The 56447-nt window shown below is 72.8% G+C and carries 53 protein-coding genes and 1 pseudogene (2 of these 54 cut by a window edge); 36 read left to right on the top strand and 18 right to left on the bottom strand.

Going from position 1 to position 56447, the window contains the following annotated elements:
* The 6 genes from QQZ14_RS19440 to QQZ14_RS19415 all read left to right on the top strand — a co-directional run.
* A protein-coding gene (locus tag QQZ14_RS19440; protein ID WP_284536063.1) for a helix-turn-helix domain-containing protein crosses the window boundary here: on the top strand, window positions 1-775 show its 3' portion. Its footprint begins 131 nt before the window's first position; 775 of the gene's 906 nt are visible here — the last part of the coding sequence; its start codon lies beyond the left edge, outside the window; it ends in the stop codon at window positions 773-775.
* Entirely contained in the window at window positions 772-1296 is a 525-nt protein-coding gene (locus QQZ14_RS19435) for a dihydrofolate reductase family protein (RefSeq protein ID WP_284536062.1), read from the top strand. Before QQZ14_RS19440 ends, QQZ14_RS19435 begins: the two co-directional genes overlap by 4 nt.
* Window positions 1297-1313: 17 nt before the next feature.
* Window positions 1314-3128 (top strand): gamma-glutamyltransferase, encoded by a 1815-nt coding sequence (gene ggt / locus QQZ14_RS19430; protein WP_284536061.1) that lies wholly within the window; start codon window positions 1314-1316, stop codon window positions 3126-3128.
* A 21-nt stretch (window positions 3129-3149) separates the two neighbouring features.
* The gene (locus QQZ14_RS19425) at window positions 3150-3800 is read left to right on the top strand and encodes a pyridoxamine 5'-phosphate oxidase family protein (protein WP_284536060.1); all 651 of its coding nucleotides are present in this window, start codon (window positions 3150-3152) and stop codon (window positions 3798-3800) included.
* Window positions 3793-4620, top strand: coding sequence for a diaminopimelate epimerase (gene dapF / locus QQZ14_RS19420; RefSeq protein WP_284536059.1), 828 nt, complete (start codon window positions 3793-3795; stop codon window positions 4618-4620). Before QQZ14_RS19425 ends, dapF begins: the two co-directional genes overlap by 8 nt.
* Before the next feature lie 83 nt (window positions 4621-4703).
* Window positions 4704-5480: an SDR family NAD(P)-dependent oxidoreductase gene (locus QQZ14_RS19415; RefSeq protein WP_284536058.1), complete on the top strand. Its 777-nt coding sequence runs from the start codon at window positions 4704-4706 to the stop codon at window positions 5478-5480.
* Between the two features lie 4 nt (window positions 5481-5484).
* On the opposite strand, the gene QQZ14_RS19410 is transcribed toward QQZ14_RS19415, so the two are convergent.
* On the bottom strand, window positions 5485-5913 hold the full coding sequence (locus tag QQZ14_RS19410; RefSeq protein WP_284536057.1) for a MarR family winged helix-turn-helix transcriptional regulator: 429 nt from the start codon (window positions 5911-5913) through the stop codon (window positions 5485-5487).
* Between the two features lie 75 nt (window positions 5914-5988).
* Here QQZ14_RS19410 and QQZ14_RS19405 point away from each other — a divergent pair, with 75 nt between their 5' ends.
* Both QQZ14_RS19405 and QQZ14_RS19400 read left to right on the top strand, forming a co-directional pair.
* Complete coding sequence (locus tag QQZ14_RS19405) at window positions 5989-6399, top strand: MarR family transcriptional regulator (RefSeq protein WP_284536056.1); 411 nt, start codon at window positions 5989-5991, stop codon at window positions 6397-6399.
* A 74-nt stretch (window positions 6400-6473) separates the two neighbouring features.
* Window positions 6474-8057, top strand: a complete 1584-nt coding sequence (locus QQZ14_RS19400; protein ID WP_284536055.1) for an alkaline phosphatase D family protein — start codon at window positions 6474-6476, stop codon at window positions 8055-8057.
* Here the strand turns inward: QQZ14_RS19400 and QQZ14_RS19395 are convergent.
* From QQZ14_RS19395 to QQZ14_RS19375, 5 genes are all read right to left on the bottom strand, one after another.
* Window positions 8038-8610, bottom strand: coding sequence for a nucleoside/nucleotide kinase family protein (locus QQZ14_RS19395; protein ID WP_284536054.1), 573 nt, complete (start codon window positions 8608-8610; stop codon window positions 8038-8040). The genes QQZ14_RS19400 and QQZ14_RS19395 overlap by 20 nt on opposite strands.
* A 407-nt stretch (window positions 8611-9017) precedes the next feature.
* Window positions 9018-10166 (bottom strand): cysteine desulfurase family protein, encoded by a 1149-nt coding sequence (locus QQZ14_RS19390; protein WP_284536053.1) that lies wholly within the window; start codon window positions 10164-10166, stop codon window positions 9018-9020.
* Window positions 10163-11311 carry an NAD(P)/FAD-dependent oxidoreductase gene (locus QQZ14_RS19385; RefSeq protein WP_284536052.1) on the bottom strand — a complete coding sequence of 383 codons (1149 nt, stop codon included), beginning with the start codon at window positions 11309-11311 and terminating at the stop codon, window positions 10163-10165. The genes QQZ14_RS19390 and QQZ14_RS19385 overlap by 4 nt, the downstream gene beginning before the upstream one ends.
* 11 nt (window positions 11312-11322) lie before the next feature.
* Window positions 11323-11673 carry a DsrE/DsrF/TusD sulfur relay family protein gene (locus QQZ14_RS19380; protein WP_284536051.1) on the bottom strand — a complete coding sequence of 117 codons (351 nt, stop codon included), beginning with the start codon at window positions 11671-11673 and terminating at the stop codon, window positions 11323-11325.
* Window positions 11674-11721: 48 nt separating this feature from the next.
* Window positions 11722-12390, bottom strand: a complete 669-nt coding sequence (locus tag QQZ14_RS19375; protein WP_284536050.1) for an ArsR/SmtB family transcription factor — start codon at window positions 12388-12390, stop codon at window positions 11722-11724.
* A 151-nt stretch (window positions 12391-12541) separates the two neighbouring features.
* On the opposite strand from QQZ14_RS19375, the gene hflX reads away from it, so the two are divergent.
* Window positions 12542-14053 (top strand): GTPase HflX, encoded by a 1512-nt coding sequence (gene hflX / locus QQZ14_RS19370; RefSeq protein WP_284536049.1) that lies wholly within the window; start codon window positions 12542-12544, stop codon window positions 14051-14053.
* Between the two features lie 153 nt (window positions 14054-14206).
* Here hflX and QQZ14_RS19365 read toward each other — a convergent pair whose 3' ends face one another.
* The gene (locus QQZ14_RS19365) at window positions 14207-15094 is read right to left on the bottom strand and encodes an alpha/beta fold hydrolase (RefSeq protein ID WP_284536048.1); all 888 of its coding nucleotides are present in this window, start codon (window positions 15092-15094) and stop codon (window positions 14207-14209) included.
* A gap of 90 nt (window positions 15095-15184) precedes the next feature.
* Between QQZ14_RS19365 and QQZ14_RS19360 the strand changes: the two genes are divergently transcribed.
* The 10 genes from QQZ14_RS19360 to QQZ14_RS19315 all read left to right on the top strand — a co-directional run bounded on the left by QQZ14_RS19360 (window position 15185) and on the right by QQZ14_RS19315 (window position 27940).
* On the top strand, window positions 15185-15913 hold the full coding sequence (locus tag QQZ14_RS19360; protein WP_284536047.1) for an SGNH/GDSL hydrolase family protein: 729 nt from the start codon (window positions 15185-15187) through the stop codon (window positions 15911-15913).
* Between the two features lie 44 nt (window positions 15914-15957).
* Entirely contained in the window at window positions 15958-17148 is a 1191-nt protein-coding gene (locus QQZ14_RS19355; RefSeq protein WP_284536046.1) for an ROK family transcriptional regulator, read from the top strand.
* Between the two features lie 220 nt (window positions 17149-17368).
* Window positions 17369-18592 carry an ROK family transcriptional regulator gene (locus QQZ14_RS19350; protein WP_284536045.1) on the top strand — a complete coding sequence of 408 codons (1224 nt, stop codon included), beginning with the start codon at window positions 17369-17371 and terminating at the stop codon, window positions 18590-18592.
* A complete protein-coding gene (locus QQZ14_RS19345) occupies window positions 18589-20130 on the top strand; it encodes a sugar ABC transporter ATP-binding protein (RefSeq protein WP_284536044.1) in 1542 nt (513 codons plus the stop codon). Before QQZ14_RS19350 ends, QQZ14_RS19345 begins: the two co-directional genes overlap by 4 nt.
* On the top strand, window positions 20127-21170 hold the full coding sequence (locus tag QQZ14_RS19340; protein ID WP_284536043.1) for an ABC transporter permease: 1044 nt from the start codon (window positions 20127-20129) through the stop codon (window positions 21168-21170). Before QQZ14_RS19345 ends, QQZ14_RS19340 begins: the two co-directional genes overlap by 4 nt.
* Before the next feature lie 69 nt (window positions 21171-21239).
* A complete protein-coding gene (locus QQZ14_RS19335) occupies window positions 21240-22310 on the top strand; it encodes a substrate-binding domain-containing protein (RefSeq protein WP_284536042.1) in 1071 nt (356 codons plus the stop codon).
* 82 nt (window positions 22311-22392) lie between these two features.
* On the top strand, window positions 22393-23580 hold the full coding sequence (locus QQZ14_RS19330; RefSeq protein WP_284536041.1) for a Gfo/Idh/MocA family protein: 1188 nt from the start codon (window positions 22393-22395) through the stop codon (window positions 23578-23580).
* Window positions 23577-24737 (top strand): xylose isomerase, encoded by a 1161-nt coding sequence (xylA, locus tag QQZ14_RS19325; protein ID WP_284536040.1) that lies wholly within the window; start codon window positions 23577-23579, stop codon window positions 24735-24737. The genes QQZ14_RS19330 and xylA overlap by 4 nt, the downstream gene beginning before the upstream one ends.
* A gap of 27 nt (window positions 24738-24764) precedes the next feature.
* Window positions 24765-25769 carry a sugar phosphate isomerase/epimerase family protein gene (locus tag QQZ14_RS19320; protein ID WP_284536039.1) on the top strand — a complete coding sequence of 335 codons (1005 nt, stop codon included), beginning with the start codon at window positions 24765-24767 and terminating at the stop codon, window positions 25767-25769.
* A 254-nt stretch (window positions 25770-26023) separates the two neighbouring features.
* Window positions 26024-27940 (top strand): ATP-dependent DNA helicase, encoded by a 1917-nt coding sequence (locus QQZ14_RS19315; protein ID WP_446740508.1) that lies wholly within the window; start codon window positions 26024-26026, stop codon window positions 27938-27940.
* Here QQZ14_RS19315 and QQZ14_RS19310 read toward each other — a convergent pair.
* The 6 genes from QQZ14_RS19310 to lexA form a co-directional block, all read right to left on the bottom strand.
* Window positions 27937-29484, bottom strand: a complete 1548-nt coding sequence (locus QQZ14_RS19310; RefSeq protein ID WP_284536037.1) for an MXAN_6640 family putative metalloprotease — start codon at window positions 29482-29484, stop codon at window positions 27937-27939. The genes QQZ14_RS19315 and QQZ14_RS19310 overlap by 4 nt on opposite strands.
* Before the next feature lie 48 nt (window positions 29485-29532).
* Complete coding sequence (locus QQZ14_RS19305; RefSeq protein ID WP_284536036.1) at window positions 29533-31014, bottom strand: MXAN_6640 family putative metalloprotease; 1482 nt, start codon at window positions 31012-31014, stop codon at window positions 29533-29535.
* 101 nt (window positions 31015-31115) lie between these two features.
* A complete protein-coding gene (locus QQZ14_RS19300; protein WP_284536035.1) occupies window positions 31116-32369 on the bottom strand; it encodes an alkaline phosphatase family protein in 1254 nt (417 codons plus the stop codon).
* Entirely contained in the window at window positions 32366-34045 is a 1680-nt protein-coding gene (locus QQZ14_RS19295; RefSeq protein WP_284536034.1) for an alkaline phosphatase D family protein, read from the bottom strand. Before QQZ14_RS19295 ends, QQZ14_RS19300 begins: the two co-directional genes overlap by 4 nt.
* A 123-nt stretch (window positions 34046-34168) precedes the next feature.
* Window positions 34169-35038 (bottom strand): phosphatase PAP2 family protein, encoded by an 870-nt coding sequence (locus QQZ14_RS19290; RefSeq protein ID WP_284536033.1) that lies wholly within the window; start codon window positions 35036-35038, stop codon window positions 34169-34171.
* 98 nt (window positions 35039-35136) lie between these two features.
* The gene (gene lexA, locus QQZ14_RS19285) at window positions 35137-35886 is read right to left on the bottom strand and encodes a transcriptional repressor LexA (protein ID WP_284536032.1); all 750 of its coding nucleotides are present in this window, start codon (window positions 35884-35886) and stop codon (window positions 35137-35139) included.
* 72 nt (window positions 35887-35958) lie between these two features.
* Between lexA and QQZ14_RS19280 the strand changes: the two genes are divergently transcribed.
* Together QQZ14_RS19280 and QQZ14_RS19275 are read left to right on the top strand one after the other, a co-directional pair.
* The gene (locus QQZ14_RS19280; RefSeq protein WP_284536031.1) at window positions 35959-36777 is read left to right on the top strand and encodes an SDR family NAD(P)-dependent oxidoreductase; all 819 of its coding nucleotides are present in this window, start codon (window positions 35959-35961) and stop codon (window positions 36775-36777) included.
* Between the two features lie 216 nt (window positions 36778-36993).
* Window positions 36994-37353 carry a LysM peptidoglycan-binding domain-containing protein gene (locus QQZ14_RS19275; protein ID WP_284536030.1) on the top strand — a complete coding sequence of 120 codons (360 nt, stop codon included), beginning with the start codon at window positions 36994-36996 and terminating at the stop codon, window positions 37351-37353.
* Window positions 37354-37464: 111 nt separating this feature from the next.
* Here QQZ14_RS19275 and QQZ14_RS19270 read toward each other — a convergent pair whose 3' ends face one another.
* On the bottom strand, window positions 37465-37824 hold the full coding sequence (locus QQZ14_RS19270) for a hypothetical protein (protein ID WP_284536029.1): 360 nt from the start codon (window positions 37822-37824) through the stop codon (window positions 37465-37467).
* Window positions 37825-37862: 38 nt separating this feature from the next.
* Here QQZ14_RS19270 and QQZ14_RS19265 point away from each other — a divergent pair, with 38 nt between their 5' ends.
* Window positions 37863-38780, top strand: a complete 918-nt coding sequence (locus QQZ14_RS19265; protein ID WP_284536028.1) for an ATP-binding protein — start codon at window positions 37863-37865, stop codon at window positions 38778-38780.
* 48 nt (window positions 38781-38828) lie between these two features.
* Here QQZ14_RS19265 and QQZ14_RS19260 read toward each other — a convergent pair whose 3' ends face one another.
* Entirely contained in the window at window positions 38829-39602 is a 774-nt protein-coding gene (locus tag QQZ14_RS19260; RefSeq protein WP_284536027.1) for a sigma-70 family RNA polymerase sigma factor, read from the bottom strand.
* Between the two features lie 567 nt (window positions 39603-40169).
* Between QQZ14_RS19260 and nrdR the strand changes: the two genes are divergently transcribed.
* The gene (nrdR, locus tag QQZ14_RS19255) at window positions 40170-40733 is read left to right on the top strand and encodes a transcriptional regulator NrdR (RefSeq protein WP_284536026.1); all 564 of its coding nucleotides are present in this window, start codon (window positions 40170-40172) and stop codon (window positions 40731-40733) included.
* A gap of 139 nt (window positions 40734-40872) precedes the next feature.
* Window positions 40873-43809: a vitamin B12-dependent ribonucleotide reductase gene (locus QQZ14_RS19250; protein ID WP_284536025.1), complete on the top strand. Its 2937-nt coding sequence runs from the start codon at window positions 40873-40875 to the stop codon at window positions 43807-43809.
* A 258-nt stretch (window positions 43810-44067) separates the two neighbouring features.
* On the opposite strand, the gene QQZ14_RS19245 is transcribed toward QQZ14_RS19250, so the two are convergent.
* Window positions 44068-44913 (bottom strand): helix-turn-helix transcriptional regulator, encoded by an 846-nt coding sequence (locus tag QQZ14_RS19245; protein ID WP_284536024.1) that lies wholly within the window; start codon window positions 44911-44913, stop codon window positions 44068-44070.
* Window positions 44914-45014: 101 nt separating this feature from the next.
* On the opposite strand from QQZ14_RS19245, the gene QQZ14_RS19240 reads away from it, so the two are divergent.
* The 4 genes and pseudogenes from QQZ14_RS19240 (at window position 45015) to QQZ14_RS19230 (ending at window position 46488) form a co-directional block, all read left to right on the top strand.
* Window positions 45015-45764 (top strand): SDR family oxidoreductase, encoded by a 750-nt coding sequence (locus tag QQZ14_RS19240; protein WP_284536023.1) that lies wholly within the window; start codon window positions 45015-45017, stop codon window positions 45762-45764.
* Window positions 45764-46027 (top strand): annotated as a pseudogene (locus QQZ14_RS25445) (SDR family NAD(P)-dependent oxidoreductase); the annotation flags it as partial. The gene QQZ14_RS19240 and the pseudogene QQZ14_RS25445, both read left to right, overlap by 1 nt.
* 94 nt (window positions 46028-46121) lie before the next feature.
* A complete protein-coding gene (locus tag QQZ14_RS19235) occupies window positions 46122-46244 on the top strand; it encodes a hypothetical protein (RefSeq protein ID WP_284536022.1) in 123 nt (40 codons plus the stop codon).
* Between the two features lie 25 nt (window positions 46245-46269).
* Window positions 46270-46488 (top strand): tautomerase family protein, encoded by a 219-nt coding sequence (locus tag QQZ14_RS19230; protein ID WP_284536021.1) that lies wholly within the window; start codon window positions 46270-46272, stop codon window positions 46486-46488.
* Between the two features lie 12 nt (window positions 46489-46500).
* Here QQZ14_RS19230 and QQZ14_RS19225 read toward each other — a convergent pair whose 3' ends face one another.
* Entirely contained in the window at window positions 46501-47538 is a 1038-nt protein-coding gene (locus QQZ14_RS19225; protein WP_284536020.1) for a hypothetical protein, read from the bottom strand.
* Window positions 47539-47592: 54 nt separating this feature from the next.
* On the opposite strand from QQZ14_RS19225, the gene QQZ14_RS19220 reads away from it, so the two are divergent.
* The 3 genes from QQZ14_RS19220 to QQZ14_RS19210 are packed head-to-tail and all read left to right on the top strand — an operon-like array spanning window position 47593 to window position 50562.
* Complete coding sequence (locus QQZ14_RS19220; protein WP_284536019.1) at window positions 47593-48792, top strand: cysteine desulfurase-like protein; 1200 nt, start codon at window positions 47593-47595, stop codon at window positions 48790-48792.
* 46 nt (window positions 48793-48838) lie between these two features.
* Window positions 48839-49816, top strand: a complete 978-nt coding sequence (locus tag QQZ14_RS19215) for an MsnO8 family LLM class oxidoreductase (RefSeq protein WP_284536018.1) — start codon at window positions 48839-48841, stop codon at window positions 49814-49816.
* Window positions 49817-49860: 44 nt separating this feature from the next.
* Entirely contained in the window at window positions 49861-50562 is a 702-nt protein-coding gene (locus tag QQZ14_RS19210; RefSeq protein ID WP_284536017.1) for a SprT-like domain-containing protein, read from the top strand.
* On the opposite strand, the gene QQZ14_RS19205 is transcribed toward QQZ14_RS19210, so the two are convergent.
* Window positions 50528-51040, bottom strand: a complete 513-nt coding sequence (locus QQZ14_RS19205) for a hypothetical protein (protein ID WP_284536016.1) — start codon at window positions 51038-51040, stop codon at window positions 50528-50530. The genes QQZ14_RS19210 and QQZ14_RS19205 overlap by 35 nt on opposite strands.
* A gap of 168 nt (window positions 51041-51208) precedes the next feature.
* On the opposite strand from QQZ14_RS19205, the gene QQZ14_RS19200 reads away from it, so the two are divergent.
* The 5 genes from QQZ14_RS19200 to QQZ14_RS19180 form a co-directional block, all read left to right on the top strand.
* Complete coding sequence (locus tag QQZ14_RS19200; RefSeq protein WP_284536015.1) at window positions 51209-52570, top strand: MFS transporter; 1362 nt, start codon at window positions 51209-51211, stop codon at window positions 52568-52570.
* Window positions 52571-52587: 17 nt separating this feature from the next.
* On the top strand, window positions 52588-53025 hold the full coding sequence (locus tag QQZ14_RS19195; RefSeq protein ID WP_284536014.1) for a GNAT family N-acetyltransferase: 438 nt from the start codon (window positions 52588-52590) through the stop codon (window positions 53023-53025).
* 99 nt (window positions 53026-53124) lie between these two features.
* Complete coding sequence (locus QQZ14_RS19190; protein WP_284536013.1) at window positions 53125-54654, top strand: M1 family metallopeptidase; 1530 nt, start codon at window positions 53125-53127, stop codon at window positions 54652-54654.
* A gap of 76 nt (window positions 54655-54730) precedes the next feature.
* Entirely contained in the window at window positions 54731-56299 is a 1569-nt protein-coding gene (locus QQZ14_RS19185; RefSeq protein WP_284536011.1) for a hypothetical protein, read from the top strand.
* Window positions 56300-56303: 4 nt separating this feature from the next.
* Window positions 56304-56447, top strand: partial view of a 6-phospho-beta-glucosidase gene (locus QQZ14_RS19180; protein WP_284536009.1) — the 5' portion only. 1113 nt of this gene lie beyond the right edge of the window; 144 of the gene's 1257 nt are visible here — the first part of the coding sequence; the start codon lies at window positions 56304-56306; the stop codon falls past the right edge of the window.

The raw sequence follows: 56447 nt of genomic DNA, 5'->3' as shown, positions 1-56447 counted from the left end.
CGGGGAGCCGCCGGTCGCGATGCGGCGCCGGGTGATGCTCGAGCGGGCCGCCTGGCAGCTGCGACAGGGCGGGTCGGTCACCGACGTCGCGTTCGCCGCCGGCTACGACTCGGTCGAGGGCTTCAGTCGTGCGTTCGCCCGGGCGTACGGCCACCCGCCGTCGCAGCCGGGCCAGGGCAGCCACTGGCTGCCCGCGCCGAACGGGATCCACTTCCACCCACCGACCTCGCTGTGGGTGCACACCGGGGAGCACACGATGACCCAGCCGTTGGACCTGATGATCCACCACGACCTCGACGACACCCGGGCGCTGCTCGACCTGGCCAAGCAGCTGCCGGACGAGGACTACCGCCGCCACCTGCGGCCCGGCCAGCTGGTCTCGACCTGGGAGGGCGAGGAGCCGTCGGTCGCGTCCGTGCTCGAGCGGACCGTGTTCACCAAGGAGGTGTGGCTCGCCGCGATCCTCGGACGCGACCTCCCCGACGACCGGTCCGACGGCCCGGCCGACCTGCTGGAGCGCCACGACGTCGTCGGCCCGCGCTGGCTGGAGATGGTGCGCGACGTCGAGCGCCGCGGCGCGTGGGACGACCGGATCGTCGACGCGCTCTGCGACCCGCCCGAGAGCTTCGTGGTGGGCAGCATCGTCGCCGACGTGCTCACCTTCGCCGCCCACCGGCGCCTGACCGTCCGATCCATGCTCCGCGACCTCGGCGTCGAGATCGACGAGGGCGACCCCATCACCTGGCTACGACGACGCACCGGAGGCACCGCGTGAAGACCATCTACTACACCGCCAGCTCGCTCGACGGCTTCATCGCCGACCCCGACAACTCGCTGAGCTGGCTGTTGAGCCGCGACATCGACCAGGAGGGGCCGATGAGCTACCCGACCTTCCGGGCGACGGTCGGGGCCGCCGCGCTGGGCGCGACCACCTACCAGTGGATCCTCGACAACGACCCGGACGGCTGGGAGTACACCATGCCGTCGTGGGTGTTCACCCACCGCTCGTTCGCGCCGCAGGAAGGCATCACGTTCACCACCGACGACGTCCGCGACGTGCACGCGGCGATGAGCGAGGCCGCCGACGGCAAGGACGTCTGGCTGATCGGCGGGGGCGACCTGGTCGGGCAGTTCGCGGACGCCGGGCTCCTCGACGAGGTGTGGGTGCAGTACGCCCCGGTGACCCTGGGCGGCGGTGCTCCGCTGCTGCCTCGGCGGATCGAGCTGCGGCTCGAGGAGCACGCCCGCAACCGCGAGTTCCTCTGCGCGAGGTACGCGGTTTCGTCGCCCGCCTGACCGGGCACAAGACGCGCATGCGCCGTCTCGGGACCGTCGTACCGCTCGCCCTCGCCACCACCCTGCTCGTCGCCGCGCCGGCCCACGCGGGTCCGCAGCCCACGCCGAAGAGGCCCACGGCCGTCGGGTACGGCGGCGCCGTCACGTCGGTCGACGCCGACGCGTCCCGGGTGGGGCTGCGGGTGCTGAGGTCGGGCGGCAACGCCGTCGACGCCGCGGTCGCGACCGCGGCCGCGCTCGGCGTCACCGAGCCGTTCAGCGCCGGGATCGGCGGCGGTGGCTACTTCGTCTACTACGACGCGAGGACGGGGCGGATCAGCACGATCGACGGCCGCGAGACCGCGCCGGCGGCGATGCCCCACGACGCGTTCATCGACCCCGCGACCGGCGAGCCGTACAACTTCTCACCGGAGCTGGTCACCAGCGGGGTGTCGGTCGGCGTGCCCGGCACGCTCGCGACCTGGCAGCGGGCGCTGCGGAGCTGGGGCACGCGCTCGTTGGCGCGGTCGCTCGCGCCGGCCGAGGCGCTGGCCCGGCGGGGCTTCGTGGTCGACCGGACCTTCCACGACCAGGTCGTGCAGAACGAGCGCCGCTTCAAGGCGTTCGTGCCCACCCGGGCGCTCTACTACGCCGGCGGGCACGCGCCGCGGGTCGGCAGCGTGTTCCGCAACCGCGACCTGGCCGACACCTACGACCTGCTCGCCGACCGCGGCCTCCGCCCGTTCTACCGGGGGCGGCTGGCCGGCGAGATCGTCCGCGCCGTGCGCCGGCCGCCGACGACCGCGAGCACCACCCTGCCGGTGCCGCCCGGCACCATGAGTCGCCGCGACCTCGCGCGCTACCGCGCCGTCGACCGCGCGCCCACCCACGTCGGCTACCGCGGGCTCGACGTCTACGGCATGGCGCCGTCGTCCTCCGGCGGCTCCACGGTCGGCGAGGCGCTCAACATCCTCGAGCGCTACGACCTCGGCTCGCTGCCGAGGGCCGAGGCACTGCACCTCTACCTCGAGGCGAGCGCGCTGGCATTCGCCGACCGGGGCGCGTACGTCGGTGACCCGGCCCAGGTCGACGTCCCGCTCGACGACCTCCTCAGCGACGACTTCGCCGCCGAGCGGGCCTGCTCCATCGACCCCGCCCACGCGGCCGACAAGCCGGTCGCGGCCGGCGACGTGTCGTCGTACGACGGCAGCTGCGCGCCGTCCACGCCCGCAGCGGCCGACCGTGCGACGGACACCGAGAACGTCGAGACCACCAACCTCACCGTGGCCGACCGCTGGGGCAACGTCGTCGAGTACACGCTGACGATCGAGCAGACCGGCGGCTCCGGGATCGCGGTGCCCGGGCGAGGGTTCCTGCTCAACAACGAGCTCACCGACTTCAGTGCGGTCTACGACCCGGCCGACCCCAACCGGATCGAGCCGCTCAAGCGGCCGCGCAGCTCGATGGCGCCGACGTTGGTGATGCGTGACGGCAGGCCGCTCCTCGCGGTCGGGTCGCCAGGCGGGTCGACGATCATCACGACCGTGCTGCAGATCCTGGTCGACCGGCTCGACCTCGCCATGACCCTGCCCGAGGCGATCGCCGCGGCCCGGGCGACCCAGCGCAACACCGCGGCCGACCTGGCCGAGCCCGCGTTCGTCGAGGAGTACGGCGATGCGCTGCGGGCGCTCGGCCATGACGTCCGGACCTACGAGGACATCTTCACCGGCACCCACGAGATCGGCGCCGCGACCGGGATCGAGTTCGGGCCTGGCCGGCTGCTGACCGCCGCGGCCGAGCCGGACCGGCGCGGCGGTGGGTCGGCCACCGTGCTGCACCCGAAACGCAGGTGACGGCGCCAGTACCGTAAGGGTGTGGAGACCGAGGCACCCCCCGCGACCTGGGCCGAGATCGGCACCGTCGGCGAGCTCGTCGCGCTGCTGGGCGAGCCCAGCGCGCGCGCTCGCGACAAGGGCCGCACCGCGCTGCTCGACGTCGACCGCGACTGGCTCGCGGCCTCGCCGTTCTGCGTGCTGGCGACCTCGTCGGCCGACGGCCGGTGCGACGCCTCGCCCAAGGGCGACCCGGCCGGGAGCCTGGTCCACGTCATCGACCAGCGCACGATCGCGATCGCCGAGCGGCCGGGCAACAAGCGGGCCGACGGCTACCGCAACATCCTGGAGAACCCCCACGTCGGGCTGAACTTCCTGATCCCCGGCCGCGGCGACACGCTGCGGGTCAACGGCCGCGCCCGGCTGGTCGGCGACGCGCCGTTCTTCGACGAGATGGTCGTCAAGGGCCACCGGCCGGTCCTGGCCGTCGTCGTGGAGATCGAGGAGATCTTCTTCCACTGCGCCAAGGCGTTCCTGCGCTCTGGGCTGTGGAAGCCGGAGACCTGGGACCCCGAGGCGGTCGTGCCGCGCCGCGCCGTGATCGCCGCGGCGATCGAGCCCAACGAGATGACCGCCGAGCAGCTCGACGACTACTACCGGCCCGAGAACTACGAGCGAGGGCTGTATGCCTGACCCCTACCCGTACCTGTTGGGCCACGGCACCGAGAACGACTTCGTGCTGTTGCCCGACCATGACGGCGCCGTCCACGGCCACCTCTCCGCCCAGGAGATGGCCGAGCGCGTGCGCGCTCTCTGCGACCGGCGCGCCGGCATCGGCGGGGACGGCGTGCTGCGCGTCGTACGCCGCGACGGGCGGTGGTTCATGGACTACCTCAACGCCGACGGGTCGGTCGCCGAGATGTGCGGCAACGGCATCCGGGTGTTCGCGCGGCACCTCGTCGAGGAGGGGCTCGCCGACCCGGCGTCGCCGGTCGAGGTCGACACCCGCGACGGCCTGAAGGTCGTCACCGTCGACGGCGACCTGATCACCGCCGACCTGGGCACGCCGACGGTCTTCGGCGACACCATCGTCGGCGTCGGCACGACCAGCTGGCCGGCCCGCCACGTCGACATGGGCAACCCGCACGCGGTCGCGTTCGTCGACTCCCTCGACCCGCACGGTCCGGTCGGCCCGTTGCTCGACCCGCCGAGCCGCGACCCGGAGACGTTCCCCGACGGGGTCAACGTGGAGTTCGTCGTACGCCGCGGGGAGCGCCACGTGGCGATGCGCGTGCACGAGCGCGGCTCGGGGGAGACCCGCTCCTGCGGCACCGGGGCCTGTGCGGTGATGGTGGCTGCGGCGATCGCCGACGGGGCCCGGCCCACCGACGCCGACGTGGCCTACCGGGTCGACGTGCCCGGTGGCACCCTCACCGTCACCTGGACCGCCGACGACCGGGTGCTGCTCACCGGGCCCGCGGTCATCGTGGCGCGGGGGACCACCAGCCTCTGAGGCCGTGCGGGATCGGCTGCTGGCAGCCGAAACCCGCGACCAACCGTGACAGTCCCACTGTGACGATGACTATGCTCCGGGCCATGGACATCAACGGAGCCAGTGCCATCGTCACGGGCGGAGCGTCGGGCATCGGCGCGGCCGCCGCCCGCCAGCTCGCCGCCAAGGGCGCGGTCGTCGTGGTCGCCGACCTGCAGGCCGACAAGGGCGAGGCGCTCGCCCAGGAGATCGGCGGCGTGTTCGCCCAGGTCGACGTGACGAACACCGACCAGATCCGCGCGGCCGTCGAGGCCGCGGCCGCGATCGCGCCGCTGCGCGCGTGCGTCAACTCCGCCGGCATCGGCTGGGCGCAGCGCACGATCGGGCGCGACGGCGAGTTCGACTCCGCCCACGACCTCGAGGCGTTCCGCAAGGTGATCGCGATCAACCTGATCGGCACCTTCGACATGACCCGGCTCGCGGCGACCGCGATGAGCCGCAACGAGCCCGACGAGGACGGCTGCCGCGGTGCGATCGTCAACCTCGCGAGCGTCGCGGCGTTCGACGGCCAGATCGGCCAGGCGTCCTACTCCGCCTCCAAGGGCGGCGTCGTCGGCATGACGCTGCCGGTCGCCCGCGACCTCTCCGCGGCCGGCATTCGTCTCAACACCGTCGCCCCCGGCCTGATCGACACCCCGATCTACGGCGAGGGCGAGCAGGCCGAGGCGTTCAAGGCCAAGCTCGGCGAGAGTGTGCTGTTCCCCAAGCGCCTCGGGGTTCCCGACGAGCTCGCCAGCATGGTCGTCGAGTGCATCACCAACAGCTACATGAACGGCGAGGTCGTCCGCGTCGACGGCGGCATCCGGATGCCCCCCAAGTAGCCGTTCAGCCCTCGGGCGCCAGTCTGCGGAGCAGCCGGAGCAACGTGGCCCGCTCCGCGGCCGACAGCGGCTCGAGGACGGCCTCCTGGACCCCGCCGAGCACGGCGTCGAGCTCCTCCAGCCGGGCCGCGCCGTCCTCGGTCAGCAGCACCACGTTGCGCCGCCGGTCGGCCGGGTCCGGTTTGCGGCGGGTCAGGCCCCAGGCGTCCAGGTCGTCGAGGACGGCGACGACGTCGCTGCGATCGATCGCGGTCGCGCGGCCGAGGTCGGCCTGACTGCACGGCCCGAGCTGCTCGAGCGCGGCCATCAGCCGGAAGTGGTAGCCGCGCACCCCGGCCGCGGCGAACGCCTCGGCGAGGAGTCCCTGGGCCCGGGCGTTCGCCCGGCTGAGCAGCCAGGTGGGTCGGTCGGCCACCCGTCGCAAGGTCGTCACGCGCCCAGTCTAGGACTGTTGGCTCGGCCAACGATCGGCTATCGTTGGTCCTACCAACGACCAGGAGGCAATCCGATGCCCACTCCCTTCGGACCCCAGCTCATCGGCGAGACCGAGAAGACCCTCAACGCCCTGCTCAACGCCCTCCTGGCCGGCAGGCTCAGCGAGCCCGAGTGGGTGACGCTCCGGCTCGCCCACCTCCTCGAGGGGGAGGTGGGCAGCGCCGACCAGCTCGCCGCCGCGGTGTCCGACCGAGCCCGGTTCGACGACGCCGCCGAACTGGTGCGGGGGCTCACCGCGGCCGGGCTGCTCCAGGACGGACGGCCGACCGCCCAGTCCCGCGCGCTGGTCGCCGACCTGCAGGAGCAGATCGCCGTACGCATCGAGCCGATCTGGCGAGACCTGCCCGCCGAGGACCTCGCCGCCGCCGCCCGCGTGCTCACGCACGTGCGCGACCGCGCCCGCGCCGGGCTCGCCTCGCTCTGATCCTCACCCGCTGTTGACCGACACGACACGTCGGCGTACGGCGCGCGTCGGGCGGCGCCGACAGCGTGCGGGCCATGGTCCTCCTCGGGAGACGCGCCACGCTGATGGCCGGCGTCGCGATCGGAGGGACTCCGGGGCTGCTCGCCTGGAGCGTCCGCCACGGCACACCTGGACTGGCTCGCGAGCGGGTCGAGCACAGCCACGGCGTCCGCTCCGGGGAGGTGACCACCGGCTCCGCCGTGCTCTGGTCCCGGGCGAGCGCCGACGGTCGTCTCGACGCCCGGATCTCCAGCAACGGACGGGTGCTCCGCGAGATCGAGGGCGTCTGGGCCGACGAGCGCACGGACCGCACCGCCCGGATCATGCTCGACGGGCTCGCGCCCGGCCGGCGGTACGACGCCGACCTGTGGTTCACCGGACCCGACGGTGCCGCGGGCGCGGTCCAGCGGGTCAGCTTCACGACGGCACCGATCCACGCCGCGGCGCAGTCGTTCGTATGGTCCGGCGACACGTGCGGCCAGGGGTTCGGGATCAACCCCGACCTGGGCGGGCTGACGACGTACCGCGCGATGCTCGACACCCGGCCCGACTTCTTCCTGCACTGCGGCGACACGATCTACGCCGACATCGAGATCCTCGAGACCGTGCCCGAGCCGACGGGGGAGACCTGGCGCAACGTGGTGGCCGAGGGGGTCGGCAAGGTCGCCGAGACACTCGCGGAGTTCCGCGGCCGGCACCGATACCCGCTGCTCGACGACAACGTCCGGGCGCTGTACGCCGAGGTGCCGACGGTCTCGCAGTGGGACGACCACGAGACCTGCAACAACTGGTACCCGGGCGAGGTCGTCGACGACAGCCGCTACACCGAGCGCCGGGCCGACGTGCTGGCGCTGCGCGGGCGCCGGGCGTGGCAGGAGTACCAGCCGATCCCGGTCCGCACGCTCGTCGACCGGGACGGCGACGGCTTCGCGCCGCAGCGGATCTACCGGCGGGTGCCGCGCGGCCAGCACCTCGACCTGTTCTGCCTCGACATGCGCTCCTACCGCGGCCCCAACCCGACGTCGGCGTCGACCGGCCAGCCGGGCCTGCTCGGCCCCGAGCAGGAACGTTGGCTGATCGAGCAGGTCACTCGGTCGCGGGCCACCTGGAAGGTGATCTCCGCGGACCTGCCGCTCTCGGCCCCCTCCAACCACGCCGACGACCTCGACAGCGTGCCCAACGACGACGACGGCCCGCCGACCGGCCGCGAGCCCGAGCTGGCCCGGGTCCTCGCGGCGTTCCAGCGCGCCGGCGTCCGCAACGTCGTGTGGCTGACGGCCGACGTCCACTACACCGCGGCCCACCACTACAGCCCGGACCGAGCGGCGTTCACCGACTTCGACCCGTTCTGGGAGTTCGTCTCCGGGCCGGCCGCGGCCGGCACGTTCGAGACCAAGGACGCGCAGCTCGACGGCACCTTCGGCCCCGAGGTCGTGTTCTCGAAGGGCAACGAGACGGCCGCGTGGGCGCAGTCGCCGCGCGCCGGCAACCAGTTCTTCGGCCACGTCGCGATCGCCGCGGACGGCCTGCTGACGGTGACGCTGTACGACGGCTCCGGCACGGCGCTGTGGTCCACGGCGGTGGAGCCGGAGCCACCGCTCAGGGCGTCCAGTCGCTGAGGTCGACGACCAGGTCGGCGCGGTCGCGGGCCGCCTCGACCAGCCGGGCGTTGGCGCCGTCGACCCGCTCGACCCACTCGCGGGCGGCCTCCGGCGTCTTGCCGAACCGCACATGCCGGGCGACCAGCCGCTCGACGCGCAGCGCGTCGTCGACGTCCACGTGCCAGACCACGTCGATCTCGGCGCGGACGGCCCGCCATCGCGGCTCGTCGAGCAGCAGGTAGTTGCCCTCGGTGACGACCGTGCCCGTCGCCGGCACCGGGATCGCGCCCGCCAGCGGCTGCTCCAGGCCGCGCTCGAACATCGGGGCCACGACGCCCTCCTCGCCGGAGCGGACCCGCCGCAGCAGTGCGGCGTACCCCTCTGCGTCGAAGGTCTCGGGCGCGCCCTTGCGGTCGCGCAGCCCACGCCGCACCAGCTCGACGTCGGCGTAGTGGAACCCGTCCATCGGCACGATGGGGAGACCGAGGGAGCCGGCCAGCGTGGACTTCCCGGCCCCGGGAGCCCCGGCGATGCCGAGCAGCCGCGTGCCGGCGGGGACCGCGGGGATCATGTCGCCACGGTACGGGTCGCGGGTTCCGGAGGGTGTCACGCGCCCCCGTGGTACCGGTCAGCTCCTCAGGCTGCCCTGGCGAGCTCAGGAGCGGTCCTGACCGGTTGCAGGGTGCCAGGGCTGGTGTCCGCGAGTCGGCACAGGTCGGCCGGTGACCCGGATGCCGTACGTCGGGGTCCCGGGCGTGGGGACGGGACCGAGGTAGCTGTGACCCGTCAGCCGACACCAGGCCGGCAGGTCGATCGGCGCAACGGGATCGCTGGTCGTCAGATGCACGAGCGTGCCCGGGTCGAGCTTGGCCGCATGGTCGCGCAGGAGGATGAGCAACCGCGCGCAGCCCAGATCGCCCCCGTCGAGGTGGTGGACAGCCTCTGTCGGCGCGTGGGGGTGCCCAGGGGCGGAACCGGTCATCGACGGGCGGCCAGGCCGTGATATGCGTCGAGCAGCGCCGCCGCTGCCGCTTCGACGTGCTCCTCGGAGGTGCCCCGTCCCAGGGACAGGCGCACTGCGCCACGAGCGGCGGACGGCTCCAGTCCCATGGAGAGCACCGCCTCCGAGGGGCGGTGCACCCCGGAGTGGCAGGCCGACCCGGTCGCAGCGGCGAGGGTCGGGCATGCCTCGAGCAGGTCCCAGCCGGCTACGTGGGGGAACACGACCAACAGGGTGTTGGGCAGCGAACCCCGGCGCGGCGTCAGGCGCGCGAGCGTCGGGACCGCGGCCCTCAGGCGGAGCTCGAGCTGGTCGCGCAGCTCCGCGGTGCGGGCCGCCTCCTCGCGCAGGTCCGCACGGGCGAGGGCGCTCGCAGCGCCCAGGCCCACGATCCCTGCGACGTTCTCGGTGCCGGGACGTATCCCGTGCTCCTGCCCTGCGCCACGCAGCACCGGCGCCAGGGGGGTGTCGGTCCGCACGTAGAGGGCGCCGATGCCCTTGGGTGCATAGAGCTTGTGTCCGGCGATCGAGAGCAGGTCGACCCCGAGCTCGTCGACGTCGACGGCGATCTTGCCGACGGCCTGGGCGGCATCGGTGTGGACGATTGACCCAGCGGCCCGGGCTGCCGCGGCGACCTTGGTCAGGGGCATGACGGCGCCGGTCTCGTTCTGCGCGAGCATGACCGTGACGAGCCCAACATCCGCGCCGAGTGCCGCATGGAACGCGGGTAGGTCGAGGTGTCCGTCGCTCGTGACGCCGACGGTGGTGACGGTCCAGCCGTGCGAGCCCAGGTGGGCGAGCGGCTGGACGGTGGCTGGGTGCTCCACCGTGGAGGTGACGATGCGGCGTCGATCGCCCGACGCGGCTGCTGCAGAGCCCCTCAGTGCGAGGTTGTTCGACTCCGTGCCGCCCGAGGTGAAGAAGATCTCGGCAGGACTGGCACCGATCAGACCTGCCACCTGCTCGCGGGCGACGGCCACCGCCTCAGCCGCCCGGCGTCCGGGCGCGTGCGGGCTGGACGGGTTGCCGTGGGCCTCGGTCAGGAAGGGCAGCATCGCCGCGAGCACCTGCGGAGCGAGGGGTGTGGTTGCGTTGTGGTCGAGGTAGATCACGTCCTCGGCGCTCACAGCCATCTCCTCAGAACGTTCTGCTCGAACGCGACCTTGCCCAGGTGGAGGGCCCGGCCCGGTGGTCGCAGGGCGACGCGCGGTGCGGGGTCGGCGTAGAAGTCGCCCGAGCCGTAGCCGGCGCGGGCGTCGCCGGTCTCGATGAAGCAACCGCCGTGCCCGTTGAAGCCCGCCGGCGCAGACCGGCCCAGGATGGTCGCCGCGATGGTGTCGGCGACCACCAGGGCCTGTGCGTGAGCGAACACGCCGGCGCGGGGGAGTGGCTTCCCCATGGCCAGGGTGATCTGGACGTTGTCACCGATCGCGTAGACGCCCGGGTACCCGGTCTGCAAGGTGTGCCTGTCGGCCTCGCTCCAGCCGCCGGGGCCGGCCAGACCGGAGTCGCCGACCACGGTCGGGGCGGCGATGGGCGGCATGTAGGCGAGCAGATCGAACGGCACGTCCTGGCCGTCGGCGAACCGTGCCAGATCGCGCTCGATGCGGGTGATCTGGTGGCTGGGCCGGTAGGTGATGCCGCGGGCGGCGAGCAGGTTGGTCACCGCCCCGGAGACCGTCGGGCCGGCCACACCCATCGGCCCGGGCTCGGCCGCGTGCACGACCACCTCGACGCGATCGCGCACCTGCCGCCGGCGCAGCAGTGCGTCGATGAGGAACGCGGCCTCGTACGGCGCAGCCGGGCACCGGTAGACCGGCGAGGCGGTGGCCACCAGGACCCGACCGGAGTCGATGCGGCCCAGCTCGACGCCGAGCCGCTGGGCACCGGTCAAGGTCGCGAAGGTGTGCCCCTCCTCGGCGAGCCCCGGGATCGTCTCGGGTGTCTGCTGCGCGCCGAGGCTGACCACCAGGTAGTCCCCGGTGAGCACCTTTCCGTCGATGACCACGCTGCGTTCCGCGGGATCGATGCGCTCCACGGTTCCGGTGCGTACGTCGATGCCGCGTCGTTCCAGGCGGCGCAGTGGGCGGGTGACCTGCGCGGGCGTCCGGTGCCCCGTCATGACCCACAGGTAGGAAGCCGCGAGCGTGAAGTCCTGCTCCCGGTCGACCAGGACCACCCGGTGGCGGCGGTCCAGTCGGCGACGCAGCCGGTTGGCCGTGACGACGCCGCCTATCCCGCCGCCCAGCACCAGGACCGTCTGCGGACTCATGGGAGTGGCCATCAGAAGACGAGGACCTTGTCCGCGGCGACTGTCAGGTCCGCGAGCTCATCCATCGTCGAGCGGCGCGCGTGGTCCATGAGCATGTCCGCACCGACCCCGCGGGCATCCATGCAGGTGCCGCAGCACAGCACCTGCCCGCCGCTGCGCGGTACGGCGGCCAGCATCCGGTCGAGCGTGTAGTACCCGTCGGGGGTCTTCTGGTTGCGCATCGCGACGGTGACGGCGTCGCCCATGAGGAAGACATGCACATCCTGGTCGTCCTTCTTGGCCAAGGCGACGGCGAGGCGCACGGCGTTGTAGGTGGTGTCCGAGCCGTAGGCCGGGCCGTTGATGATCAGGAGGGTGCGCATGGTGTGTCCTTCGTCGTCGAGTGTCAGCAGGTTGGTCGGAAGGGAGACTCAGGCTGCGCCGAACTCGAGAGAGCGGCCGGCACGGCGCCAGTCGTCGATGCCGGCCTCGACTCGCTGGGCCGCGACTCCGGCCGCGCGCAGCCGCCGAACGGCCTCGGCGGAGAGCACGCAGTACGGGCCCCGGCAGTAGGCGACGACCGTCGCGTCGGAGGGCAGGTCCGCGATCCGTTCGGTCAGATCCGCCAGCGGCATGCTGACGGCTCCGGCGATGTGGCCGGCGGCGAACTCCTCTGCGGGCCGGACGTCGACCACGATCACGTCACCGCGCCCCGAGCGCTCCAGGAGCTCCTCGACGCCGAGCGGCTCGGCGCCGTCGACCTCGCCGAAGAACGCCTCCGCGAGCTGGCGGACCTCCGCGATCCGGGCCTCAGCAGCCTCCCGCAGCGCCCGGTAGGCGGCCACGACGCTCAGGTCGGCGACCCGGTAGACCACCCGCTGGGCATCCCGCGAAGAGGTCACCAGGCCCGCATTGCGCAGGACCTGCAGGTGCCGCGACGTGGCGCTGACCGTCATCGAGGTCTGCGCGGCGATCGACTCCACCGACCGGGGCCCCTGTGCCAGCAGGTCGACGATCTCCAGACGCTTGGGACTCGCGAACGCACTCGCGACTCGTGCGAACTGCTCGAACACCGCGTCCTTGAACTCTCGACCCTCCATGCCACCATCCTATTCACGTATTCGCGTGATTACGAGAATAACAGGATGGACTGCTCACCCGCCACCCATCGCCGATCGGCGCCACCGTCGGACCGGAGCCCGGGTTAAGGGTTCGCCGTGCTCGGGTGCGCGAACGTACGCTGTGCCTCATATGACGAACGCACCCGACTTCAACCTCGACTCCGAGCTCGAGGCCACCGACGACTGGGACGACCCAGACGACTCAGGAGACTCTGACGAGTTCGAGTTCGAGTCCGGGTACGCCGAGCCGGACCCCGACGCGCCCGACCCCGAGGAGCTGACGACCGGCGAGCTCGACCTCGCCGAGCGCCACCAGCTGCGCCGGGTCGCGAGCCTGCGCACCGAGCTCGAGGACATCACCGAGGTCGAGTACCGCCAGCTGCGGCTCGAGCGCGTGGTGCTCGTCGGCGTGTGGACCGACGGCTCCGTCGACGACGCCGAGAACTCCATGGCCGAGCTCGCCCTGCTCGCCGAGACCGCCGGATCCGAGGTCCTGGACGCGATCTACCAGCGCCGCCAGACGCCCGACCCCGCGACCTACATCGGCCGCGGCAAGGTCGACGGGCTGCGCGAGATCGTGCAGGCCACCGGCGCCGACACCGTGATCTGCGACGGCGAGCTGGCGCCCAGCCAGCTGCGCAACCTCGAGGACCGGCTCAAGGTCAAGGTCGTCGACCGGACCGCGCTGATCCTCGACATCTTCGCCCAGCACGCGAAGTCCAAGGAGGGCCAGGCGCAGGTCGAGCTGGCCCAGCTGAGCTACCTCAAACAGCGCCTCCGCGGCTGGGGCGGCAACCTGTCCCGCCAGGTCGGCGGCCGCGCCGCCAACGGCGTCGGCATCGGCGGCCGTGGCCCCGGCGAGACCAAGATCGAGACCGACCGGCGCCGCATCAACACCAAGATCGCCAAGCTGCGCCGCGAGCTGCGCGAGATGAAGGGCACCCGCGACACCAAGCGCCAGGAGCGCCGTCGCCACCGCATCCCGAGCGTCTCGATCGCGGGCTACACCAACGCCGGCAAGTCCTCGCTGCTCAACCGGCTCACCGACGCCGGGGTGCTCGTGGAGGACGCGCTGTTCGCGACGCTCGACCCGACGACGCGGCGTACGACGACGTCCGACGGCCGGGTCTACACGATGAGCGACACGGTCGGGTTCGTCCGGCACCTGCCCCACCAGCTGGTCGAGGCGTTCCGCTCGACGCTGGAGGAGGTCGCCGACTCCGACCTGATCCTGCACGTGGTCGACGGCTCCCACCCCGACCCGGAGGGCCAGATCAACGCGGTGCGCGAGGTGTTCGCCGAGATCGGCGCCTCCGACGTGCCCGAGCTGGTCGTGATCAACAAGGCCGACGCGGCCGACCCGATGGTGCTCGCCCGGCTGCGCCAGCGCGAGCCGCACTCGGTCGTGGTGTCCGCCAAGACCGGCGAGGGCGTCGACGAGGCGCTGAAGCTCATCGAGGGCGAGCTGCCCCGCCCCGAGGTGGAGTTCACCGCGCTGGTGCCCTACGAGCGTGGCGACCTGATCAACCGGCTGCACCAGCACGGCGAGATCGACTCGATGGAGCACACCGGCGACGGCACGATCGTGGTCGGCCGGGCCAACGAGGACCTGGCCGGCGAGCTCGCGGCCTACGCCGTCTGAGAGTCGCTCTCCGGGGTCCACTCCGGCCGCGGGCCGGTGATCTCGTCGACCGAGATCCCCAGGTCGCGTTCGACGGCGGAGCAGATGGGTGTCTCTTCCATGCGGAGCCCGTTCCCGTTCGGCCGCCGGCTCATGCGCGCGCCGGGGTGTGACTCAGCCGACGCCCGCGAGCCGCACCAGGTCGCCGAGCACCTCGTCGAGCCGGGTGACCAGCGACAGGTGGCCCTCGTCCTCGAACAGGTGCGCCTGCGCGCCGGGCACGTGCACGGCCAGCCAGGCGCCGTGCTCGTAGGGGACCATCGCGTCCTGGCGGCCCTGCCAGATCGCCACCGGCACCGCGATGTCGGCGACGTCGAAGCCCCACGGCGCCACCGCCGCGAGCCCGTCGTCGCGCACGCCGGCCGCACCCTGGGCGCCCGCGCGGTTGAAGGTCCGGCTCAGCCAGTCCGCGAACCCCGCGGACAGGGCGTCGCGGTCGACCGGCGTCACCAGCCCGCCCATCCCCTCGACCAGCTGGTCCGGGGTCGCGGCCAGCATCGGCAGCATGTTCTCGACCACATACGCCTCGTAGACCTCGGGCCCTGCCTCGGCCGCGTGGTACTCCTCGTGGTTCTCCTGGGCCATCCCGGCGAACCAGTCGAGCCCGGGGGCGTCGTACGGCGCGACCCCGGCGAGCGACGCCGCCGCCCGGCAGCGCCGCGGCAGCAGCGCCGCGCAGGCCAGCGCCCGCGGACCGCCGCCCGACCAGCCGAGCGTGACGAACTCGTCGACCCCCAGCGCGTCGAGCACGGCGGCCGACTCGACCACGTCGTCGGCGTACCGGCCCGGCGCGGGGCGCGGCGTGGAGCCGCCGTACCCGGGACGCGAGTAGGTCAGCATCCGCAGCCCCTGTGACCGGGCCGCCTCGTCGAGCAGGTCCCACGGCACCGCCGCGGACGGCGAGCCGCCGTGGAAGAGCCACGGGTAGCCGTCCGGGTCGCCACCGGTGAGGACCTCCACGGACCGGCCGTCGGGCAGGGTGACGTCGCGGAGCTCGCTCATGCGCCCCAGCCTGACAGGATTTCTTGCGGATTCGTCACGGGTTGGCAACATCACCGGCGCGGGACCGGTCTGGACCGCATCATTGCTGCCGTGGTCCTCCGGGGGGTCGCGAGCACCGGCTCGCCCAGTCAGATGCGCTCAGTACGCCGTCGCGCGGCGGCCGCCAGCGCGCTCTTCGTGCTCGTCGTCGTCTCGCTGCTCGTGGTGCACGTCGCCGACGACGCCCGGGCCGACGCCGACCGGTGCGAGCGGTTCGCGGCCGACTCGGCCGCCCGGGGCGAGCAGGTCGCCGGCGAGGGCCGGCGGGTCGTGGTGATCGGGGACTCCTGGTCCGCGGGGCTGGGCCTGGACCGGCCGGCCCAGTCGTGGCCGTCGCGGCTGCCGGGGTCGGTCCACGTGGCCGGGTTCTCCGGCTCCGGCTTCGGCGCCCATGCGAGCGCGTGCGCCGGGGTGTCCTTCGCCGAGCGGGCGCCGGCCGCGGTGCGCGGCGGCGCCGACCTGGTGGTCGTCGAGGGCGGCCTCAACGACTACGACCGGCCGGACGCCGAGATCCGCACCGGGTTCGCGAGGCTGATGCGGGCCCTGGGCGGCGACCGGGACCGGGTCGTCGTGGTCGGGCCGGCCAGCGCGCCGTCCCGCGCGGCCGCCGTACCCCGTGTCGACGCGCTGCTCGCCTCGCTCGCCGAGCAGTACGGCGTCGCCTACGTGCGCACCTCCGACCTGCGGCTCGACTACCTCGACGACCGCCTACACCTCACCCCGGCCGGCCACCAGGCGTTCGGCGACTTCGTGGCGGAGCGGATCGCCGGGCTCGGCTGACCGATCGGCCGCGGCCGGTTGGCACCGCGTGGGAGTATCCCTGCGTGCGTCATTCCCTGGCCGGCCGCGCGGAGACCCCCACGCAGGCCCGGCTGCTCGCCGAGCTGCGCGACGAGGGCCCGCTGTCCAAGGCCCAGCTCGCCGACCGGCTCCAGGTCTCGCGGACCACGATCGCGGCCGAGGTCGCCCGCCTCGGCGAGCTCGGCCTCGCCCAGGAGGCGGGACCGGCGGCGTCGCGGGGCGGGCGGCGCTCGACGATGGTCGACCTGGCTGAGGAGATCCGTTTCGTCGGCATCGCGATCGGGGCGACCGGCATGTCCGTCGGGGTGACCGACGGCCGGCTCGCCGTGCTCGCCACCCGGCACCACCCCTGCGACATCCGGCAGGGGCCCGAGCTCGTGCTGGCCGCCGCGCTCGAGCAGGTGCGCGAGCTGCTGGCCGAGGTCGGGGTGACCCGGCTGGCCGGTGCCGGCGTCGGTGTGCCGGGCCCCGTGGACTTCCACCGGGGGGTGCCGGTCTCGCCGCCGATCATGCCGGGCTGGGACGGCTACCCGGTGCGCGACGCGGTGTCTCGTGAGCTGAGCTGCCCGGTCGTTCTCGACAACGACGTGAACGTGCTGGCGCTCGGTGAGCAGCACGCCGGGGTCGCCAAGGGCGCCAGCGACTTCCTGTTCGTCAAGATCGGCACCGGCATCGGCTGTGGCATCGTGATCGGCGGGGAGCTCTACCGCGGGGTCGACGGCTGCGCCGGCGACATCGGGCACATCCGGGTCGACGAGTTCGGGCCGACCTGCGCGTGCGGCAACACCGGCTGCCTCGAGGCATTCTCCGGAGGCGCGGCGCTCGCCCGGGACGCGACGGCGGCCGCCCGCGCCGGACGCTCGCCGGTGCTGGCGGAGCTGCTGGAGGAGAAGGGCGAGCTCACCGCCGCCGACGTCGGGATCGCGGTCTCCCGCGGCGACGCCCAGGCGGTCCAGCTGATCCGCGACAGCGGCCGGCACATCGGCCAGGTGCTCGCCAGCCTGGTGTCGTTCTTCAACCCCGGCCTGATCGTCATCGGCGGCCGGGTCACCGGTCTCGGGCACGGCCTGCTTGCCGAGATCCGCGGCGTCACCTACCGCCGCTCCCTCTCGCTGGCGACCGGCAGCCTGCCGATCGTGCTCAGCGAGCTCGGCGACGAGGGCGGCGTCATCGGCGCCGCGCGCCTGATCAGCGACTCCGTCTACGCCTCCTGACGTCTCGAGTGCGGCCGACTTCGTCAGGGCGCGACGCCGTACGTGGGCTAGACCTCCGCGACTTTGTCAGGTCGGTTTCGAAAGTAACGACGTGATCTGAAGAACTTTCGCGGCGAAACGCTTGCTAACGCATTGTCCGCGGTCCTACTTTGAGTCTCAATCCAACAAACGGGTGACCGCGGTCACAACCGGTGCGGAGCGACGCGAGGGAGGGCCGGTCATGCCAGACACCGCCTCGCGCACGGAGAAGCTCGGGCTGGTGCTGCGCCGGCTGCGCGACCAGGGGCCGCGCTCCCGGGCCCGTCTTGCCGAGGAGCTGGACCTGTCCCGGTCGGCCGTCTCCGGCCTCGTCGCCGAGCTCGAGGACTTCGGGCTGGTCCGGACCGGCGGCGTCGAGCGGGGCGGTCTGGGACGCCCGGGCACCGCGGTCGAGCTCGACGGGAGCCGGGTGTGCGGCCTCGGCGCCGAGATCAGCGTCAACCACGTTGCGACCGTTGCGCTCGACCTGCGTGGCCGGGTGGTGGCCGAGCACCGCGAGTCCGTGGACGCCTCCCGCCTGAGCGTCAGCGAGGTGCTCGACCACCTCGCCGCGCTGATCGCCCGCACCGAGGACGAGGTGCATGCCGCAGCCGCCCAGGTCGTGGGGCTCGGCGTCGGTGTGGCCGGACTGGTCGACCGCACCCGCGACGTGCTCACCCTCGGACCCAACCTCGGCTGGCGCGACGTGCCGCTCGGCGCCGAGCTCCGCGGCCGGCTCGGTGCGGCGTACCCCGTGCTCCTCGACAACGAGGGCAACCTGGCCGCCACCGCCGAGGCGCTGCCCGGCGACCCCGCCCGCCAGGACCTCCTGGTGCTGTTCGGCGAGGTCGGTCTCGGCGGCGGGATCGTCGCCGACGGCCGGCTGCTGCGCGGCCGGCAGGGGTACGCCGGGGAGATCGGCCACATGATCGTCGACCCGGGCGGCCGCCGCTGCGGCTGCGGGCGGATCGGCTGCTGGGAGACCGTGTGCGGCCTCCGGGCCCTGATGGGTGCCGCCGCCGACCCCGACGACCCGGTGCGCGACCCCGCGCTCTCGATCGACGACCGGCTCGCCGAGATCGACCGTCGCGCGGCGCTCGGCGACACCCGGACGGTCGCGGCACTCGACCAGGTCGGCGGCTGGCTCGGGATCGGTGCGGGGATCCTCACCAACGCGCTCAACCCCGGCGCCGTCGTGCTCAGCGGCTACTACGCCGCCCTCGGCCGGCACCTGCTGCCCGCGATGGAGCAGCAGCTCGCCGCCGGGGTGGTGGCTCCCCAGGTCGGCGGCACCCGCGTCGTGGTGTCGACCCTCGGCTTCGCCGCCGCCGTCCACGGCGGCGCGACGGTCGTCCTCGACACCGTCTTCCACGACCCGACGATCGTCGCGCGGCCACCCGCCGCCGTCCCCGGAGGAGCCCGATGACCACCACGCCGCTCACCCCCGTCCCCGGCCCTGAGGCGCTGCTCCAGATGACCGGCATCGTCAAGGAGTTCCCGGGCGTCCGCGCCCTCGACGGCGTCGACCTCGACGTCCGCGCCGGCGAGGTGCACTGCCTGATCGGCCAGAACGGCGCCGGCAAGTCGACGCTGATCAAGGTGCTGTCCGGCTTCCACCACCCCGACGACGGCACGATCACCTGGGACGGCGAGGAGGCCTCGTTCTCCACGCCCGCCAAGGCCATCGACCGCGGTGTCGCGACGATCTACCAGGAGCTCGACCTGGTGCCGCACCTCGACGTCGCCGAGAACGTCTTCCTCGGCCACGAGGTGTCCCGAGGGGGCTTCACCCAGCGGCGCCGGGCCCACGGACGCGTCCGGGAGCTCCTCGTCCGGCTCGGGCACTCCGAGATCGCGCCGACCCGCATCGTCGGCGAGCTCTCGCCGGCCAAGCAGCAGATCGTCAGCCTGGCCCGGGCCCTCTCGCGCGACACCCGCCTGCTGATCCTCGACGAGCCGTCGGCCGTCCTCGACCAGGAGGAGGTCAACAACCTGTTCCGGGTGATCCGCGACCTCGCCGCCACCGGCGTCGCCGTCGTCTACATCTCCCACCGGCTGGAGGAGATCCGCGAGATCGGGGACCGGATCACCGTTCTGAAGGACGGCCGCACGGTCGCCACCGGGCTCGCGGTCGCCGACACCCCGACGTCGGAGCTGATCAGGCTGATGACCGGCCGCTCGATCGAGTACGTCTTCCCGCCCCGGTCGGAGGCGCCGTCCGACAGCGGCGAGCCGGTGCTCGACGTGCGGGACCTCAGCCTCCCCGGCGTGTTCACGGGCGTCGACCTCTCCGTGCGCGCCGGCGAGATCGTCGGGCTGGCGGGCCTCGTCGGCGCGGGCCGGTCCGAGATCCTCGAGACCGTGTACGGCGCCCGCCGGGCGTCTGCCGGCACCGTCACCGTCGACGGCCGGAGGGTGCGCCGAGGATCCGTCGGGCACGCGGTCCGGGCCGGCATCGGCCTGGCGCCCGAGGAGCGCAAGAGCCAGGCGCTGCTGCTCGACGAGGCCGTCTACAAGAACATCACGGTCTCCTCGATGACCCGGTTCGCCCGCCTGGGCTTCCTCGACCAGCGTGAGGAGCGCCGGCGCGCTCTCGAGCTGACCAGGAGCCTCGACGTACGCCCCGAGGGCGTGACCCGCGCCGCGAACACGCTCTCCGGCGGCAACCAGCAGAAGATCGTGCTCGCCCGCTGGCTGCTGCGCGACTGCCGGGTGCTGCTCCTCGACGAGCCCACACGCGGTGTCGACGTCGGTGCCCGCTCGGAGATCTACCAGCTCATCCGGTCGCTCGCCGACCGCGGCGTCGCCGTCGTGGTCGTGTCCAGCGAGATCGACGAGGTGCTCGGCCTGGCGGACCGGGTCCTCGTGGTCCGGGAGGGCGAGGTCGTCCACGAGTCCGCCGCCACCGCGATCGACGAGGCAGCGGTCCTCGACCTCGTCATGGAAGGAAGGGTTCCGGCATGAGCCAGGACAGTGCCCGCCTCGAGCGGGCCGAGCTCGAGACCGACCGCGAGGCCAGTGCGGTCCTCGCGCTGCTCCGCAGCAGTGTCGGCCGCAACGCGGGACTCGTCGTCGCGCTGCTGCTGATCTGCGTCGTCGGCGCCGTCAGCGCGGGCGACCGCTTCAGCTCGACCGACAACGCGCTGACGATCCTGCGGCTCGCCGCCACCATCGGCGTCGTCAGCATCGGCATGACGTTCGTGATCATCGGCGGCGGCATCGACCTCTCGGTCGGCGCGATCGTCGCGCTGTCGTCGGTCTGGTGCACCACGCTCGCCAGCCAGCAGTTCGCCGAGGACACCCACTGGATCATGATGGTCCTCACCGCGATCCTCGTCGGGGCGGGCTGTGGGCTGGTCAACGGCCTGCTGATCGCGTACGGCGGGATCGTGCCGTTCATCATGACGCTGGCGATGCTCGCCAGCGCTCGGGGCCTGGCCGAGATCATCAGCGACCGCAAGACCCAGATCCTCGGCGCCAAGGGCACCGACGTCAGCGGCTTCAAGGACTTCTTCAACCGGGAGATCCTCGGCGTCGACGTCTCGATCTGGATCTTCGCGATCGTGGCGGTGATCGGTTGGGTGCTGCTCAACCGCACCACGTTCGGTCGCCGCACCGTCGCCGTCGGCGGCAACCCCGAGGCTGCGCGCCTGGCCGGCATCCCGATCAAGCGGCACACGGTGTACCTCTACGTGCTGGTCGGCGTCGCCTGCGGCATCGCCGCGCTGATGCTGGTCGCCCGCACCACGACCGGCAGCTCCACCCACGGCACCCTCTACGAGCTCGACGCGATCGCCGCGGTCGTCATCGGCGGCACGCTGCTGACCGGTGGCCGCGGCACGATCGTCGGCACGGTCCTCGGCGTCCTGATCTTCTCGACGCTCACCAACATCTTCATCCTCAACAACCGCTCCTTCTCCGAGCAGTCGCTCTTCAAGGGAGCCATCATCGTCGCCGCCGTGCTGCTGCAGCAGCGGTTGGCGTCTCGGAGCAACACCACCTAGCGGCACCGAGCGATCCGCCGCGCCACCACCACCCGCACCACCCCTTCTGCATGAGCAAGGAGCACCACCATGTCCCTGCGGTCCACCACCTCGAAGAGCAGGAAGCGGCTCGCCACCGGTCTCGTCGCCGGTCTCGCCGTCCTCGCGCTCACCGCCTGCACCAGCAACAGCGACGGCGACGACAACGGCAACAACGACGCCAACGCCCCCGCGGCGGCCCCGGCCGGTGCGAACGACGAGACCGGTGACACGGTCGTGATCGGGTTCTCGGCACCCGCCGCGGACCACGGCTGGATGGGCTCGATCACCGCGTCGGCCAAGAAGGAGGCCGCGAAGTACGACGACATCGAGCTGCGCGTCGCCGAGGGCACCAACGACGTCGCCGTCCAGATCAGCCAGGTCGAGACCTTCATCAACGACAAGGTCGACGCGATCGTGCTGCTGCCCTTCGACGGTGCCGCCATGACGCCCGTCGCGCTCAAGGCGATGGCCGCCGGCATCCCGGTGATCAACGTCGACCGTGAGTTCAACGACCCGAACGCCGCGCGCGTCACCGTTCTGGGTGACAACTACGGCATGGGTGTCTCGGCCGGCGAGTACGTCTGCGAGAACGCCGGCGGCGACAAGGGCGCCATCGTGGCCGAGATCGCCGGCATCGACTCGCTGCCGCTGACCCAGGACCGCAGCCAGGGCTTCAAGGACGCGCTCTCCGAGTGCGGCCTGGACGTCGACAACAGGGTCGCCGCCGACTTCACCGTCGAGGGTGGCTCGGACGCCGCGGAGCAGCTGCTGCAGGCAGCTCCCAAGATCGACTTCCTCTGGAACCACGACGACGACCAGGGTGTCGGCGTCCTCGCGGCGATCGAGAACGCCGGTCGCGACGAGTTCGCGATGATCGGCGGCGCCGGCTCCAAGAACGCGATGGAGGCCATCCAGGCCGGTGACGGCGTGCTCAAGGCGACGGTCATCTACCCGTCGACCCAGGCCGCCGACGGCATCCGCCTGGCCCGCCTGCTGGTCCAGGGCAAGGCGATGGCGGACATGGTCGAGGTCGAGGTGCCCCGCGTGGTCCAGCTCTACGCCCCCGTCGTGACTGCCGACAACGTCGACCAGTACATCGACACCGCGTTCGAGTCCTGATCGACACCAGTCGACAGCACGCCGCGAGCCCGCCCCCGCTCCGTCCCGGGGGCGGGCCCGCAGACCCCACGGGAGCCACACCATGACCGAGTCACCCCGATCCACCCTGCGCGTCGCGATGGTGGGCCATGCCTTCATGGGCAACGCGCACTCGCAGGCCTGGCGCACCGCACCGCGGTTCTTCGACCTGCCGCTCGCCCCCGAGATGTCGCTGGTCGTCGGCCACGACGCCGACCGGGCCGCGGCCGCCGCCGACCGGCTCGGCTGGGCCGCGAGCTCCGCCGACTGGCGCGAGGCCGTCGCCCGCGACGACGTCGACCTCGTCGACATCTGCACCCCCGGCTTCACCCATGCCGAGATCGCCGTCGCCGCGCTGCGCGCGGGCAAGCACGTGCTGTGCGAGAAGCCACTCGCCAACACGGTGGCCGAGGCCGAGGCGATGACCGCTGCGGCCGCGGAGGCCCGGGCGCGCGGCGTCCGCGCGATGGTCGGCTTCACCTACCGACGCGTCCCCGCGATCGCGTTGGCCCGCCGGCTCGTCGCCGAGGGCCGCGTCGGCGAGATCCGCCACGTCCGTGCCCAGTACCTCCAGGACTGGATCGCCGACCCCGAGGCGCCGCTGTCGTGGCGCCTGGACAGGTCCAAGGCGGGCTCCGGCGCGCTGGGCGACATCGGCGCCCACGTCATCGACCTCACGCAGTTCATCACCGGCGACGTGATCCGGGAGGTGTCCGGCCGGCTCGAGACGTTCGTCAAGGAGCGCCCCTACCCGGCGGGTGAGACCGCCGGCAGCCTGGGCGGCGGCGGGTCCTCCACCGAGCGCGGTCCGGTCACCGTGGACGACGCCGCGTCGTTCCTCGCGACGTTCGCGGGGGGCGCGATGGGCGTGTTCGAGGCGACCCGGTTCGCCTCGGGCCGCAAGAACGGCATCCGGATCGAGGTCAACGGCTCGCGCGGCAGCGTCGCGTTCGACTTCGAGGACATGAACGTCCTGCAGTTCTTCGACGCGACCGAGGACGCCGACACAGCCGGCTTCCGGCGGATCCTCGTCACCGAGCCCTCGCACCCGTACGTCGAGCACTGGTGGCCTGCCGGCCACGGGCTCGGCTACGAGCACGGCTTCACCCACCAGGTCGTCGACCTGGTGACCGCGATCGCGGAGGGCACCGACCCGGCCCCCTCCTTCGCCGACGGTCTGCAGGTCCAGCGCGTGCTGGCCGCGGTCGAGACGAGCTCCGACACCCGCACCTGGCAGGAGATCACGCAGTGAGCGACTACACCCCGCGCCCCGAGGACAAGTTCTCGTTCGGCCTCTGGACCGTCGGCTGGCAGGGGGTCGACGTGTTCGGCCCGGCCAGCCGCGAGCTGCTCGACCCCGTGGCGGCGACGTACCGGCTCGCCGAGCTCGGCGCCGCGGCCGTCACCTTCCACGACGACGACCTGCTCCCCGACGACGCCGAGCGCGAGGCGACGCTGACGCAGTTCCGGAAGGCCCTCGACGAGACCGGGCTGGTGGTGGAGATGGTCACCACCAACACGTTCTCGGACCCGGTGTTCAAGGAGGGCGCGATCACCGCGAACAACCGGGAGGTACGCCGCTACGCGCTGGCCAAGGTGCTGCGCAACATCGACCTCGCGGCGTCCCTGGGTGCGCAGACGTTCGTGATGTGGGGCGGCCGGGAGGGCGCCGAGCACGGCGGCAGCAAGGACATCGGTGCCGCGCTCGACCGCTACCGCGACGCGCTCAACACCGTGTGCGCGTACGTCAAGGAGCAGGGCTACGGGATCCGGTTCGCGCTCGAGCCCAAGCCCAACGAGCCGCGCGGCGACATCCTGCTGCCGACGGTCGGTCACGCGCTCGCGCTGATCAACGAGCTCGAGCACCCGGAGATGGTCGGGCTCAACCCCGAGGTCGGGCACGAGGAGATGGCCGGCCTGAACTTCGCGCACGGCATCAGCCAGGCGCTGTGGCACGGCAAGCTGTTCCACATCGACCTCAACGGCCAGCACGGGCCGCGCTTCGACCAGGACCTGCGCTTCGGCGCCGGCAACCTGCGCGGCGCGTTCTGGACCGTCGACGCGATGCTCGGGGCGGGCACCGATCGGCGCTACGACGGCTATGTGCACTTCGACTACAAGACGCCGCGGGTCGAGGCGATCGACGGCGTCTGGGAGTCGGCGCGCGGGTGCATGCGCAACTACCTCATCCTCCGCGAGCGGGTGCAGGCGTTCCGCGCCGACCCCGACGTCGCGGCGGCGCTCGAGGCCGCCGGCGTCGGCGAGCTGCGGGAGCCGACCGTGGCACCCGGCGAGTCGCTCGACGACATCCGGAACGCGTCGTACGACCTCGTGGCGCTGCGCGAGCGCAGCGTCGCGATGGAGGCCCTCGACCAGCTCGCCATGGAGCACCTGCTCGGCGCCCGCTGAGTCCCGTCACCAAGGAAGGAACGCAAGATGCCACGACCGATCACGCTGTTCACCGGGCAGTGGGCCGACCTGCCGTTCGAGGAGGTCGCCCGGCTCGCGTCGGAGTGGGGCTACGACGGGCTCGAGATCGCCTGCTGGGGCGACCACCTCGACCCGTGGCAGGCCGACGACGACGCCTACGTGCAGGGCAGGCTCGACCTGCTCGAGAAGTACGGGCTGAAGGTCTTCGCGATCTCCAACCACCTCAAGGGCCAGGCCGTCTGCGACGACCCGATCGACGCCCGCCACCAGGCGATCCTGCCCGCGAAGGTGTGGGGTGACGGCGAGCCCGAGGGCGTGCGGCGCCGCGCCGCCGAGGAGATGAAGCTGACCGCGCGGCTGGCGCAGAAGCTCGGCGTCAAGACCGTCATCGGCTTCACCGGCTCCTCGATCTGGAAGTACGTCGCGATGTTCCCGCCGGCCTCGCAGGAGATGATCGACGCCGGCTACCAGGACTTCGCCGACCGGTGGCACCCGATCCTCGACGTCTTCGACGAGTGCGGGGTGCGGTTCGCTCACGAGGTGCACCCCTCCGAGATCGCCTACGACTACTGGACGACCGTGCGGACCATGGAGGCGATCGGTCACCGCGAGGCGTTCGGCCTCAACTGGGACCCCTCGCACTTCGTGTGGCAGGACCTCGACCCGGTCGGGTTCCTGTGGGACTTCCAGGACCGGATCTACCACGTGGACTGCAAGGACGCGAAGCGGTTGACCGGCAACGGCCGCAACGGCCGGCTCGGCTCGCACCTGGCCTGGGCCGACCCGCGCCGCGGCTGGGACTTCGTGTCCACCGGCCACGGTGACGTCCCGTGGGAGCAGTGCTTCCGGATGCTCAACACGATCGGGTACGACGGCCCGATCTCGGTCGAGTGGGAGGACGCCGGGATGGACCGCCTGGTCGGCGCGCCCGAGGCCCTCGAGTTCGTCCGCCGGCTCGCGTTCGACGCCCCCACTGCCGCCTTCGACGCGGCGTTCGCGACGTCCGACTGAGCCCCCGCCGTCCGCTTGTAACGCTCCTCTATCGCCCTCGATCCGGTGGCGCTCCAGCGTGACCGGAGGGACATAGAGGAGCGTTACAAGCGGTGAGGTGTGCACCGCGGCCCTCGACGGTCCGCGACCGCGGCTAGGGTTCTCGGGTGCCTGACGCCCCGCCCACGACCTCGCCTCCGAGGACGTCCGTGACCGAGCTGCTCGGCACCGCGGTGGCGGCGCTGGGCGGCCAGGAGCGCGCCGGGCAGGTGCGGATGGCCGAGGCCGTGGCCGAGGCGATGGACAAGGGCCAGCACCTGCTCGTGCAGGCCGGCACCGGCACCGGCAAGTCGCTGGCCTACCTGGTGCCCAGCCTGCTGCACGACAAGCGGGTCGTGGTGGCGACCGCGACGCTCGCGCTCCAGCACCAGCTCGTCGAGCGTGACCTGCCGCGGCTGGTCGAGGCGGTCAAGGCGGCCCCTGGTGGCCAGGGTCTGGACACCAGCCACGCCGTCCTCAAGGGCCGCTCCAACTACGCCTGCCTGCACCGCATCCGCGAGGGCGTGCCCGACGACCAGGGCGCCCTCGAGGTTGAGCTCCCGTCGGGCTCGCTCGGCAAGAAGGTCCTCGAGCTGCGCGCCTGGGCCGAGGAGGAGACCGAGCAGGGCGGCACCGGCGAGCGCGACAACGCCCCGCGGCACACCGACCGCGAGTGGCGCCAGGTCAGCGTCAACCACCGCGAGTGCCTGGGCGCCGCCAAGTGCCCCTTCGGCCAGGAGTGCTTCGCCGAGCGGGCCAAGGAGAAGGCGCACCGCTCCCACCTGGTGGTCACCAACCACTCCCTGCTCGCGATCGACGCGATCGAGGGCGTCCCGATGATCCCTGAGTACGACGTCGTGGTGATCGACGAGGCGCACGAGCTCACCATCCGGGTGACCCAGGCGGCGACCGACGAGCTGTGGGCCGCCGAGGTCGAGCGCGCGGCCCGGCGCAGCCAGCGCCACGTGGAGGGCGACCAGGCCAACGACCTGGCCGACGCGGCCGACGCGCTGCGCGAGGCGATCGCCGAGGCCCGTCCCGGCCGGTTCGACCGGGTGCCCGAGCAGCTCGCCGACGCGCTCGTGCTGGTGCGCGACGCCGCGCGCGCCTGCGTCTCGGCCTACCCCAAGGCCGACGCCTCCGACGAGGCCGACGCCGGCCGCACCCAGGCCAGGGGCGCCGTGCAGGAGGTGTTCGCGACCGCCGAGCGGATGGCGTCCGGCTCCGACGCCGACGTGCTGTGGCTGACCGAGGGCACCGAGCGGATGCCGCCGCGGCTGTGCGTCGCGCCGCTGCAGGTGTGGGGCCCGATGCGCGACAAGCTGCTCAGCGACAAGACGGTCGTGTTCACCTCGGCCACGCTGATGCTCGGCGGCGACTTCTCCTCGGTCGCGACCAGCGTGGGCCTCAAGCCGTCGGAGCGGATCGTCGACGGCACCCCGGTCGCCGAGCCGTCCGTCGACGAGCACGCCCTGCCCTGGCGCGGCATCGACGTCGGCAGCCCGTTCGACTACGGCCGGCAGGCGATCCTGTACGTCGCCCGCCACCTGCCGCCGCCGGGCCGCGACGGGCTGGTCCGGGCCCAGCTCGACGAGATCGTCGAGCTCGTCGACGCCGCGGAGGGCCGCACGCTCGGGCTGTTCTCGAGCCGCCGCGCGGCCGAGGCCGCGGCCGAGGTGGTCCGCGAGCGGCTGCCGCACCTGACCACGCTCGCGCAGGGTGACGCCCAGCTGCCCGAGCTGGCCGCCCAGTTCGTCAGCGACCCGCACACCTGCCTCTTCGGCACGCTCAGCCTCTGGCAGGGCCTCGACGTCCCGGGCGACACCTGCCAGCTGGTGCTCATCGACCGCATCCCGTTCCCGCGGCCCGACGACCCGCTGCTCAGTGCCCGCCAGAAGGCCGCCGACGCGGCGGGCGGCAACGGCTTCATGCAGGTCGCGGCCACCCACGCCGCGCTGCTGCTCGCGCAGGGCGCGGGCCGCCTGATCCGCACCCACGCCGACCGCGGCGTGGTGGCGGTGCTCGACCCCCGCCTCGCGACCGCACGGTACGGCGGCTTCCTCAAGGCCAGCCTGCCTCCGATGTGGACCACCACCGACCCGGCGGTGGCCCGCCAGGCGCTGGCCCGGCTGTCGGCCGGGGCCACGCCCTAACGCGTCGCCGTCGCCCGCACCAGCACCTTGCGGCCGTCGTCCCTCGAGCTGCCGTTGCAGGAGTAGGCGCCGCCGTTCCAGCAGGTGTAGCGGGTGCCGACGTTGGCCAGCGTGACCTCGACGTACCGCACGCTCTTCGAGCCGAACCCGACCTTGCGGGTGGCGCCGCCGGACGAGCTGAGCGGCACCACGGACACCAGCGGGGCGCCGGCCTTGCGGTAGACGGTGACCACGGCGGCCGGACGGGTGGCGCGGTCGGGCAGGTCGAGCGTGAGCCTCAGCTTCCACGAGGTGGCACTCAGGCCGGTGCCGGGCACGAACCGGGCCGTGACGCTCGACAGGTGCTTGAGGGTGGCGGCCTTCCAGCCGCTGTCCTTCTTCGCACTGGTGAGCTTGAAGCTCCCGGCCGGCGGCGCGGTCGGGTAGTGGTTGGCGGCGCCCTCGGCGTACCACCGCGCCGGCGCCCGGTTGGCGGTGGCGAACAGGGCGTAGAGCGTGGTGAGGTCGTAGCCGTAGTCGCCGAGCGTGTTCGCGACGGCCTGGATCGAGTACTCGTCCCGGCCGCCGGCGGCGCCGTCGGCGCGCCGCCAGATGTCGCGCACCAGCGTCGGCAGCCCGCCCTCGGCGGCGTCGAGCTGCTCGGTGAGGAAGCGGAAGAAGACCCAGGTGCCGTACTGCGCGCCGTCCTCGTTGAACGTGTCCAGGGGCTGGGCGGGCCTCTTGAGCGGGCTCTCCGGCAGGTACTGCAGGTTGTCGTCGACGTCGTCGTAGAGCTCGTCCTCGGCCCAGGTCGCGGTGGCCTCCATCAGCCAGGAGTCCTCGAGGGCGTCGTAGCCGAACTGCACCGCGTGGAAGTACTCGTGCGCCGCGGTGACCTGGAGGTTCTCCAGCGGCGTGTTGGTCGGGAACCCGGCGTAGTCGTTGTCGAGCACGCAGTAGGCCCAGGCGTCGAAGGGCCCGGTGGCGGGCGGGTTGGGCATGTCGCTGGTGCAGTAGCCGTAGAGGCCCTCGTCGAAGACGTCCTCGAGGTAGATGTCGGTCTTGGCGTCGCCGCCCGCGACACCGTCGGCCTTCGGCGCCCGGTAGCCGGCGGCGACGTACCTGTCGTGCACGCCGTCGACGGTCGCGATCACGGCCTCGACGTAGTCGGGCGTCCCGTCGGAGTCCGCATCGGTGGCCGGTACGGCGTCGGCGCCGCTGGTCGTCCAGTGGTAGCAGTTGTCGGCGGTACAGGCCGACTGCGGCAGATCGGGGCGGGCCAGCAGCCGGTTCGCCGCCGCGCGGTCCGCCCCGGCCAGGTCGCCGCGGTGCAGCCACAGGTCCCGCAGCGCCATCGTGGCGTCGCCGCGGTGCTCCCCGGACAGCACGGCCTGCGCCTCGGCCAGCACCGCGCGGGCCTCGGAGCGCGAGGCGGACACCTTGGCGGGATGGTCGGAGCGGCTGTCGTGGTCGTCGGCAGCGGTCGCGACGGACAGGCCGCCGGCGACCAGGACGGCCAGGGTGGTGAGGACGGCAGGGACGGCGAGGGCGGGTCGGAGGTGCACCCCTCCAGCCAACTAGATCCCCGCGTCCGGGGGCATGACCCGATCGGGCTATCGGAGGGCGGTGGCCCGGAACCGCATCGGCAGGTCGTCGTCCTCGGACCGGCCCCGGCAGGAGTACCCGGTGTCGACCGCGCGCCAACACTTGTAGGCGACGCCGGCGTTGGCGAGCGTGACCTCGGCGTACCTCACGTCCCGACCGAAGGCCAGCCGCACCGAGGCGTCGCCGTCCCGGGAGAGGGCCACCGGCGTGGTCACCGGCCGGCCTTCGGTGCGGTAGACGGTGACGACGGCCCCCGACCCACGCCTGGTGGCGGGCAGGTCCAGCCGCACCCGCAGGTGGCGCCGGGCGGTCGCGGGGTCGCGGGTGATGCGGATCGTCGCGCTCGCGAGGTGGTCGACCCGGCGGGTGGTCCAGGCGCTGTCGAGGCGGTCGGCCGAGAGCGCCACCGTGGCGGCCGGCCTCGCCACGGGGTAGGCGTTCGCGGCGCCCTCGTCGTAGGTCCGGCCGGGCCGGCGGTTCGCGTCGCCGAACGCCGCCCAGACGTCGCGCAGGGTGGTGCCGCGCTCCTTCAGGACGTGGTCCACCGCGGCGATCGAGTAGTCGTCGGGGGCGCCCTTCGAGCCGTCGACCCGCTCCCAGAGCTCCCGCATCAGCGTCGGCAGGCCGCCCTTGCGCCCGCCGAGGTTCTCGGTGAGGTAGCGGAAGAAGATCCAGTCGCCGTACTGGCGCATGCCGACGGACTCGAAGTGGTCCATCGGCTTGGCGGGCTGGGCCAGCGGGCTCTCGGCGAGGTACTGCAGGTTGTCGTCGACGTCGTCGTAGACCTCGTCCTCCGCCCAGGTCGCGGTCGCCTCCATGAACCACGCGTCCTCGTAGTAGTCGTAGGCGAACTGCACGGCGTGGAAGAGCTCGTGGGCCGCGGTGACCTGGAGGTTGGCGAGCGGGCTGTGTGTGGGGAACTCCGCGTAGTCGTTGTCGAACGCGCAGTAGGCCCAGGCGTCGTTGGGGCCGTCGGCCGGTGGCGGGACGTCGGTGTCGCAGTAGCCGTAGAGCCCGCGGCCGCCGAGGTCCTGCAGGTAGATGTCCAGCAGCCCGCTGCCGCCCCGGAGACCGTCGCTCTCGGGTGCGCGGTAGCCGGCCGCGACGTACGTCGCCAGCACGTGCTCGGCGGTCTTCGCGACCTGCTCGACGTACGCCGAGCTCGCCTTGCCGGTGCCGGTCGTCGACCAGTGCACGCACACGAGCGTGAAGCACTTCGCGTGCGTGGCGCTCGGCCGGGTCAGCAGCCGGTCCGCGCCGGCCCGGTCGGCGCTGGACAGCTCGTCGCGGTGGCGGCGCAGGTCGCGCAGCGCGAGCGTGACGTCGCGGTGGGTGGCGCCGCTGAGCGCCGCCCGGGCCCCGGCCAGCGCCCGAGCGGCCGCCGGCCGGCTCTCGGGGGTCGCCTGTGCCGGCACCGGCCCCACCAGCCCCCACAGCACAGCGGCGACCGTGGCGCACACGGCGGGGACCAGAGCAGGACGGAGACGCACCTGCTCACCCAATCACGGCCCCGCCTGCCCTCGTGCGTCGGTGGGGAGGCTCACCGCCCCACGCAGCTCCAGGACCCCCACTCGACCCTGACTGTCGCCGCTCAGAGCAGGCTGCGTCCGTCGTAGCCGCCCCGCGGTGCGCCGGCGCCGAAGAACGCGGCGACCGTGGGCGCGACGTCGATGGTGCGAGCCACGCGGGACGACGCGGTGCGGCGGGGTACGGCGCGGTGGCCGCCGCCGATGAAGAACGGGATGGACCGGGTGGCGGGGTGGCCGTGGTTGCCGGGGATCGGGTTCGCGAACAGGTCCGGGTCGCTGAACCGCCAGCCGGCCTTGCAGAACACCACGACGTCGCCGGCCTCCGGGCCGAGGCGCAGCCACGGTGCGGTGCGCGGGTAGGCCGCGAGCACGCCGTCCTGCGCTCGGGCGATCGCCCGCATCCGGCCGACCGCCGCGGCGCGCTGCGCCTCGGGGCCGGTCCAGTACAGGAGGTCCGCGCCGCCGTTGTCGGCGATCTGCACGTTGCCGGCCAGCAGCGGGTCGGCGGCGAGCGGGCCGGTCAGGCTGATCACCTTGTCGGGCGTCGACCAGTCCATGGAGTGGTCGGCGAGCACGATCACGATCGACTGCTCCCACACGCCCTGCGCCTCGAGCGCGTCGAGGAACCGCTGCACCTGGAGGTCGGTGTCGGCGAGCGCCAGCCGCCGGGCGAGCCGGAGCGTGGTGCCGGTGAGGTCGGCGTGCCCGAACCGGTCGATGTCGCCGAGGTTGACGAACATCAGGCTCGGGTCGAACTCCTCGAGCATGGTGATCGCCGCGTCGATCGTGAACACGTCCGGGGCGTGCTCGGTGATCGGGAGGGTCGGACTCGGCTCCCATCGGTGGGTGGCGCGGCCGCCGAACACGCCGTACAGGTAGGTCTTGCTGAGCACCGTGCCGGTGGTGTGCCCGCGCCGGTTGAGCCGCCCGATCAGCGTGTCGCAGCGGATGTCGGAGGGCCGGTCCATGTCCCGGACCTCGCCGAGCGCTCGGTCGTAGACGGAGTTGGCCGGCACGCCCGTGCGGTCGGGCCGCAGCCCGGTCATCATCATCACGTGGTTGGGGATGGTCTCCATCACCGGCATCGAGGAGGCCTGCGGGAACCGCAGCCCGCCGTCGCGCAGCGCAGCGAGGTGGGGGGTCAGGCCGGAGTCGATCTCGTCGGGGCGGCATCCGTCGATGACCAGGACGTAGGCCCGCTTGCGGCTCCGGGCGGCGTCTGCGCGCCCCGGGGTGCCGGCGACCGTGGAGAACACCAGGCCGGCGGCGCCGGCCTTGAGGAAGGTACGCCGGTCTCCCCGGATCTGGCCGCTCACACCGGCTCCGAGACCTGCTCGACGCGTCCGGTGCCGGTCTTGGTCGCATAGGACACCGACCAGGTGATCGGGGTGTCCCGCTCGGCACGGTCGCCGATCACGTACCAGTCCATCTGGGCGCGGGTGGGGGTCACGTCGAGCACCGAGAAGCCGTGGTCGTCGAAGTTGAGGTACTTGATGTGCCGGTTGTTGGCCTTGATGATCCCCTCCACCACGGTGCTGGTCGAGTGGGGCGGCGTGCCGGTGATGTCCTTGAGGTTGTTCGAGGTCACCGAGGAGCACACGAACTCCACCCCGGCGGAGTCGCCGACCGGATAGGTCGAGGCGTCGTACGGCAGCTCGCACGCCCACCCCGAGTGGATGTCGCCGGTGACGAACAGCGCGTCGGTGACCTGGTGGTCGCGGATGTGCTCGAACACCTCGCGCCGGTCGTCGGTGTAGCCGTCCCACTGGTCGACGTTGTACGGGATGCCGTCGCGCGGGATCAGCCCGGTCACGTCGTTGACCGGGTCGACGAGGTCGTGGGGGAGGGCCGCGAAGTCGACGGGCGCGATCATCACCGGGTTGCCGATGATCTTCCACTGGGCGCGGCCGCGCGACAGCGACTGCTTGAGCCAGTCGAGCTGCTGGCGTCCGGTGATGGAGCGGTCGGGGTCGCTGACCGCGGGGCCGGGGAACGGGACCTGGGCGTCGCGGTAGCTGCGCAGGTCGAGCATGCTGATCTCGGCCAGCCGCCCGAAGCGCAGCCGGCGGAAGAGCCGGTCGCCGTCGCCGAGCCGGGCGGTGCCGTCCATCCGCACCGGCATCCACTCGTCGTAGGCCCGGTGCGCCCGCGCCCGGCGCTTCAGGAAGGAGCCCTCGCCGAGGTCGGTGTTGTGGTTCTCGGCGCCGTCGCGGTAGGCGTCGTTGGCGACCTCGTGGTCGTCCCAGGTGATGATCCACGGGTACTTCGCGTGCAGCGCCTGCAGGTCGGGATCCTGCTTGTACTGCGCGTGCCGCTGGCGGTAGTCGGCCAGCGAGACCATCTCGTGGGCCGGGACGTGCGGACGGATGTCCCGGTCGCTGATGCCGTAGCCGTACTGGCCCGGTCCGTACTCGTAGAGGTAGTCGCCCAGGTGCAGGACGGCGTGCAGGTCGTCGCGCGCGGCGAGCCCGCGGTACGCCGAGAACCAGCCGGCCTGCAGGTTCGCGCAGGAGACCACGCCGAACCGGACGTGGTCGGGCGTGGCGTCGGCGGCCGGGGCGGTGCGGGTCCGGCCGACCGGGCTGGTGGCGGCGCCGTACCGGAAGCGGTAGTGGTACCAGGTGGCCGGCTCGAGACCGGTCACGTCGACCTTGACCGTGTGGTCGCGGGCCGGCCCGGTCTGAAACGTCCCGCGCCGCACGACCCGCTGGAACGCCGCGTCGGTAGCGACCTCCCACCGCACCGCGACCCGCGGGCCCTGGCCCGACCCGGGGGTGCTCGCCGCGGTCGGCGTGAGCCGGGTCCAGATCAGCACGGCGTGGGGGAGCGGGTCGCCCGACGCGACACCGTGACGGAAGGGGCTGCGGCGCCGGGCCGGCGCCTCGGCAGCTGCGGCGGCGCTGCCGCCGTCGGGACAGGCGACGGCGAGGGCCGCCGCCCCGGCGGATGCGGTGCCGAGGACGGTTCGTCGGTGCAGGGGAGGCGTGGTCACGCCTTAGTGAACGACGGATCGGCCCGCCGGGCACGGATGGACGGGTGTGAGCATCGTCCGTTCACCTGGGCGACACCTGGTCGACCGTCGACGCAGACGGAACCGCCGCTCAGCCAGTCGGTCTCACTGTTCCGACTCGACCAGGTGATGACCTACGTCCTCATGGTCCTCGTGCTCATCGTCGCCGTCGACCTCGGCAGCGGCCAGGTACGGCGCCGGCTCGCTGCGGAGGATCCGCCGCACCAGACGGCTGATCTGGATCCGGCCCAGCGCCTCGGCGGCGGCCCAGCCGGCTGCGATGACCATCCAGCCGACGATCGCGTCGATCACCCAGTGGTTGCCGGTGCCGACGATCACGATCGCCGTGCCGAGGGCGTAGAGCCAGCCGAGCACGCGCACCCACTTGCGGGAGGCGTAGATCTGCAGCGCGAGCGCGACCCAGAGCGACCAGCCGGCGTGCAGCGACGGGAACGCGGCGAGCTCGTTGGTGAGCCCGCCCAGCCCGCGCGGCGCGGAGGCGTCCCCGCCCCACCAGCCGTCGGCCGCGTGCAGGCTGAGGACGTCGACGTACCCACCGATGAACCGCGGCGGCGCGGTGGGCAGCGAGATGTAGGCCATCAGCCCCAGCAGGGTGCCGATGACGAGCGCCCGGCGGGCCGGGCCGTAGCGGTCGGCGCCGAGGCGCCACAGCCAGATCAGCACGGCGGCGGTGACGATGTAGTGGAGGCTGGCGTACCAGTAGCTGCCGAGCAGGCCGATCACCTTGTAGTCGGTGAACAGCCGGTTGAGCGGCACCTCCCACTGGATGCCGATCAGGCCCTCGATGTCGACCAGCTCGTCGGCGCGACGGAGCGCGGGCGCCATGTTGGTGTCGGCGAGCAGCCGGGCGAGGCTGTAGAGGACCCAGAGGCCCACGACGAGGACGAGCTCGAAGAGCCCGCGCGCCCACCGAGGCCATGGGTGGGCGCGAGCGAGCGCGGATGCTGTCGACACAGCACCAGCGTGGTTCATGCAGCCTCCCCGTGGCATCCGGGATCTCCCCGAACTCAACACCAGGGTCTGCTCTGGTAATTCCCCGACCATCGGGAGAGCTAGACCCGGCGCAGCACCGCTGTCACTTTACCCAAGATCGTGGCGTGGGTGCCGTCGATCGGATCGTAGGCCGGGTTGTGCGGCAGGAGCCACACATTTCCGTCCTTGCGCTGGAAGGTCTTGACCGTGGCCTCCCCGTCGATCATGGCCGCCACGATCTCGCCGTTCTCGGCGGTGGGCTGCTGCCGGATCGCGACGTAGTCGCCGTCGCAGATCGCGGCCTCGATCATCGAGTCGCCGCGCACCTCCAGCAGGAACAGCTGCCCGTCGCCCACGAGCTCGCGCGGCAGCGGGAAGACCTGCTCGACGCGCTCCTCGGCCAGGATCGGGCCGCCGGCGGCGATCCGGCCGACCACGGGCACGTAGCGCGCGGCCGGGAGGGCGTCGCCCACCCCGGTCTCGTCGAACGGGGTCTCCTCGGCACTCGACATCGACCGGCGGGCGGCCATCACCTCGGGCAGGAAGACCTCCAGCGCCCGCGGCCGGTGGGGGTCGCGCTTGAGGAACCCCTTCTCCTCGAGCGTCTTGAGCTGGTGGGCCACGCTCGAGGAGCTGGTCAGCCCGACGGCCTCGCCGATCTCGCGCATGGACGGCGGGTAGCCGCGGTGCTCGATGGAGTCCTTGATGTGCGCGAGCACGCGCTGCTGCCGCGGGGTGAGCCCGGTGGCGTCGGGCGGCCCGTCGGGGAGCTCGGAGACGCGCTCGCTGGAGCGGGGGGCGGGCTTCTTGCCGGTCTTGGGCGGGGCCATGTGAGCACGGTAGCCGGGTCTGGTGGTTGGTTCAAACACCTGTTCGAACGGCGTGTCGGCCAGACTGCGGCCATGAGCGGATCGACCAGGGGTTCAGTCCGGGGCGCAGGCAAGAGCGCGGTGGTGACCGGCGGCGCGCGCGGGATCGGTCGCGGGATCGCGGAGCGGCTGGTGGCGCAGGGGTACGCCGTCGTGCTCGGCGACATCGACGGTGCAGGCGCCCGGCGGTGTGCCGAGGAGATCGGCGCGGCCGAGGGCCGCGCGCTCGACGTACGCGACCCCGACGCGCACCGGGAGGCGGCCGCCGCGGCCGCGGAGCACGGCGAGCTCACGGCGTGGTTCAACAATGCCGGCATCGGCGACGACGGGCTGGTCGGCGACCACTCCGACGAGGTGGTGCGCCGCCTGGTCGAGGTGAACCTGCTCGGCACGCTGTGGGGGATGCGCGCGGCGGTGGCGGCGTTCGGCTCGCGAGGTGGCGACGTGGTCAACACGGCCTCGCTCGCCGGCCTCGGCCCGGTGCCGGGCTACAGCGTGTACGCCGCGACCAAGGCGGCGATCGTCTCGGCGTCGATGTCGGTGTCGGCCGAGACGCCCCGGCGGGTGCGGGTCCACGCGCTGTGCCCCGACGGGGTGCGGACCGCGATGCTCGACGCGCAGCGGCCCGGTGGGCTGGGGGCCGCGCTGGTGCACTCCGGCGGCCGGATCCTCACCGTCGAGGAGGTGGCCGAGGCGGCCGTGGACCTGGTCGGCTCCGGCCGCGTGGTGCGCACCGTGCCCGCCTGGCGCGGCGGCCTGGTGCGGGCCACCACGCTCGCCCCGTCGGTCGCCGGCCGCGCCACCGGCCTGTTCGCCGCGCAGGGCCGGCGGGCCATCGCGAAGGGACACTGATCGCTCCGCCTGGCGGGGAGGATCTCCTCGAACAAATGTTCGTGTCGGACCTTGATTCGTTCGAACACGTGCTCTAACGTCGTACACATGTTCGATCGAACGTCTGATCGAGTCGCCGGTCCAGACCGTCCCGCCGGGACTGTCGGTGGCCGCCACTAGAACTGACATCGAGAGAGCACGACCCGAGGCAGACCGCCACTTCCCCAGGAGGTCACGATGAGCACGATGACGATCGGCACCACCCACATCCACCCGGTGCGCCCGACCCGCCAGGCCCGTCCCGGCTCGGTCCGGCTGACCCGCCGCGGCCGGCTGGTGGTGCTGGCGATCGCCGTGTTCGCGATCCTCACCGTGGGCTTCGTGCTCGCCGGCGGCTCGGTCGCCACCAGTGACTCCGGCACGCCCGAGCCCACCCGCGTGGTGATGGTCGGCGCCGGCGACACCCTCTGGGACATCGCCGCCGGCCTGTCCGGCGACGGCGACGTGCGCGCGATGGTCGACCACATCCAGCGCCTCAACGCTCTCGACTCGGGCATGGTCACCGCCGGGCAGCGGCTCCTCGTGCCGGTCGAGTAGCCGAGCACCACACAGACATCGTCAGCCGCTTCGACCCCGGCTGGCGAGCCGGGGAAGACGAGGGGCGGGGCCCGGTGGCCCCGCCCCTCGCGGCGTCCTGGGAGATCTGGGTCAGCGCGCTGCGCGCCGGCCGCCGACCGGCCGATCGGGCTCGGCCTCCGTGGCGGCCCCGGGGGAGCGCGCGGCGCCCCCGGTCATGCCGAGCCGGCGCAGCACCCGGGCGACGAGCATCAGCCCGACGAACAGGCACGCGACTGCCCCGGCCGAGGCGAGCGCGAGGAACCACCAGGCCTCGGTGTCCCCGTCCCGGGCCGTGGAGCCGAAGTCGATCGCGGCGTACACGAGGTATCCCCACGCCACGATGCAGGCGGTGATGCCGAGCGCCAGGAGCAGGAGGGCCGGTTGGAAGCGCCGGTGCGGCCGCGGCCCACGCCGCGACCCCGCTCGCTTCCCGCCCCCGCTGGCTGCCACCGCGCCATTGTGTCCGATCCGTGGCTACCCTGCTGCCTGTGGGTGAGTTCGCCGAGGGACCGCTCGCGGCCCTGTCCCACTTGGGCACCGAGCTCGAGGATGCCGCCGACGTCGAGACCGTCGCGCGGGCGGTGCTGCGCGACCTGCAGGCGCTGCCGGGAGTCTCGCGGGTGGGCCTGGCGCTCAACGAGGGCGGCGGCCGGCGACTCCGCCTCCTCAGCACCGACTCCGGCGGGTGGTGCCACATCGACGCCTACGACGACGTCCCGCTCACCCGCGTCGTGCGCACCGGCGAGCCGGTCCTCGGCGGCCTCGACGACCTCGGTGGCCGCTTCGCCGAGCTGCTCGCCCGGCAGCGCAAGGTGGGCACCCGCGCGCTGGCGGCGCTCCCACTCCCTGGCGCCTCGTCCCCGATCGGCGGGCTGATCCTCTACTTCGACCAGGATCAGGCCTTCGACGGGCCCCAGCTGCGACTGCTCGAGGCGGCCGCCCGGCGTACCTCCCAGGCGGTACGCCGGGTCCGGCGGCTCGACGCGGACGACCACGGGGACGACGATGGCGAGCACCCGCACCGGGCCTCGGTCCGGCTCGCGGGCGACCCGCGAGCGCCCCGCGAGGCACGGCGGTTCCTGCGCGACGTGCTCGCGACCTGGCAGGTGGGCGACGAGGTGCTCGACTCCGCCGAGCTGTGCCTCTCCGAGCTCGTGACCAACGCCGTCGTGCACGCCGGCACCGGCTCGGTGCTGACCGTCGCGCTCGAGGACGACATGCTCACGGTCGCGGTCCGCGACCGGGGCGCGGGGGACACCCCCGAGCTGGTCGAGGACGACGACCCGCTGAAGGTCTTCGGTCGCGGCCTCCAGCTCGTCGACGCCCTCTCCGACCGGTGGGGGACCGAGCGCGACGAGGCCGGCACGGTCTCCTGGTTCGCGCTCCGGGTCGGCACGGCCGCCTAGGACTCCGGTCCCGGCGCCGAACCGACCCGGAGCGTCGAGTCGGGAGGGTCAGGCGGCGAGCGTGACCTGGAGCTCCTCGCGCAGGCGCGCCATCAGCCGGGTGAGCAGGCGCGAGACCTGCATCTGGGTCACCCCGATCGCCTCGCCGATCTGCGCCTGCGTGCAGCCGCGGAAGAACCGCATCTCCACGATCGTGCGCTCCCGCTTCGAGAGCTTCGCGAGCACGGGGGCCAGCACCGCGCGGGCCTCGGCGACGTCGAAGCCGGGGTCGGTGAACCCCAGGCGGCGGCCCATCGGGTCGTCGTCGTCCTCGTGGGCCGGGGCGTCGAGGGAGGCCGGCGCGAAGCAGCCGCTGGCGCCGAGCGCCTCGACCACCAGGTCGCGGTCCAGGCCCAGGTGCTCGGCGATCTCGGAGGGCCGCGGGGCCCGGCCGAGCTGCTGGTAGAGCTCGCCCTCGCAGGCGATGATCTTGGTCTGCGCCTCCTGGATCGACCGAGGCGGGCGCACCGTCCAGCCCAGGTCGCGGAAGTGGCGACGGACCTCCCCTCGGATCGTCGGGATCGCGAAGCTCAGGAAGTCGAAGCCGCGCTCGGGGTCGAAGCCCTTCACGGCCTTGACCAGGCCGACGTACGCGACCTGCTCGAGGTCGTCGGACGCGATGCCGCGGCCCCTGAAGCGGCGGGTGGCGTCGACCGCCACGGCCATGTTCAGTCGGATCAGCTGGTCGTCGATCTCAGCGCGCTCGGCCGGGCTGGCGTCGGCGCGGAGGGCGAAGAGTCGGACGGTCTCATCGGAACGGCTTGGTGCGGTGCCTGCAGTCATCGGGGGTGACCTCTCCTGTCTTCGGTTGTCCAGCGGCCGTTTCACAACCGCATCCGTAGACCTGCCCGGGATTCGTACACCGTTAAACCACCCTTCGGGGTGGTCTATGCGGCGGCCCCCGCCAGTGGCACCGCGGCCTGCCCGGCACTTCCGGGCGTTCGCGCCGCTCCACCTGTGCGGACCGACGCCGGTCCGCCCCACCGTCTGACCCACCGCCCCGCCACCCGCTGACGCGCCGGGCGCGCGGTGGTGCTCGCGCCGCCATTGCGGCCCTGACCTGCGCGTTTGCGGCGACGTCTGGACATACCCGAAGTACGGTGCCACGCCACTTGCGCACCCCTGGTGGCCAGGCGTACGGTTACCACTACATCTAGTAGTTACAACGGTGTAGTTATCCACATCTAGTCCACAGAACCGCGGTCGTGGTGCACAGGACAGAGGTGGAAGACCCACAGTCTGCTGCTTGTTGTACACAGCGGATCCCCCGATATCCACAGCCCGCGCCCACCCCTTCGAGGGTGTTCTTCGCGACCCCACGCACCGACCGACCCGCGAGAGGAGTGACCCATGCACTGTCCGTACTGCCGCAACACCGACACCCGGGTCCTCGACTCGCGGGTCGCCGACGACGGTGGGTCGATCCGGCGCCGGCGTACCTGCTCGGCCTGCGCCAAGCGGTTCACGACCGTCGAGATGATGCAGCTGACCGTGCTCAAGCGCTCCGGCGCCACCGAGCCGTTCGCCCGCGACAAGGCGATCGCGGGCGTCCGCAAGGCCTGCAAGGGCCGCCCGGTGACCGAGGACCAGCTCGCCTGCCTGGGCCAGGAGGTCGAGGACGCGCTGCGCCTCGACGGGGCCGCCGAGATCCCGGCCCACGAGGTCGGCCTGGCGATCCTCGGCCCGCTCCGCGCGCTCGACGAGGTCGCCTACCTGCGCTTCGCCAGCGTCTACCGCGCCTTCGAGTCGGCCGACGACTTCGAGGACGAGATCGCCCGGCTCCGAGCGGAGCGAGGAGCCGGAAGTCCGGTGGTTGAGGCGCTCGACGCGCCAGCGGCGAGCCTCGAAACCGTGCGGGCCGAGCGGGCGCCTACCGGCGCCCCGGCTCCTCCCCAGCCCGTCGCGACGGGCTGACCCCAGACCGCCCGGGTGGATCGTGGGGAAGCGGTCCGCCCGGGCGCACCAAGCGTCCGCACCCTCGGCGCAGCAGCGCTGTCGGTGCCGAAAGCAATGATCAGGCAACACCAACCTCGAGAGACGGGACACCAGAGGGATGACCGAGACGGTGAGTGGGCGCACGGGCGCCAAGGCGGAGTCCAAGGCCGGCGCCGGCCTGACGATCGAGCGCGTCTTCAGCACCGAGGGAGTGCACCCCTACGACGAGCTGACGTGGGAGCGCCGGGACGTCGTCCAGACCAACTGGAAGACCGGTGAGACCGTCTTCGAGCAGCGCGGCGTGGAGTTCCCCGACTTCTGGTCCGTCAACGCCTCGACCATCGTCACCACCAAGTACTTCCGCGGCGCGGTTGGCACCGACGTCCGCGAGTGGAGCCTCAAGCAGCTCGTCGACCGGGTGGTCAAGACCTACACCAAGGCCGGGATCGACCACGGCTACTTCGCGTCCGACGCCGACGCCGAGGTCTTCGAGCACGAGCTCACCTGGCTGCTCGTGCACCAGTACTTCTCCTTCAACAGCCCCGTCTGGTTCAACGTCGGCACCCCGTCGCCGCAGCAGGTCTCGGCCTGCTTCATCCTCTCCGTCGACGACTCGATGGACTCGATCCTGAACTGGTACAAGGAGGAGGGCTTCATCTTCAAGGGCGGCTCCGGCGCCGGCCTCAACCTCTCCCGCATCCGCTCCTCCAAGGAGCTGCTCTCCTCCGGCGGTACGGCGAGCGGCCCGGTCTCCTTCATGCGCGGCGCCGACGCGTCCGCGGGCACCATCAAGTCCGGTGGCGCCACCCGCCGCGCGGCCAAGATGGTCGTCCTCGACGTCGACCACCCCGACATCGAGGAGTTCATCGAGACCAAGGCGCGCGAGGAGGACAAGATCCGCGCGCTGCGCGACGCCGGGTTCGACATGGACCTCGGCGGCAAGGACATCACCTCGGTCCAGTACCAGAACGCCAACAACTCCGTGCGCGTCAGCGACGAGTTCATGCGCGCGGTCGAGGACGGCACCGAGTTCGGCCTGCGGGCCCGCAAGACCGGTGAGGTCATCGAGACCGTCGACGCCCGCGACCTGTTCCGCAAGATCAGCATGGCCGCGTGGGAGTGCGCCGACCCGGGCCTGCAGTACGACGACACCATCAACGACTGGCACACCAACCCCGAGACCGGCCGGATCACCGCGTCCAACCCGTGCTCGGAGTACATGTCGCTCGACAACTCCTCGTGCAACCTCGCCTCGCTCAACCTGCTGAAGTTCCTCAAGGACGACGACACCTTCGACGGCGAGCTGTTCGCGAAGGCCGTCGAGGTGATCATCACCGCGATGGACATCTCCATCTGCTTCGCCGACTTCCCGACCGAGGCGATCGGCCAGACCACGGTCGACTACCGCCAGCTCGGCATCGGCTACGCCAACCTCGGCGCGCTGCTGATGGCGATGGGCCTGGGCTACGACTCCGACGGTGGCCGCGCGATGGCCGCCGCGATCACCTCGCTGATGACCGGCACGTCGTACAAGAAGTCGGCCGAGCTGGCCGGCGTCGTCGGCCCCTACAACGGCTACGCCCGCAACGCCGAGGCCCACAAGCGCGTGATGCGCAAGCACCAGGCCGCCAACGACACCGTGCGCACGCTCGGCATCGCCGACAGCCAGGTGCACAAGCTCGCCACCCAGGCCTGGGCCGACGTGATCGAGCTCGGCGCGACCAACGGCTTCCGCAACGCGCAGGCCTCGGTGCTCGCGCCCACCGGCACCATCGGCTTCATGATGGACTGCGACACGACCGGCATCGAGCCGGACTTCTCGCTGGTCAAGTTCAAGAAGCTCGTCGGCGGCGGCTCCATGCAGATCGTCAACCAGACGGTCCCGCGGGCGCTGACGAAGCTCGGCTACCAGCCCGAGCAGATCGAGGCGATCGTCGCCCACATCGCCGAGCACGGCCACGTGATCGACGCTCCGGGCCTCAGAGGAGAGCACTACGAGGTCTTCGACTGCGCGATGGGCGCGCGCGCCCTCAAGCCGATGGGCCACGTCCGGATGATGGCCGCCGCGCAGCCGTTCCTGTCCGGCGCGATCAGCAAGACGGTCAACCTGCCCGAGTCGGCGACGGTTGAGGATGTCGAGGACATCTACCTGCAGTCGTGGAAGCTGGGCCTCAAGGCCACCGCGATCTACCGCGACAATGCGAAGGTCGGCCAGCCGCTCTCCGGCGGCAAGGGCGAGAACAAGGGCGAGTCGTCCAACGTCGAGGCCGCCGTCGAAGAGGCGGCGACCAAGGTGATCGAGAAGATCGTCTACGCCCCGACCCGCAAGCGGCTGCCCAAGTCCCGCGTCTCGCGCACCACCTCCTTCACCGTGGGTGGCGCCGAGGGCTACATGACCTCGGGTGCCCACGATGACGGCGAGCTGGGCGAGATCTTCCTCAAGCTCGGCAAGCAGGGCTCGACCCTGGCCGGCGTGATGGACGCGTTCTCGATCGCGGTCAGCATCGGCCTGCAGTACGGCGTCCCGCTGGAGACCTACGTCTCGAAGTTCACCAACCTGCGCTTCGAGCCGGCCGGCCTCACCGACGACGCGGACGTCCGGATGGCGCAGTCGATCATGGACTACATCTTCCGCCGCCTCGCCCTGGACTACCTCGACTTCGAGACCCGCCAGGGCCTGGGCATCTACTCCGCCGACGAGCGCCAGCGCTACCTCGAGACCGGCTCCTACGAGCCCGTCGAGGAGACCGGCTCCGCCGCCGAGCTGATCGAGGCTCCGGTGGTTGAGGTGCGAGGCGCGCCAGCGCCGAGCCTCGAAACCACCCACGGGGACATCGTCGACGCGGAGGTCGAGACCAAGGACACCCACGGCTCGGAGGCCCGCGAGGTCCCCGCCGAGCCCGCCAAGGTCGCCCACACCTCCGCCGAGCTCCTCGAGCAGATCACCGGCACCGCCGTCGACAGCCCGCTGTGCTTCACCTGCGGCACCAAGATGCGCCCCGCCGGCTCCTGCTACGTCTGCGAGGGCTGCGGCTCCACCAGCGGCTGCAGCTGACGGCTGACGCTGTCGTCCGATCGGGCCCCCGGGGCGATGCCCCGGGGGTCCGATCGTTTCTTGTCGCGGCCAACCACGCCGCGACGGTCTCCTGGACCCCGCCGAGCGACGATGGAGGAACGCCCGTCACCGGCTACACCATCACCGTCCAGCCTGGTGGGCGGACGATCGACATCGGCACGGAGGCGACGTCGTGGTCATCGCTGTCAACGGCATCGGGTCGAGCCGTCCGAGCCGACCGGCGACGATCCGCCTCCGTTAGGACCCAGCGGGCTCGAGGTCCTGCTCGCCGATGGTGCTGAGCAGCTCGAACTGCTCCACGGAGCGGGTGCCGGGGACGGGGGTGAACCACAGCAGCCGCTGGGTGGCGTCCTCGCTCTCGAGCGTGAGGCAGTTGACGGGGAGCTCGCCGAGGCGGGGGTGGACGAGGGTCTTGCGGTCGCTGCGGCGTACGGCGACGTCCTGGCGCTCCCACACCCCGCGGAACTCCTCGCTGCGCTCGAGCAGGTCGGCCACGAGCGCGCGGGCCTCGGCGTCGTCGCGGCGACCGAGGACGGCGCGGAGGTCGGCGACGAACGAGGCGCTGGTGCGCTCGTGCTCGTCGGCGCGGTAGCGCGCGCGGGTTGCGGGGTCGGCGAACCACTCGTGGACGAAGCTCGCGGCGTAGCCCTTCGCGGCCGACGGCTCGCCCAGGAGGGCGCGGGCCATCCGGTTCTGCACCAGCGTCACGTGCAGGTCGGTGATGACTCGGGCCGGGGTGTCGCCGAGGCGGTCGAGCAGGTCGAGCATCGCGGGGTGGACGTGGGCCTGGGAGCCGTGCGCGGTGGGGAGTGGGCGGCCGGCGAGGTGGAAGAGGTGGTCGCGCTCGTCGCGGTCCAGCCGCAGTGCCCGCGCCAGCGCGGCCACCATCTGATCGCTCGGCTGCGCGCCTCGGCCCTGCTCGAGCTCGACGTAGTAGTCGACCGACGCACCGGCCAGCACCGCCACCTCGTCGCGGCGCAGACCAGCCACGCGGCGCCGGGGTCCGGCGGGCAGTCCGACGTCCTGCGGGCGGATCCGGTCGCGTCGCGACTTCAGGAACGCGCCGAGCTCGGTGAGGTCCACGCCTCCAGTGTGCCCGGGCGGGCGCCGCGGAGCCTGGGGTCGTCATCCCCAGGGAGAACGTCCGCTTCCTCACGTCCTGCGACGGCGGCACCGTCGATGCCATGGACACCAACAACAACGACACCTTCCGAGTAGCGATCGTCACGGGTGGCTCGCGCGGCATCGGCCGCGCGACCGCCCTCCGGCTGGCCGAGGGCGGGTACGCCGTCGTGGTCGGCTACAGCGCCAACGAGGCGGAGGCCGACAAGGTCGTCGCCCAGATCGAGGAGCGTGGCGGCCGCGCCGTCGCCGCGGGCGGCGACGTCTCCGACGGGGGCGTCGTGCGGGCGATGTTCGACACCGCAGAGCAGGAGTACGGCGGCGTCGACGCCGTCGTGCACGCCGCCGGGCAGATGCGGCTCGCACCGGTCGCCGAGCTCGACCTCGACGACCTCGACCGCACCCTGCGGGTCAACGTCCGCGGCACGTTCGCCGTCGCCCAGCAGGCGGCCCGCCGCCTGCGCGGTCCCGGTGCCCTGGTGCTCTTCTCGACCACGGTCGTGCCGCTGGCCTTCCCGACGTACGGCGCCTACTCCGCCAGCAAGGGCGCGGTCGAGGCGCTCACCCCGATCCTCGCCAAGGAGCTCCGCGGTCGCGACGTCACCGTCAACGCCGTCGCCCCCGGCCCGACCGCGACCGACATGTTCCTCGACGGCAAGTCCGAGGAGCAGATCGCCGGCCTGGCCAAGCTGCCGCCCCTCGAGCGGCTCGGCACGGCCGAGGACATCGCGGCCGCCGTCGCGTTCCTCGTCGGGCCCGACGGCCACTGGGTCAACGGCCAGGTGCTGCGCGCCAACGGCGGGATCATCTGATGGCCGCCGCCAGGACCGTCCTCGTCACCGGAGCGTCCAGCGGGTTCGGAGCCAACCTGGTCGCTGAGCTGGCCGCCCGCGGCCACCGGGTGTACGCCGGCATCCGCGACACCACCGGCCGCAACGCGGCTGCCGCGGCCGGCGTGCCACCCGGCGCGGTCGCGCTCGCGCTCGACATCACCGACGGCGCCTCGGTCTCGGCGGCCGCGGAGCGCCTGGTGGCCGAGGTCGGCGCGCCCGACGTCGTCGTCCACAACGCGGGGCCGGCTCGGCGCACTGTGCCCCGAGGGCAGCGACCCCTACGACGTCGCCGTCGCGACCGCCGACGCCATCGAGGCCGACGTACCGCCGTTCCGGGTGCACGTCGACCCCAGCGACGACGGAGCCGAGGTGGTCAACGCGGTCGCCGACCGGATCCAGGTCGAGTTCTTCCACCGCATCCGGATGCCCCAGCTGCTGCCGGCCGGCGCCGGCTACTGACCCACCACCACGAAGGAGAGATGACATGCCGTTCGCCAACCTGAAGGTGCCCGCCGGGCTCGTCGATGCCGAGCTGAAGGAGTCCTTCATCCACACGATCACCGAGATGTACGTCGCGGCCTTCGGCGAGGCGGCTCGTGCCACCACGATGGTCCTCGTCGACGAGGTCCCCGACGGCGGGTGGGGGATCGGGGACCACGTCCTCACCCTCGCCGAGCTGACCGGCGCCGACGCGCCGAGCTGAGTTCATCGCGGCTCAGGCCCAGGCCTCCACCGCCTGCTCGAGGTTGAGCACGATCGCGGCCGCCGCGAAGTGGTGGGCGCCGGTGGTGGCCTGGGCCCGGACCACGCTCTCGCGCAGGTCCGAGACCGCCGCCCGGGCGGTCTCGGGCTCGGCGCGGTCGCGCAGCAGGGCGGCGACCCGCTCCAGTGCCTCGGCGGTCGTGGCGCGCAGCCCGGTGGCCGTGGAGCCGTCGCGGCGGATCTCGGCCTGCTGGCCGGCCACCAGCGCGATCACCTCGTCGACGCATCCGGTCAGCCGCTGCAGCGCCTGCGCCCGGGCGTCGTGGTGGTCGGTGGTCTCGGCCCAGCGGGCGGCCTTCCAGTTCGCGCGCCGGGCGTCGCGGGCCTCGTCCATCAGGGCGTCGGCGTCGCGGGCGGTGCGCTCGAGGGAGCGGCGCAGCGCGTTCCAGTCCAGCTCGTTGAGGATCTCCTGCACCAGGGCCTCGGCGAGCTCGTCGAGCTGGTCGGCGAGCTGCTCGCGCAGCCGGTCCTGGGCCAGGACGGCAGGAGTCAGCGGCAGCTGGGGGAACACGAGGTACACCCCCACGCCGACCAGTGCGCCGACGGCGGTGAGCCCGCCGTACGCCGCCGTGTACTCGATCGGGTCGCCGCGGCCGGCGATCAGCACGAACATCGCGGCCAGCGGGACCCAGCTGCCCATGTTCCCCGCCAACCCGGACGCGCCGACCAGGACGCCGGCGACGACCGCCAGCCCCAGCGGGATCGGCTCCGGCACCGGCAGCGCCTGGGCGGCCAGCGCGAGCGCCGCGCCCAGCAGGATCGCGACCACGACCTCGGTCGCGTTGCGCGCCGAGCGCACCACCGAGGTCGACACGACCGACAGGGCGCCCAGCGGCGGGTAGTAGGCGTACTCCGCCGCGAAACCACCGAGCGGTTGCACCACCAGCCAGGCCAGCATCGCGGCCATGGCGGCCTTGAGAGCCAGGAAGTAGTGGGGATGAGTGCGCGCCTGGGCTCGGGCCTGTCGTACGGCGGTGGCGGTCGTGCTCATCGGGGACCGGTACCCGCTCGTACCGAGGTCCTCACCCGTGGCGATGATGGCGGCATGAGCTTCGATGTCGACCAGGTCCGGCGGGACTTCCCCGCGCTCTCCGACGGGGTCGCCTACTTCGACAGCCCCGGCGGCAGCCAGGTGCCGCGCCAGGTGGCCGAGGCGGTCGCGCGCACGATGACCGCCGGGCTGGCCAACCGCGGCACGGTCACCGCCGCCGAGCGGCGGGCCGAGGCGGTCGTGGTCGGCGCGCGGCAGGCGGTCGCCGACCTGCTCCGCTGCGACGCGGGCGGCGTGGTGTTCGCGCGGTCCATGACGCAGGTGACGTACGACGTCTCGCGGGCGCTCGCGCAGGACTGGCGGGCCGGGGACGAGGTGGTGGTCACCCGCCTCGACCACGACTCCAACATCCGCCCGTGGGTGCAGGCCGCGGAGCGTGCCGGCGCGACGGTGCGGTGGGTCGCGTTCGACCGTGAGAGCGGCGAGCTGTCGGTCGACGACGTGCGTGCGGAGCTGTCCGACCGCACCCGACTGGTCGCGTTCACGGCCGCGTCCAACGTCCTCGGCACGCGGCCCGATGTGGCCGCGATCGCCGCGGCCGCCCACGAGGCGGGCGCGCTGGTCTACGTCGACGGGGTGCACCTGATCCCGCACGCCCCGGTGGACGTCGCGGCGCTGGGTGCGGACCTCCTCGCGTGCTCGCCGTACAAGTTCCTCGGGCCGCACCACGGCGTGCTCGTCGCCGCGCCGGAGCTGCTCGAGGGGCTGCACCCCGACAAGCTGGTGCCGTCGAGCGACCAGGTGCCCGAGCGCTTCGAGCTCGGCACGCTGCCCTACGAGCTGCTCGCCGGGACGACCGCGGCGGTCGACTACCTCGCCGGGCTCGCGTCCGACGCCGGCGACCGGCGGACCCGGGTGCTGGAGTCGATGGCCGCGATCGAGCGGCATGAGGAGACGCTGTTCGCGCGGCTGCTCGACGGGCTGCGCTCGATCACCGGCGTGCAGCTGTACGGCGACCCCGCCCGCCGGACGCCCACGGCGTACTTCACGGTCGCGGGCCGGTCGAACCGCGAGGCCGCCGAGCAGTTGGCCGCCGCGGGCGTGAACGCCCCGGCCAGCCACTTCTACGCGATCGAGGCCTCGCGGTGGCTGGGCCTCGGCGACGAGGGCGCGGTGCGCGCCGGGCTGGCGCCGTACACGAACGCCGACGACGTCGAGCGGCTGCTCGCCGGCGTCGCGGAGATCGCCGGGTGAGCGCAGCTCCCGGGAAGGCCGGGCGGCCTCGCGTGGTTGTCGACGTGTGAGGCTCTCGCTGCTGGACCGTTCGCGCACGCGGGCCGGCCGGCCCGAGGCCGAGGCCCTGACCGGGACGATCGAGCGCGCCGTGCACGCCGAAGGACTCGGGTACGACCGGGTCTGGGTGGCCGAGCACCACGCCGTCCCGGGCATCGCCTCGGGCTCGCCGCCGGTGCTGCTGGCGGCGATCGGCGCGCGCACCCGCACGATCCGGATCGGCTCCGGCGGCGTGATGCTGCCGCACCACCAGCCGCTGGTCGTGGCCGAGCAGTTCCGGATGCTCGACGCGCTCCACCCTGGCCGCGTCGACCTGGGCATCGGGCGGTCGCTGGGCTTCACGGCGCCGGTGCGTCGAGCCCTGCGCCACGGCGCCGAGGCGCTCGACACGTTCGAGTCGGACCTGGCCGAGCTCCGGGCCTACCTCGCCGACACCGCCGCGATCACCGCCCGCCCGGTCACCGGCCGCCGGGTCCCGGTCCACCTCCTCGCGACCGGCCGCGGGCTCGAGGTGGCTGCCCGGCTGGGGCTGCCCGTCGTCGTGGGCGGTCCCGTCCTCGACAGCGCTGAGATCGGGGACGTGCTGTCGGCGTACCGCCGTGACTTCCGGCCGCACGAGGGGAGCACGCCGTCGGTCACCGTGTCGCTCGACGTGACGGTCGCCGAGACCGATGCGGAGGCCCGCGACCTCGCGCTCCCCGAGGCCTGGGCGATGGCCCGGTCGAGGCAGACGGGCGAGTTCGCGCCGCTGGAGCCGGTGGACGCGATCCGGGCCCAGCCCTGGACCTCTCAGCTGCGGGGCCGCGTCGAGCCGTCGCTCGATCGGGCGGTCCTGGGCAGCCCGGTCACGGTCCGGCGCGCCCTGGAGCGGCTGGCCGAGAGGACCGGCGCCGACGAGCTGATGATCAGCACCTCGACGTACGACCGGGACGCGCTGTTCGCCTCCGACGCCGCCGTGCGGGAGATCGTCGGCGGTGCCTCCTAGAGTCTGCGACGTCAGGTCGTGGGGCGAGTGGTGAGGAGGCCGAAGTGGAGCTGGAGGCGGCGCGCCGGCTCGGGCGCGAGCTGCTCGACGAGCACGGACTGGGCGAGTGGACGCTCGTCTTCGACCGGGCGAAACGACGCGCGGGCATCTGTCGCTACGCCACCCGCCAGATCGGCCTGAGCGCGCCATTGACGGCGCTGCACGACGAGGCCGACGTGCGCGACACGCTCCTCCACGAGATCGCCCACGCGCTGGTCGGTCCACGCCACGGCCACGACGCGGTGTGGCGGCGCACCGCCGTGCGCATCGGGTGCAGCGGGCAGCGCTGCACCGACCCGCAGCTGCCCGCGGTCGAGGGTGACTGGGTCGGCACCTGCGCGGCCGGTCACCGCATCACCCGACACCGACGTCCTGCCCGACCCGGGGCGTGCGCGGAGTGCTCGCCGCGGTTCTCGGTCGAGAACCTGCTCACCTGGACCTACCGCGGCGAGCCCGCGGTGATGACCCCGCAGTACCGCGCCGAGCTGGCCCGCGCCCTCACCCGGGCCCGGGAGCCCGAGCCGGTCGCCGACCTCGTGGAGCAGGTCGCGGGCGTGCGTCCGGGCGACCGGCTGCAGGTCGTCGCGCCCGGCAGCAAGTACCACGGCACGACCGGCACGCTCGTCAAGCGCGGGCGTACCCGCTACCACCTGCGCGTGGGCGGGGCGGTGCTCACCGTGCCGTTCGCGCTGGCGCGACCGGCCTGAGCGCATCGGCCACGCTGATCGACCACCGGCGGTCAGCACGGCGCAGCGACTCCAGCGCCGCGACCAGCGGCACCGACCACATCAGGTAGCCCCAGCCGAACGACAGCAGGGCGACGTTGAAAGCCATCAGCAGCACCAGCGCGACCTGCCGGACGCGCCCCGCCACCAGCACCGCCGCGCCGGCACCGGCCTCGAAGACGATCAGCAGCCCGATGAACAGCGCGTGGTGCGGCACCACCACCGACTCCCAGGTGTCCTTCACGAACGACGTCGACGCCTGGTCGGCGAAACCGGAGAAGTCCTCGCCCCGGATCAGGAAGAGCAGGTTGGCTCCCGCGCCCGCCAGCACCCACAGCGCGGCCACGGCCGCGATGCCGACCCCGGCCGCGCGCCGGCTCCGCGCCGCCCCGACCGAGCAGCCAACGACGATCAGCCCCAGGCTCAACCAGCAGACCGGCAGCACCCACCCGACGTCCATGACGCCCCTCCTCGTGTGTCCTCCCTGATCGTCAGCGTGGTCGGGTGGCGGTCGGTCGGGCAGAGGAATTGGTCCCGCCGGTGCCGATGCGAGCGCGGCTGCGTGGACCCGGGCCCGGTCGGAAAACACCAGGACACCGCCCGTCTCCAGGGCGGAGAATCGGCGGCGATGTTCGCCGCCCTGTTGCGCCACGCGCGCCCCCCGTCGCCCCTTGCCGGCCGCCTCTCGGTGCAGTCGCTGCTGTTCGCGCTCGGTGAGGGCACGTTCATGACCGGGTCGGCGGTGTTCTTCACCCAGATCGTCGGGCTGAGCGCCGCTCAGGTCGGCCTGGGGCTGACCTGCGCCGGCATCGGTGCGTTCCTGGCGGCGTTCCCGATGGGCAAGCTCGTCGACCGGTACGGGCCGAAGCGGATGTGGGCGGTCAGCGCCACCGGGCAGGCCGCGATGTTCGCGGTGTGGCCGTTCATCACCGACTTCCAGGGCTACGTCGCGATGGCCGTCACCATGGAGGTCATCGGGTCGCTCGGCGGTGCGGCGCACGGGGCGTACACGATCGACGTGCTGCCGCCGGCCGAGCGGGTGCAGTCGCGGGCCTACATGTACTCCGCGCTGAACGTCGGCTTCACCCTCGGGTCACTGCTCGGCGGCATCGCGCTGGCGTTCCACTCCAACGACATGCTGCACGCGCTGCCGTGGTTCACCGCGGTGGTCTTCCTGGTCAATGCCGCCGCGATCATGCGGCTGCCGCGCGCACCCCACGACGACCTGTCCCGCGAGGACCGGCAGGTGAAGGTCCCCGGCCCGGGACCGATGCGCAACCTCGGCTGGCTGCTCACGACGTTCTTCAGCGGCGTGTTCTGGACCAACCAGGTGCTGCTGAACATCGTGATCCCGCTGTGGCTGGTCGAGGAGACCGACGCCCCGCGGGTGCTGCTCGCGTTCCTGTTCGGCACCAACACCGTGATGTGCATCTTCCTGCCGATGGCGGCGGCGCGCGGGGTGAAGGACGTGCCGACCGCGCTGCGGGCGGTGCGGGTGTCGTCGACGTTCTTCGTGGTCTCGTGCCTGATCACGCTGGCGACGCATGACACGGTCGGCTGGGTGACGATCGCCCTGGTCTGGCTCGGGCACGTGACGGTGACCGGCGCCGAGCTCTACCTGTCCGCGGCCAGCTGGTCGTTCGAGGCCGAGCTGATGGACCCGCGCCAGCGTGGCTCGTACCAGGGTGCGGCCGAGCTGAGCAGCACCCTCGGCCGGGTCTGGGCGCCGGCCGTCTACACGTTCCTCGCGATGAACTGGGGCGCCGCGGGATGGGTGATCATCGCCGGGATCGTCGTGCTCGCGACCGTCGGCATCCACCCGTCGACCCGCCTGGCGCGCCGCTTCCTGGAGCAGCACGTGCCCGCCGACGTACTCGCCGAGGCCCGGGCCGGCAGCACCGAGCCCGAGGTCGCACTGGTGACGGGACCGCCGTCGCTCATCGACGTCGAGGACCCGGCGCCGGGTCCGATCAGCGGCATCACCCACTGACCGTGCAGACTCCCCACGTGCCCCTCGACATCGTGGTCGCGACCGGCCCGCTGCTCGAGGAGTGGCGGACCATCCACAACACGATCATCCCCACCCACCAGCTGTCGCCCGCCGACGTGGCCGAGCGGTCCACTCGCCACCGGCTCACGCTGGCGTACGCCGACGACCGGCTGGTCGGCAACGCGACCGTGCGGCCGCCGCACGACGGGGTCGCGACCGTGATCGTGCGGATTCTGCCCTCACACCGGCGCCGGGGGCACGGCACGTCCTACCTGGAGGCCGAGCTGGCCGAAGCACGTCGGCTGGGCGCCCGGCGGATCGAGACCGTCGTGCTCGCCTCGAACACCGACGGGCTGGCCTTCGCCCGGGCCCACGGCTTCGTCGAGCACGACCGCTACGTCCTCGACGGCGACACCGTCCCGTACGTCGACCTCCACCTGCCCGCCGGTGACTGAGCGCGGGACGCCTCCGCGGGCTCCTGGACGCTGTCGGCGCCTCGTGATTGTGTGAGTCCAGGTCACAGGGGGTGGCCGACTCTCGGGAGGAACATGCTGATGGCATCACGAGCACGCGTCCGCCGCACCGCTCTCGCCGCCGCGGTGGCGTTGCTGCTGCCGCTCGGCGCGGCACAGGCCGCGCCGGCGTCGGACCAGGGGGACACCACCGGGGCGCGGGGGATCGGCGATCCCTACTACGCCGACTACGGCAACGGCGGCTACGACGTCGACCACTACGACATCCGCGTCTCCTACGTGCCGCGGACCGACCGGTTGAGCGGGACCACCCGCATCCGCGCGCACGCCGCCCAGGAGCTGTCCCGGTTCAACCTCGACTTCGTGCTCCCGGTCTCGAGCGTGCGGGTCAACGACCGGCGCGCGACGTACACCCAGGGCCGGCACGAGCTGGTGGTCACGCCCCGCCAGACCCTGCACGACGGGGAGGTGATGCGGGTCGAGGTCACCTACAGCGGCGTCCCGTCGACGATCAGGTCCGACGGCATCAAGCCCTGGATCCGCACCGACGACGGGGTCGCGGCGGTCGGTGAGCCCGAGATCGCGGCGTGGTGGTTCCCCGCCAACGACCACCCGCGCGACAAGGCGACCTACGACGTCCGGGTCACGGTCGCCAAGGGGCTCGAGGCCCTCGGCAACGGGGTCCTGGTCTCGAAGAAGGACCGGCACGTGAGGCGCACCTGGCACTGGCGCGAGGCCAAGCCGATGGCGTCCTACCTCGCGTTCTTCGTGGTCGGCCAGTTCGACGTCACCCGCTTGCGGGTCGACGGGCTGCCGGTCATCACGGCGGTCGCGTCGCACGGTGGCACGGAGGGCCGGTACGCCGCGCGCGACCTGCGCCAGTCGCCCCGGGTGCTCCGCTTCGAGGCGCGCCACTTCGGCCCCTATCCGTTCGACGCGATGGGCGGGGTCGCCCCCGCGGCCGACTTCGGGTTCGCCCTCGAGAACCAGACCCGCCCCGTCTACACCCGCGGCTTCTGGAGCTCGGGCCCCAACCTCTACGTCGTCATCCACGAGCTCGCCCATCAGTGGTACGGCGACTCCGTGTCGGTCGAGAACTGGCGCGACATCTGGCTCAACGAGGGGTTCGCCTCGTTCGCAGAGTGGCTCTGGTCGGAGAAGCACGGCGACGGCACGGCGGCGCGGCTGTTCAAGCAGACCTGGCGCACCTATCCCCGCCGCGACCCCTTCTGGAAGGTCCGGATCGGCGACCCCGGCGCGCACAACGAGTTCGACGGCGCGGTCTACGACCGCGGTGCGATGACCCTGCAGGCGCTGCGCACCCGCATCGGCAACCCGGACTTCTCGACCGTGCTGAAGGACTGGGCGGCCGACCACCGCTACGGCAACGCCTCGATCCCCGAGTTCATCGCGCTCGCCGAGCAGGTGTCGGGAGAGGATCTCGCGTCGTTCTTCGACGCCTGGCTCTACACCGACGCCCGTCCGGCACCGACCGAGGAGAACGGCTTCCCGCCGGGCTTCACGGCCAGGTCCGCGCGCACCGCGGTGCCGGCGTCCTGGGCGCAGATTCGTCACACCCAGGCGCTGCTGGCGCGGCTCGAGCAGCGCTGAGGTTCTTCCTCTCCTAGCATCGAGCCTGACGCGCCCGGCACCGGGCACGACTCGACCTCGGTGAACGGAGTCCGACGTGGGAGAGGGAGGCGACCTCGAGCCGCCGCGACAGCGCGACCCGGCACTGAGCTGGCTGCCGCTGCCGGTGCGAGGCGACCTCCCGCTGACCGCCGAGGAGCTGCGGCGCCTGGTCCGGCTCCACGCCCGGGAGACGACCGAGCACGGCCGCCGTCGCCGCCAGGCGTTCCCGCCCGAGGAGCAGGTGCCCTCCGAGGAGCAGGTGCGCAAGCTCGCGGACCGGGTGACCCGGGCCGATCTCGCCCTCCGCCAGCTCGACCCGAGCCTGCGCGACGTGCTCGACCGGCCCGACGCCGCGCAGGTGCTCGACGTGATCCGCGACGTCAAGGCCCGGCTCGGAGAGGTGCTCCTGCACCGTCGGGTGTGGGTGGCCAAGGTCGTCGACATCGCCCTGGGCGACCCCGGTGGCGAGAGCTGGCGACGTCTGGAGGGGCAGATCGACGCCATCGATCGCCTGCTCGACGCCGCCGACGAGGTCGGGGACACGGTGGTCGAGGGGGTCGAGCCGTCCGAGGAGGCCGTGCAGGCCTTCGCCGCGCTGGAGACCGATCTCGCCTCGGGGCAGCAGGGGCGACGGTGGTTCCGCGGCAAGGCCCAGCGCGCCACGGCGCGCCTGCTCGAGAGCGCCCGCGTCGACGGCGAGCCGGTCACCGAGGCCGCCCAGGCGGCCGCCGTCCGCCGCGCCCTCGAGGTCGAGGCCGACGTGGCGGCCCTCGAGCAGGAGGTCGCTCCCTTCGGAGTGCCGGTGCCGCCCAGCACTCCTCGTGACGACCTGATCGACGGCCTGACGGTCGTGCGCGATGCGCTGCGTGCGGTTGCGCGGCTGGTCGGGTCGACCCGGCGTCTGGCCGCGGTGCTGGGCCCCGGCCCGGTCAGCGTGCTGCCGACCGGCTCGCTCGAGGAGGCCGAGCGGGTCGGGTGGGCGGGGGACGCCCTGGTCGCCGTGCGCGAGGGGGCCCAGGCCCGCCGCGACCTCGAGGCGGCCGCGCGCACCCTCGAGGAGACCGCCACCCGGGTCGCAGCCGCCGACGGACTCGACCAGCCGGCGCCCGAGGTCGCGGAGCTCGCCCTGTGCCTGCGGGCCGCGGCCGACGCGGCGTACGGCGAGTGGCTGGTCAAGATGCACACCGGCCGCCGGGCCCACCGCCTGGCGGTCCTGCGCGAGCAGCTCCTCGCCCGGCTCGCCGAGACCGCGCCGGCCCTTCCCGCGCTGATCCAGGTCGACACCAGCGAGACGACCTGGGCGCCCCGGATCGCGCGGTGGCCCGAGGCATGGGAGGCCGCCCGCGCCGCCACCCCGCCCGAGCCCGAACCGGAGCCCGAGCCCGAGCCGGTGCCTGGCCCGGCTCCTGCCGAGCCCGACCCCGAGCCCGGCCCGGCCACTCCCCGCGAGGTGGTCCTGGCGCTGGCCGCCCGCGGCCCGGTGAGCGGCGCCGAGGTGCGCGCGGCGACCGGGCTGGACGCCGCGCGGTCGCGGGCGCTGCTCAAGCAGCTCGTGGCGGCGGGCGAGCTGGTCCGCACCGGTGCCACCAGCGCGACCCGGTGGCACCTGGCCGGCCGGGAGTGAGTCGATGAGGCTCGCAGTGATCGGCGGGGGATCGACCTACACCCCCGAGCTGGTCGACGGGGTCGGTCGGATGGCCGACCGCCTCGACGTGAGCGAGCTGGTCCTGATGGACCCCTCTGCCGAGCGGCTCGAGCTGGTCGGCGGGGTG

Source organism: Nocardioides sp. T2.26MG-1 (assembly GCF_950101795.1).
Lineage (GTDB): Bacteria > Actinomycetota > Actinomycetes > Propionibacteriales > Nocardioidaceae > Nocardioides.
This window is presented reverse-complemented; position numbering and strand designations above follow the sequence as displayed.

Coding starts and splice junctions, on each gene's coding strand:
- QQZ14_RS19205 (WP_284536016.1), bottom strand. CDS start 51,040: ATGGACGTCGGGTGGGTGCTGCCGGTCTGCTGGTTGAGCCTGGGGCTG.
- dapF (WP_284536059.1), top strand. CDS start 3,793: ATGCCTGACCCCTACCCGTACCTGTTGGGCCACGGCACCGAGAACGAC.
- QQZ14_RS19335 (WP_284536042.1), top strand. CDS start 21,240: ATGTCCCTGCGGTCCACCACCTCGAAGAGCAGGAAGCGGCTCGCCACC.
- QQZ14_RS19200 (WP_284536015.1), top strand. CDS start 51,209: ATGTTCGCCGCCCTGTTGCGCCACGCGCGCCCCCCGTCGCCCCTTGCC.
- QQZ14_RS19280 (WP_284536031.1), top strand. CDS start 35,959: ATGAGCGGATCGACCAGGGGTTCAGTCCGGGGCGCAGGCAAGAGCGCG.
- QQZ14_RS19405 (WP_284536056.1), top strand. CDS start 5,989: ATGCCCACTCCCTTCGGACCCCAGCTCATCGGCGAGACCGAGAAGACC.
- QQZ14_RS19220 (WP_284536019.1), top strand. CDS start 47,593: ATGAGCTTCGATGTCGACCAGGTCCGGCGGGACTTCCCCGCGCTCTCC.
- nrdR (WP_284536026.1), top strand. CDS start 40,170: ATGCACTGTCCGTACTGCCGCAACACCGACACCCGGGTCCTCGACTCG.
- QQZ14_RS19275 (WP_284536030.1), top strand. CDS start 36,994: ATGAGCACGATGACGATCGGCACCACCCACATCCACCCGGTGCGCCCG.
- QQZ14_RS19385 (WP_284536052.1), bottom strand. CDS start 11,311: ATGAGTCCGCAGACGGTCCTGGTGCTGGGCGGCGGGATAGGCGGCGTC.
- QQZ14_RS19350 (WP_284536045.1), top strand. CDS start 17,369: ATGCCAGACACCGCCTCGCGCACGGAGAAGCTCGGGCTGGTGCTGCGC.
- QQZ14_RS19395 (WP_284536054.1), bottom strand. CDS start 8,610: ATGATCCCCGCGGTCCCCGCCGGCACGCGGCTGCTCGGCATCGCCGGG.
- QQZ14_RS19320 (WP_284536039.1), top strand. CDS start 24,765: ATGCCACGACCGATCACGCTGTTCACCGGGCAGTGGGCCGACCTGCCG.
- QQZ14_RS19415 (WP_284536058.1), top strand. CDS start 4,704: ATGGACATCAACGGAGCCAGTGCCATCGTCACGGGCGGAGCGTCGGGC.
- QQZ14_RS19400 (WP_284536055.1), top strand. CDS start 6,474: ATGGTCCTCCTCGGGAGACGCGCCACGCTGATGGCCGGCGTCGCGATC.
- QQZ14_RS19260 (WP_284536027.1), bottom strand. CDS start 39,602: ATGACTGCAGGCACCGCACCAAGCCGTTCCGATGAGACCGTCCGACTC.
- lexA (WP_284536032.1), bottom strand. CDS start 35,886: ATGGCCCCGCCCAAGACCGGCAAGAAGCCCGCCCCCCGCTCCAGCGAG.
- QQZ14_RS19190 (WP_284536013.1), top strand. CDS start 53,125: ATGGCATCACGAGCACGCGTCCGCCGCACCGCTCTCGCCGCCGCGGTG.
- QQZ14_RS19250 (WP_284536025.1), top strand. CDS start 40,873: ATGACCGAGACGGTGAGTGGGCGCACGGGCGCCAAGGCGGAGTCCAAG.
- QQZ14_RS19230 (WP_284536021.1), top strand. CDS start 46,270: ATGCCGTTCGCCAACCTGAAGGTGCCCGCCGGGCTCGTCGATGCCGAG.
- hflX (WP_284536049.1), top strand. CDS start 12,542: ATGACGAACGCACCCGACTTCAACCTCGACTCCGAGCTCGAGGCCACC.
- ggt (WP_284536061.1), top strand. CDS start 1,314: ATGCGCCGTCTCGGGACCGTCGTACCGCTCGCCCTCGCCACCACCCTG.
- QQZ14_RS19345 (WP_284536044.1), top strand. CDS start 18,589: ATGACCACCACGCCGCTCACCCCCGTCCCCGGCCCTGAGGCGCTGCTC.
- QQZ14_RS19340 (WP_284536043.1), top strand. CDS start 20,127: ATGAGCCAGGACAGTGCCCGCCTCGAGCGGGCCGAGCTCGAGACCGAC.
- QQZ14_RS19380 (WP_284536051.1), bottom strand. CDS start 11,673: ATGCGCACCCTCCTGATCATCAACGGCCCGGCCTACGGCTCGGACACC.
- QQZ14_RS19365 (WP_284536048.1), bottom strand. CDS start 15,094: ATGAGCGAGCTCCGCGACGTCACCCTGCCCGACGGCCGGTCCGTGGAG.
- QQZ14_RS19225 (WP_284536020.1), bottom strand. CDS start 47,538: ATGAGCACGACCGCCACCGCCGTACGACAGGCCCGAGCCCAGGCGCGC.
- QQZ14_RS19240 (WP_284536023.1), top strand. CDS start 45,015: ATGGACACCAACAACAACGACACCTTCCGAGTAGCGATCGTCACGGGT.
- QQZ14_RS19315 (WP_446740508.1), top strand. CDS start 26,024: ATGGCCGAGGCCGTGGCCGAGGCGATGGACAAGGGCCAGCACCTGCTC.
- QQZ14_RS19330 (WP_284536041.1), top strand. CDS start 22,393: ATGACCGAGTCACCCCGATCCACCCTGCGCGTCGCGATGGTGGGCCAT.
- QQZ14_RS19375 (WP_284536050.1), bottom strand. CDS start 12,390: ATGGAGGGTCGAGAGTTCAAGGACGCGGTGTTCGAGCAGTTCGCACGA.